47 protein-coding genes are annotated in these 43,765 nt (G+C 70.6%); 20 read left to right on the top strand and 27 right to left on the bottom strand.

Annotation, left to right across the window (positions count from 1 at the left end):
• The first annotated feature begins 109 nt into the window (after positions 1 to 109).
• From D458_RS0131640 to lpdA, 4 genes are all read left to right on the top strand, one after another.
• Positions 110 to 1,216 (top strand): winged helix DNA-binding domain-containing protein, encoded by a 1,107-nt coding sequence (locus D458_RS0131640; RefSeq protein ID WP_017590729.1) that lies wholly within the window; start codon positions 110 to 112, stop codon positions 1,214 to 1,216.
• Positions 1,217 to 1,300: 84 nt separating this feature from the next.
• Positions 1,301 to 2,884, top strand: coding sequence for a hypothetical protein (locus D458_RS0131645; RefSeq protein ID WP_026119874.1), 1,584 nt, complete (start codon positions 1,301 to 1,303; stop codon positions 2,882 to 2,884).
• 141 nt (positions 2,885 to 3,025) lie between these two features.
• Positions 3,026 to 3,997 carry a DedA family protein gene (locus D458_RS0131650; RefSeq protein ID WP_017590731.1) on the top strand — a complete coding sequence of 324 codons (972 nt, stop codon included), beginning with the start codon at positions 3,026 to 3,028 and terminating at the stop codon, positions 3,995 to 3,997.
• Between the two features lie 132 nt (positions 3,998 to 4,129).
• Complete coding sequence (gene lpdA / locus D458_RS0131655; protein ID WP_017590732.1) at positions 4,130 to 5,536, top strand: dihydrolipoyl dehydrogenase; 1,407 nt, start codon at positions 4,130 to 4,132, stop codon at positions 5,534 to 5,536.
• Between the two features lie 129 nt (positions 5,537 to 5,665).
• Here the strand turns inward: lpdA and D458_RS0131660 are convergent, their stop codons facing one another.
• From D458_RS0131660 to D458_RS0131695, 8 genes are all read right to left on the bottom strand, one after another.
• Positions 5,666 to 6,166: a 2,4'-dihydroxyacetophenone dioxygenase family protein gene (locus D458_RS0131660; RefSeq protein ID WP_017590733.1), complete on the bottom strand. Its 501-nt coding sequence runs from the start codon at positions 6,164 to 6,166 to the stop codon at positions 5,666 to 5,668.
• A 60-nt stretch (positions 6,167 to 6,226) separates the two neighbouring features.
• Positions 6,227 to 6,991, bottom strand: a complete 765-nt coding sequence (locus D458_RS0131665) for an SDR family NAD(P)-dependent oxidoreductase (protein ID WP_017590734.1) — start codon at positions 6,989 to 6,991, stop codon at positions 6,227 to 6,229.
• Between the two features lie 12 nt (positions 6,992 to 7,003).
• Positions 7,004 to 7,354 (bottom strand): hypothetical protein, encoded by a 351-nt coding sequence (locus tag D458_RS0131670; RefSeq protein ID WP_017590735.1) that lies wholly within the window; start codon positions 7,352 to 7,354, stop codon positions 7,004 to 7,006.
• Positions 7,344 to 8,174, bottom strand: a complete 831-nt coding sequence (locus D458_RS0131675) for an ABC transporter ATP-binding protein (protein WP_017590736.1) — start codon at positions 8,172 to 8,174, stop codon at positions 7,344 to 7,346. Before D458_RS0131675 ends, D458_RS0131670 begins: the two co-directional genes overlap by 11 nt.
• Positions 8,171 to 9,082, bottom strand: a complete 912-nt coding sequence (locus D458_RS0131680) for an ABC transporter permease (protein ID WP_017590737.1) — start codon at positions 9,080 to 9,082, stop codon at positions 8,171 to 8,173. The genes D458_RS0131675 and D458_RS0131680 overlap by 4 nt, the downstream gene beginning before the upstream one ends.
• The gene (locus D458_RS0131685) at positions 9,082 to 9,930 is read right to left on the bottom strand and encodes an ABC transporter permease (protein ID WP_017590738.1); all 849 of its coding nucleotides are present in this window, start codon (positions 9,928 to 9,930) and stop codon (positions 9,082 to 9,084) included. The genes D458_RS0131680 and D458_RS0131685 overlap by 1 nt, the downstream gene beginning before the upstream one ends.
• Positions 9,927 to 11,060 carry an ABC transporter substrate-binding protein gene (locus D458_RS0131690; RefSeq protein ID WP_017590739.1) on the bottom strand — a complete coding sequence of 378 codons (1,134 nt, stop codon included), beginning with the start codon at positions 11,058 to 11,060 and terminating at the stop codon, positions 9,927 to 9,929. Before D458_RS0131690 ends, D458_RS0131685 begins: the two co-directional genes overlap by 4 nt.
• Before the next feature lie 219 nt (positions 11,061 to 11,279).
• Positions 11,280 to 12,278: a LysR family transcriptional regulator gene (locus D458_RS0131695; protein ID WP_017590740.1), complete on the bottom strand. Its 999-nt coding sequence runs from the start codon at positions 12,276 to 12,278 to the stop codon at positions 11,280 to 11,282.
• 300 nt (positions 12,279 to 12,578) lie between these two features.
• Here D458_RS0131695 and D458_RS0131700 point away from each other — a divergent pair, with 300 nt between their 5' ends.
• On the top strand, positions 12,579 to 13,268 hold the full coding sequence (locus D458_RS0131700; protein ID WP_017590741.1) for a hypothetical protein: 690 nt from the start codon (positions 12,579 to 12,581) through the stop codon (positions 13,266 to 13,268).
• Positions 13,269 to 13,394: 126 nt separating this feature from the next.
• On the opposite strand, the gene D458_RS0131705 is transcribed toward D458_RS0131700, so the two are convergent.
• Positions 13,395 to 14,987, bottom strand: a complete 1,593-nt coding sequence (locus D458_RS0131705; protein WP_017590742.1) for an OmpA family protein — start codon at positions 14,985 to 14,987, stop codon at positions 13,395 to 13,397.
• Between D458_RS0131705 and D458_RS38120 the strand changes: the two genes are divergently transcribed.
• The 5 genes from D458_RS38120 (at position 14,988) to D458_RS0131730 (ending at position 19,575) form a co-directional block, all read left to right on the top strand.
• Positions 14,988 to 15,407: a fasciclin domain-containing protein gene (locus D458_RS38120; RefSeq protein WP_083936490.1), complete on the top strand. Its 420-nt coding sequence runs from the start codon at positions 14,988 to 14,990 to the stop codon at positions 15,405 to 15,407.
• A 163-nt stretch (positions 15,408 to 15,570) separates the two neighbouring features.
• The gene (locus tag D458_RS0131715) at positions 15,571 to 17,211 is read left to right on the top strand and encodes a molybdopterin-dependent oxidoreductase (protein ID WP_026119877.1); all 1,641 of its coding nucleotides are present in this window, start codon (positions 15,571 to 15,573) and stop codon (positions 17,209 to 17,211) included.
• Between the two features lie 99 nt (positions 17,212 to 17,310).
• Positions 17,311 to 17,979: a fasciclin domain-containing protein gene (locus D458_RS0131720; protein ID WP_017590745.1), complete on the top strand. Its 669-nt coding sequence runs from the start codon at positions 17,311 to 17,313 to the stop codon at positions 17,977 to 17,979.
• Positions 17,980 to 18,247: 268 nt separating this feature from the next.
• Positions 18,248 to 18,841, top strand: coding sequence for a sigma-70 family RNA polymerase sigma factor (locus D458_RS0131725; protein ID WP_026119879.1), 594 nt, complete (start codon positions 18,248 to 18,250; stop codon positions 18,839 to 18,841).
• Between the two features lie 8 nt (positions 18,842 to 18,849).
• Positions 18,850 to 19,575, top strand: coding sequence for an anti-sigma factor (locus D458_RS0131730; protein WP_017590747.1), 726 nt, complete (start codon positions 18,850 to 18,852; stop codon positions 19,573 to 19,575).
• 147 nt (positions 19,576 to 19,722) lie between these two features.
• On the opposite strand, the gene D458_RS0131735 is transcribed toward D458_RS0131730, so the two are convergent.
• Positions 19,723 to 21,009 carry an MFS transporter gene (locus tag D458_RS0131735; protein ID WP_017590748.1) on the bottom strand — a complete coding sequence of 429 codons (1,287 nt, stop codon included), beginning with the start codon at positions 21,007 to 21,009 and terminating at the stop codon, positions 19,723 to 19,725.
• Between the two features lie 325 nt (positions 21,010 to 21,334).
• Entirely contained in the window at positions 21,335 to 22,609 is a 1,275-nt protein-coding gene (locus D458_RS0131740) for an MFS transporter (protein ID WP_026119880.1), read from the bottom strand.
• A gap of 188 nt (positions 22,610 to 22,797) precedes the next feature.
• On the opposite strand from D458_RS0131740, the gene D458_RS34630 reads away from it, so the two are divergent.
• From D458_RS34630 to D458_RS0131760, 4 genes are all read left to right on the top strand, one after another.
• A complete protein-coding gene (locus D458_RS34630; protein WP_026119881.1) occupies positions 22,798 to 23,286 on the top strand; it encodes an Lrp/AsnC family transcriptional regulator in 489 nt (162 codons plus the stop codon).
• Positions 23,287 to 23,458: 172 nt separating this feature from the next.
• Positions 23,459 to 24,298, top strand: a complete 840-nt coding sequence (locus tag D458_RS0131750) for a DMT family transporter (protein WP_026119882.1) — start codon at positions 23,459 to 23,461, stop codon at positions 24,296 to 24,298.
• 88 nt (positions 24,299 to 24,386) lie between these two features.
• Positions 24,387 to 25,298 carry an amidohydrolase family protein gene (locus tag D458_RS0131755; protein WP_017590752.1) on the top strand — a complete coding sequence of 304 codons (912 nt, stop codon included), beginning with the start codon at positions 24,387 to 24,389 and terminating at the stop codon, positions 25,296 to 25,298.
• A gap of 67 nt (positions 25,299 to 25,365) precedes the next feature.
• On the top strand, positions 25,366 to 26,937 hold the full coding sequence (locus tag D458_RS0131760) for a long-chain-fatty-acid--CoA ligase (protein ID WP_017590753.1): 1,572 nt from the start codon (positions 25,366 to 25,368) through the stop codon (positions 26,935 to 26,937).
• 75 nt (positions 26,938 to 27,012) lie between these two features.
• On the opposite strand, the gene D458_RS0131765 is transcribed toward D458_RS0131760, so the two are convergent.
• Positions 27,013 to 27,807: a VOC family protein gene (locus D458_RS0131765; protein ID WP_017590754.1), complete on the bottom strand. Its 795-nt coding sequence runs from the start codon at positions 27,805 to 27,807 to the stop codon at positions 27,013 to 27,015.
• A gap of 100 nt (positions 27,808 to 27,907) precedes the next feature.
• Positions 27,908 to 28,708: a VOC family protein gene (locus D458_RS0131770; protein WP_017590755.1), complete on the bottom strand. Its 801-nt coding sequence runs from the start codon at positions 28,706 to 28,708 to the stop codon at positions 27,908 to 27,910.
• Between the two features lie 151 nt (positions 28,709 to 28,859).
• On the opposite strand from D458_RS0131770, the gene D458_RS0131775 reads away from it, so the two are divergent.
• Both D458_RS0131775 and D458_RS0131780 read left to right on the top strand, forming a co-directional pair.
• A complete protein-coding gene (locus D458_RS0131775; protein WP_017590756.1) occupies positions 28,860 to 29,789 on the top strand; it encodes a PfkB family carbohydrate kinase in 930 nt (309 codons plus the stop codon).
• 175 nt (positions 29,790 to 29,964) lie between these two features.
• Entirely contained in the window at positions 29,965 to 31,338 is a 1,374-nt protein-coding gene (locus D458_RS0131780) for an alpha/beta hydrolase domain-containing protein (protein ID WP_017590757.1), read from the top strand.
• A 58-nt stretch (positions 31,339 to 31,396) separates the two neighbouring features.
• On the opposite strand, the gene D458_RS0131785 is transcribed toward D458_RS0131780, so the two are convergent.
• On the bottom strand, positions 31,397 to 31,777 hold the full coding sequence (locus D458_RS0131785; RefSeq protein WP_017590758.1) for a hypothetical protein: 381 nt from the start codon (positions 31,775 to 31,777) through the stop codon (positions 31,397 to 31,399).
• The gene (locus D458_RS0131790) at positions 31,777 to 32,139 is read right to left on the bottom strand and encodes a hypothetical protein (RefSeq protein ID WP_152521302.1); all 363 of its coding nucleotides are present in this window, start codon (positions 32,137 to 32,139) and stop codon (positions 31,777 to 31,779) included. Before D458_RS0131790 ends, D458_RS0131785 begins: the two co-directional genes overlap by 1 nt.
• A gap of 223 nt (positions 32,140 to 32,362) precedes the next feature.
• Between D458_RS0131790 and D458_RS0131795 the strand changes: the two genes are divergently transcribed.
• Positions 32,363 to 32,602, top strand: a complete 240-nt coding sequence (locus D458_RS0131795; protein ID WP_017590760.1) for a winged helix-turn-helix domain-containing protein — start codon at positions 32,363 to 32,365, stop codon at positions 32,600 to 32,602.
• 151 nt (positions 32,603 to 32,753) lie between these two features.
• Here the strand turns inward: D458_RS0131795 and D458_RS0131800 are convergent, their stop codons facing one another.
• The 3 genes from D458_RS0131800 to D458_RS0131810 form a co-directional block, all read right to left on the bottom strand.
• Positions 32,754 to 33,872: a Kelch repeat-containing protein gene (locus tag D458_RS0131800; protein WP_017590761.1), complete on the bottom strand. Its 1,119-nt coding sequence runs from the start codon at positions 33,870 to 33,872 to the stop codon at positions 32,754 to 32,756.
• A 65-nt stretch (positions 33,873 to 33,937) separates the two neighbouring features.
• Positions 33,938 to 34,183: a GNAT family N-acetyltransferase gene (locus tag D458_RS0131805; protein WP_017590762.1), complete on the bottom strand. Its 246-nt coding sequence runs from the start codon at positions 34,181 to 34,183 to the stop codon at positions 33,938 to 33,940.
• A gap of 115 nt (positions 34,184 to 34,298) precedes the next feature.
• Positions 34,299 to 34,700 (bottom strand): nuclear transport factor 2 family protein, encoded by a 402-nt coding sequence (locus D458_RS0131810; protein ID WP_017590763.1) that lies wholly within the window; start codon positions 34,698 to 34,700, stop codon positions 34,299 to 34,301.
• 95 nt (positions 34,701 to 34,795) lie between these two features.
• Between D458_RS0131810 and D458_RS0131815 the strand changes: the two genes are divergently transcribed.
• A complete protein-coding gene (locus tag D458_RS0131815; RefSeq protein WP_026119884.1) occupies positions 34,796 to 35,164 on the top strand; it encodes a winged helix-turn-helix transcriptional regulator in 369 nt (122 codons plus the stop codon).
• Between the two features lie 128 nt (positions 35,165 to 35,292).
• Here the strand turns inward: D458_RS0131815 and D458_RS0131820 are convergent, their stop codons facing one another.
• The 4 genes from D458_RS0131820 to D458_RS0131835 all read right to left on the bottom strand — a co-directional run bounded on the left by D458_RS0131820 (position 35,293) and on the right by D458_RS0131835 (position 37,383).
• Positions 35,293 to 35,778 carry a hypothetical protein gene (locus tag D458_RS0131820; protein WP_017590765.1) on the bottom strand — a complete coding sequence of 162 codons (486 nt, stop codon included), beginning with the start codon at positions 35,776 to 35,778 and terminating at the stop codon, positions 35,293 to 35,295.
• Entirely contained in the window at positions 35,775 to 36,104 is a 330-nt protein-coding gene (locus tag D458_RS0131825) for a plasmid mobilization protein (RefSeq protein WP_026119885.1), read from the bottom strand. The genes D458_RS0131820 and D458_RS0131825 overlap by 4 nt, the downstream gene beginning before the upstream one ends.
• Before the next feature lie 75 nt (positions 36,105 to 36,179).
• On the bottom strand, positions 36,180 to 36,431 hold the full coding sequence (locus tag D458_RS0131830) for a Smr/MutS family protein (protein WP_017590767.1): 252 nt from the start codon (positions 36,429 to 36,431) through the stop codon (positions 36,180 to 36,182).
• A complete protein-coding gene (locus tag D458_RS0131835; RefSeq protein ID WP_017590768.1) occupies positions 36,406 to 37,383 on the bottom strand; it encodes a hypothetical protein in 978 nt (325 codons plus the stop codon). Before D458_RS0131835 ends, D458_RS0131830 begins: the two co-directional genes overlap by 26 nt.
• Positions 37,384 to 37,500: 117 nt before the next feature.
• On the opposite strand from D458_RS0131835, the gene D458_RS0131840 reads away from it, so the two are divergent.
• Entirely contained in the window at positions 37,501 to 38,121 is a 621-nt protein-coding gene (locus tag D458_RS0131840; RefSeq protein ID WP_017590769.1) for a MerR family transcriptional regulator, read from the top strand.
• Between the two features lie 16 nt (positions 38,122 to 38,137).
• On the opposite strand, the gene D458_RS0131845 is transcribed toward D458_RS0131840, so the two are convergent.
• Both D458_RS0131845 and D458_RS0131850 read right to left on the bottom strand, forming a co-directional pair.
• Positions 38,138 to 38,587 (bottom strand): GNAT family N-acetyltransferase, encoded by a 450-nt coding sequence (locus tag D458_RS0131845; protein ID WP_017590770.1) that lies wholly within the window; start codon positions 38,585 to 38,587, stop codon positions 38,138 to 38,140.
• Positions 38,584 to 39,402 carry a TIGR02452 family protein gene (locus D458_RS0131850; protein WP_017590771.1) on the bottom strand — a complete coding sequence of 273 codons (819 nt, stop codon included), beginning with the start codon at positions 39,400 to 39,402 and terminating at the stop codon, positions 38,584 to 38,586. The genes D458_RS0131845 and D458_RS0131850 overlap by 4 nt, the downstream gene beginning before the upstream one ends.
• Before the next feature lie 156 nt (positions 39,403 to 39,558).
• On the opposite strand from D458_RS0131850, the gene D458_RS0131855 reads away from it, so the two are divergent.
• A complete protein-coding gene (locus tag D458_RS0131855) occupies positions 39,559 to 40,101 on the top strand; it encodes an RNA 2'-phosphotransferase (protein WP_017590772.1) in 543 nt (180 codons plus the stop codon).
• 103 nt (positions 40,102 to 40,204) lie between these two features.
• Here the strand turns inward: D458_RS0131855 and D458_RS0131860 are convergent, their stop codons facing one another.
• The 3 genes from D458_RS0131860 to D458_RS0131870 form a co-directional block, all read right to left on the bottom strand.
• Positions 40,205 to 41,029 (bottom strand): class I SAM-dependent methyltransferase, encoded by an 825-nt coding sequence (locus tag D458_RS0131860; protein ID WP_017590773.1) that lies wholly within the window; start codon positions 41,027 to 41,029, stop codon positions 40,205 to 40,207.
• A 24-nt stretch (positions 41,030 to 41,053) separates the two neighbouring features.
• Entirely contained in the window at positions 41,054 to 41,971 is a 918-nt protein-coding gene (locus D458_RS0131865; protein ID WP_017590774.1) for an SURF1 family cytochrome oxidase biogenesis protein, read from the bottom strand.
• A gap of 188 nt (positions 41,972 to 42,159) precedes the next feature.
• Positions 42,160 to 43,200, bottom strand: a complete 1,041-nt coding sequence (locus D458_RS0131870; protein WP_017590775.1) for a chaplin family protein — start codon at positions 43,198 to 43,200, stop codon at positions 42,160 to 42,162.
• Positions 43,201 to 43,765 lie beyond the last annotated feature (565 nt).

Here is a 43,765-nt window from a genome sequence, read left to right on the forward strand (position 1 = left end):
GAGCCCCGAACAGCGGTAGGGGCGGCCCGGCCCGTCCGGCCGAGAACCCGGTCTGTCCGAGGCCGGCTGTAAGGTACCGGAACGTTCCGGCACCCCTGGGAGGGACCCCATGGCCGCGATCCTCAGCCGACGCGAGCTCAACCGCGCCGTACTGGAGCGCCAGTTCCTGCTGCGCCGGGTGGACCGCCCGGCCACGGAGGTACTCGCCCGCCTGGCCGGACTCCAGGCGCAGACCACGCACACCTGGTACGTCGGGTTCCAGAGCCGTCTGGAGGACCCGGACCCGCACGAGGTGGGGCGGTTGCTCACCGACGGCACGCTGGTGCGGATGTCGCTGATGCGCTCCACCCTGCACCTGGTCTCCGCCGAGGACGCCGCCTGGATGCGCCCGACCACCCAGGAGGCCATGGCGCGGGACCTGGCGCACGGCACCCACGGCAGGGCCACCGCGGGGGTGGACCTGGACGCGGTGGTGGCCCTGGGCCGGGAGCTGCTGGAGGAGCGCCCGCTCACCCCCCGTGAACTGGGGGAGCGGATCGGTGAACGGTGGGAGGGCGTGCCCGGCACGCACCTGGCCTACGCGGTCCGCTGCCTGCTGCCGGTCGTGCAGGTCCCGCCGCGCGGGGTGTGGGGTGCCTCGGGCCCGCCGGCCCTGGCCCCCGCCGACACCTGGACCGGACGGCCCATGGCGCCCGGCCCCGACCGTGAGGCGCTGGTCCTGCGCTACCTGGCCGCCTTCGGCCCGGCCGGTGTGCGGGACGTGCAGGCCTGGTCCGGGCTGACCCGCCTGAAGGAGGTGCTGGAGGGCCTGCGCGAGCAGCTGGTGACCTTCCGCGACGAGCAGGGCGTGGAGCTGTTCGACCTGCCCGACGCCCCGCGCCCCGGGGAGGGCGTCCCGGCTCCGGCGCGCTTCCTGTACGACTTCGACAACCTGCTGCGCGGCCACGCGGACCGGAGCCGGGTGATCTCCGACGAGAACCTCAAGCGCATCTCCTCCCGCAACGGGATGCCGCCCGCGACGGTTCTCGTGGACGGTGAGGTGGCCGCAACCTGGAAGGCGGACCGGAGCCGCCGGACGCCGTCCCTGGACATCACACCTTTCCGCGCGTTCAACAACTCGGAAATCGAGGAGATCACCGCGGAAGGCAAACGCCTGCTTTCCTTCCTCTCCCCAGGTCAGGAGGGTGGAGAGCTGCGTTTCTCCACCCCGGACTGACTTTTTCCCCGTCCACCGCCCGACCGTTTTGTGCACGTGCGTCCTGACCACGGAGACCACGGGCGGGTATGACAGGATTCTGGGGTGACTGATGAGTTCCGTGCCGCGTTCCAACGCGTGCTCGACACCGCCGCCGGCCAGGCACCCGGCTTCCCCGAAGCCGTACACGACGTGTTCCGGCTCTCCTCCCAGGTGCCCCGGGAGGAACTGGCCATCGCGCTGGAGGCGTTGACTCCGGTCCTGAGCGACTGCGAACCCTACGCGGGCGTCTCCGCCGACCTCTCGGTCCTGGCGGGGGCCCTCGTCGAGTCCGGCGCCCCCGCGGGCCAGGTCGGCCTGGAGGTGCTGCGCCAGCTCGGCAGTTACGGCCAGGCGGCAGCCGCCTTCATCCATGCCTGGGAGAAGACCGGGGCCGGGCCCCTGCCCGCCCCGAACGACGTGGGCGAGGCCGAGGAGAAGCGGGTCGAGGAGGTCCTCGGCGACAACGCCCCGCTGGCCACCGTCGGCTGGTGGACCTCGCTGCGCTACGGCCTGGCCGCCAAGGCCATGCTGGGCGACTCCGGGGTGCGCTCGGCGGTCCGCGCCGACCCCGGCGCGCTGGACGAGCTCAGCCAGATCGTGCAGGCCCTCTCCACCCGGCTGAACGAGTTCAGCGAGGTGGGAGAGCTGCTGCGAATGTCCGAGGTGAGCCGGATCCTGGTCCTGGACCGGGTCTCCTGGCGGGGCTTCCGGGTGCGCTTCGACGGCGTGAGCGACAACTTCCAGCTGCACACCCTGCTCGCCGACGCGCTGATCGGCAAGGAGGGGTACCGGCTGCCCGGCACCCGCCCGGACCCGCGCTGGGTCGCGGCCTCCATGGACGCGTCGGTGGACCCGCTGGCCGATGTGGTGCGCGGTGAGTGGGACCTGGTCGGCGGCGACGGCACCTGGGTCGGCAACGAGGCCTGTCCGGGGGACATCCCCCTGATGGAGGGTGAGCGGGTCCTGGTCCTGGAGCCGCAGTCGCTGCTGCACTCCTGGCGGGCCGGACGCCGCCATCCGCACATCACCGGAACGCTCACCGTCCTGGAGGAGCTGCACCCGGACGAGGCCGCCGCCTGGTGGTCGCGCGTGCACCCGGCCGGCTCGGTCCGCCACCCGCAGGCCCCGCCGATCGAGCTCGACGACACCGGGGCGCACCGCCGCCCGCCCCGGCACTTCGGGGTGGCCGCGCACTTCGCCGAGGTGGACTCCGGGCCGATGTCGGCGTCGTTCGGTGCCCTGGACCCGGAGCTGGACACGCCCGGTCCCGGGCTGTCCCCGTCCTTCGAGGACGTCACGATCAACCCCGGACCCGCTCCGGCGGCCCCCGCGCCCGATCCGCTGTCCGACCCCGCCTACGGGGGTCGCGAGGAGGACGACGGGGACGACGACTTCGCCGTCCCCGCGCCCTGGGCCAACGCTCCCTCCCCCACGGGCCAGAGCTTCGGCGACCCGGCCTTCGGCGACCCGTACCCCGACGAGCCCGTGTGGCGCGCCCCCCGACCGCTCCCGGACCCCGAGCCGGAGCCGGTCGACGACGGCCTCCCGCCCGGCGCCCGGCTGCTGCCGCCCATGCCCCCCGGGGTGTCGGACAGCAGCACCTGGGCGCCGGACTGGAAGTGGCCCATGCGCCCGCCCGAGCGCTGACCGCCTCAGGACACCGCCGACCGTCCCTTCAGCGGCCGACCGCATATGACAGCTGTCATCACCGGCCCACCGCACACTTCACACGGGGCCGGTGATGACTGGGACTGGTCACTGGGAACGGTTTCACGAGACCCTTGGGACATGACGACGAAGACGGACACCCCTCAGGGCCCCGGCGAGGAGAACACCGCCGGGTCCGCGCCCCGTCCCACCCGCGAGGAAGCGGTCAAGGCGGCCGGGAAGGCGTGGGACCTCGAGGAGGGTGAGCGCGCCAAGGCCGAGATGAAGGGCATGCGTCCCTGGCCGAAGGTCATGACCCGGCAGGACAAGATCCTGCTCTGGTGCCTCATCGGTATCCCCGCCTTCTTCCTCCTGACCATGCCGCTGCGCCCGCTCTTCATCGCGGACCACCCGATCCCCCTGGCGTTCGCCACCGGCAGCCACGCGGCCGTGGGGGCCGCCTCCGCCTACGTCGCCGTCGGCGAGGGCTCCATGTGGCTGGTGATCGTCGCGGGCGTGTTCGGCAAGATCAAGATCGACTGGCTCTTCTGGTGGGTGGGCCGCCGCTGGGGTCGCGGCATCGTCAACTTCCTCGTCCCGAGCGAGCGGGGCCGCCGGTTCGCCACCCGTCTGGAGACGATGAACCCGTGGGTCATGCGGCTGTTCATCCCGCTGAGCTACCTGCCGGGCGTCCCCGGAGGGGTCCCGCACATCATCGCCGGGGTGAGCGGGATGCGCCTGCGCACCTTCATGCTGCTGGACGCGCTCGGCGCGCTGATGGTCACCGCCGCCGTCGCGGGCATCGGGTACGCCTCGGGCCAGTCGGGCGTGGACGTGGTCCTGCTCGTGGACAAGTACGCCCTGTGGGTGATGTTCGCGCTCATCTTCGGCATGGCGATCCTCCCGACCATCCCCGCCATCAGGGACCAGCGGGCGCGCAGGGCCCAGGTCCTGAAGGAGGCGGGCGAGGCCTACGACGCCGAGACCGAGCGCCTGGCGGCCGGGATCGGCCCCGACGCCGGCTCCGACAGCGCGGCCGGGGCCGCTGCCGGCGAAACCTCCCAGGTGGTTCCGGCCCCTGAGGCACCCCGGGTGTCCAGCAAGGACGTCTGAAAGTGGAGCCGTGAACGCGCATGGTCACACACGGGGGCGGAGACCCCGACTAGGCTGGCGAGCGGCAATCCGACACCCCGGGCAAGCCGGCTGCACTGGGTGCGTCACAAACACACTCAAGGAGATCCCGTCATGGGACAGCAACACTTCGATCTGGTCGTCCTCGGCGCCGGGCCTGGAGGTTACGTCGCGGCGATCCGCGCCTCCCAGCTCGGACTCAAGGTGGCCGTCGTCGAGGAGAAGTACTGGGGCGGGGTCTGCCTCAACGTGGGCTGCATCCCCTCCAAGGCCCTGCTGCGCAACGCCGAACTGGCCCACCTGTTCCACAACGAGGCCGACTTCTTCGGCATCAAGGTGAACGGGACGGTCGAGTTCGACTACGGCAAGGCGTTCAGCCGCAGCCGTGAGGTCGCGGACGGCCGGGTCAAGGGCGTCCACTTCCTGATGAAGAAGAACAAGATCACCGAGCTCAACGGGCGCGGAACCTTCGTCGACGACCACACGGTCGAGGTCAAGGGCGAGGACGGCTCCACCGAGACCGTCACCTTCGACAACGCGGTGATCGCCGCGGGCTCCTCCACCAAGCTGATCCCGGGCACCTCGCTGTCCGAGCGGGTCGTCACCTACGAGGAGCAGATCCTCACCGAGAAGCTCCCCGAGAGCATCATCATCGCGGGTGCGGGCGCCATCGGCGTCGAGTTCGCCTACGTGATGAGCAACTACGGGGTGGACGTCACCATCGTGGAGTTCCTCGACCGGGTCGTGCCGCTGGAGGACGAGGAGGTCTCCAAGGAGATCGCCCGCGCCTACAAGAAGCTCGGCGTGAAGATCCTGACCTCCACCAAGGTGGAGAAGGTCGAGGACACCGGCTCGGGTGTGAAGGTGACCGTCACCGGCACCGACGGCAAGGAGCAGACCCTGGAGGCGGACAAGCTCCTCCAGGCCATCGGCTTCGCACCCAACGTCGAGGGCTACGGCCTGGACAGGACCGGCGTGGAGCTGACCGAGCGGGGCGCCATCGCCATCGACGGGCGCGGCCGCACCAACGTCCCGCACATCTTCGCGATCGGCGACGTCACCGCCAAGCTGATGCTGGCGCACACCGCCGAGGCCATGGGCATCGTGGCGGTGGAGACCATCGCGGACGCCGAGACGCAGGAGATCGACTACCGGTTCATCCCGCGGGCGACCTACTGCCAGCCCCAGATCGCCAGCTTCGGCTACAGCGAGAAGGAGGCCAAGGAGGCGGGCTACGACGTCCAGGTCGCCAAGTTCCCGTTCATGGCCAACGGCAAGGCGCACGGCCTGGGCGACACCCGGGGCTTCGTCAAGATCATCTCCGACGGCAAGTACGGGGAGTTCCTGGGCGCCCACATGGTGGGTCCGGACGTCACCGAGCTGCTGCCCGAGCTGACCCTGGCCCAGCAGTGGGACCTGACGGTGCACGAGGTGGCGCGCAACATCCACGCCCACCCGACCCTCAGCGAGTCCGTCAAGGAGGCCGTGCACGGTCTGGCCGGGCACATGATCAACTTCTGATCCGCCGGCCCGCGCACACGTGGGGCGTACACACGGCGGGGCCGGACCCGGGAGCACCCCGGGTCCGGCCCCGCCGCCCTGTGCGGCCTTCCCCTGCCGCCGCACACGTTCACGGCTCACACACCCGGCTCAGCGGATGAGCGGCTCCAGGTAGCCGTCCAGGCCCACCGAGGCGTAGTGGGCACGGGCCATCTCGATCTTGGTGAAGACGTCCTCGTACCCGGTCTGGCTGCCGTCCTCGTCCACGTAGACCATCGCGCCGGTGATGTTGAAGAAGGTCACCATGTGCGTGCAGTCCTCGGGGACCGCGAGGGTGTGGATCTCGCCGGGCGGCTCGTAGACGAAGTGCCCGGCCTCGGCCACCCAGTCGTGCTCGTAGTAGTGCCAGCGGCCCTCGATCACGTACCCGAACACCGCGCCGGGGTGCCGGTGGCGGGAGACGATCCCGGACGCGGTGACCTTGAGCAGGTTGCACCACTGACCGGTGACGGTGTTGAGCATCAGCGGGCGGAACCACACGTTCGGGGCCTGCGGCACCCACACGCGCGGGTCCTCGGGGACGGCGGGGACGGCGATCTCGTCGGGGATCCCTGCGGACGGGTTGATGACGGGGGCTTTGTTCGGTGACACGGTTCCTCCTCGGAGCCGGTTCTGTTTCCCGGTTCGGGTGTTGGGTGCCGCGGCCGGGGCTCAGGCCGCGAGGTATCCGCCGTCCACCGGCAGGACCGCTCCGGTGACGAACCCGGCGTCGGGCCCGCACAGGAACTCGACGGCCCCGGCGACCTCGGCCGGGTCGCCCCATCGGGCCATCGGGGTGCGGTCCAGGATGCGCGCCTCGGCCTCGTCGCTCGCGCGGACCCCTTCGGTGAGTTCGGTGCGGATCCAGCCGGGCGCGACCGCGTTGACCCGGACGCCCCGGGGCGCCCAGGCGACCGCGAGCGACTTCGTGAGCTGGGTGATCCCGCCCTTGCTGGCGCTGTAGGCGGGCACCAGGGGCCCGCCGAAGAAACTGAGCATCGAGGCGATGTTGACGACGCTGCCGCCCGCCGCCTCCAGGGCGGGGCGGGCCGCGACGCACGCCCGCATGGTGCTGGTCAGGTTGACCTCCACGACCCTCGCGAACACGGCCGGGTCGAACTCCTCGCGCCTGCGGATGATCCCGGCCGCGTTGACCAGCGCGGTGACGCGCGGGAAGGCGGCCAGGTAGTCCTCCGGCGCGCCGGCCCCGGTGACGTCCAGTTCGGTGACCTCGACCCGTTCCCGGAGCCCGGTCGGCGTCCGGCCCGTGTCCAGCCCGCAGACGGCGACACGGTGGCCGCGGTCGGCGAAGCGGGCGGCCACGGCGGCACCGATGCCGCTGGTGCCGCCCACGACCACGACGGTCCCGTCCCCGGGCCCCGGCGCGGATCCGTCTCCCGGACCGTCCTCGGAGCGGTCCTCGGGTGTTCTCTCCATGCGCTGCTCCTTCTAGGCGTCGGGGTCGGGGACGGCCAGGGAATCGATCCAGTACTCGCGGGCGAGGGCCTCTGCGCCCGCGGGAGAGACCCCTCTCAGGTGCACGGTCGTCTCGGTGGTCCCGGCGACCCGCCCGTGGTCCTGGAGCCTGAGGAAGTGGTAGCGCTCCGGCGGGAAACCCAGGACCACGTCCACGTCGAACCGGCCGCGTTCGTCGGGTGCGTCCCCGAGCCCGGGCTCGGCCTTGCCGACCGCCTGGACGCTCAGCCACCCCTGGTAGAGGAGGACGAGCAGGATCACGACCGCGATCCGGCGCAGGGTGGAGCCGCGCGCCGACCGCGCGCCCCGCGGTCTAGCCGGCATCGGTGCCTCCCCCGTCGTCACCGGGTCCCCGGTCGCCGGACTCCTGGCCGCGGTCGGCGTCCACGGCCAGGAGCCCGTTGATCCGCGCGACCGTCTCCCGGAATCCGGGGTCGTCCACCGCCGTGCGCCAGGAGCGCGGGCGGGGCAGGTCGACGGTGACGATCTCCTGGACGGTGCTCGGCCGCTGGGACAGCACCACGACCCGGTCGGAGAGGAAGACCGCCTCGTCGATGTCGTGGGTCACGAAGAACACCGTCGGACGCCGCTCCTCGAAGATGCGGGTGAGGTCCTCCTGGAGCCTGCGCCGGGTCTGCGCGTCGATGCTCGCGAACGGCTCGTCCATGAGCATCACCGCGGGCTCGTTGGCCAGGACCCGGGCCACGCCCAGGCGCTGGCGCATACCGCCGGACAGCTCGTGCGGGTAGCGGTTCTCGAACCCGGCCAGTCCCACCAGCTCCAGGTACTCGCGGCCGCGCTCCTCGCGCTCCCGGCGCTTCACGCCCTTCATCCGCAGCCCGAAGACCACGTTGCCGAGCACGGTCTTCCACGGGAACAGGGCGTGTCCCTGGAAGACCACCCCCCGGTCGGGTCCGGGGGCGCCGACCTCACGGCCGTCCACCGACACCGTCCCCGAGGTCGGGCGCACGAAGCCCGCCACGGTGTTGAGGACGGTGGTCTTGCCGCAGCCGCTCGGGCCGAGGACCGACACGAACTCGCCCTGCTCCACCCCGAAGGAGACGTCGCCGATCGCGACGACCTCGTCCCCGGTGTAGGTGTCGGTGTAGACCTTCTCGAGGTTCTCGATCACCAGCGCGGTCATCCGTCGCCCTCCATGCTTCGCACCATCCCCCACCGCTCCACGGTGGCTCTCTCGAACGGCGCCAGGACCAGCGCGTCGAGCATGTACCAGAGCACCCCGAGCACGACCATGCCCAGGAAGACCTGGCTGACGTCGCCCACCCGGCGGGCGTCGAACATCATGAATCCGATCCCGCTGGTGCCGACGATGATCTCCGCGGCGACCAGCGCCCTCCACCCGTAGCCCAGCCCGGTGCGCACACCGGTGGCCACGGACGGCAGCGCTCCCGGGAGGATCACCTCGAAGAACACCCGGACCCGGCCCGCGCCGAGGCTGCGCGCGGCCCGGATCAGCTCCTTGGGCACCTGCTCGACCCCGGCGACCACGCTCAGCATGAGCGGGAAGACGATCGTGTAGACGATGACGAACGTGACGGCGGTCAGGCTGAAGCCGAACCACACGATGACGATCGGCAGCCACGCGATGTCCGCGATCGCCTGGAAGAACAGCAGGATCGGCCAGACCGCCTTGCGCAGCCGCCAGAACATGGCGGTCAGGAAACCCATGGGAAGCCCGATGAGCAGACCGAACCCGACCCCGTAGGCCAGGCGTTCCAGGGAGTCCCCCAGGTAGCCGGGCAGGACGCCCTTGCGGATCAGATCCAGGAACTCGAGGACCACGCGGTCGGGGCCCACGAAGAACGACTGCGGGAACAGTCCGCTCTCGGCGAGGGCCCACCACAGGGCGACCACCGGCACGAACGGGCCGAGGGTGCGGAAGGCCGGGCTCCGGGTGAGGCGTAGCCGGACGCGCCGGTGCAGGGGCGCCGGCCGCCGCACGGTCCGCGCGGCCCCCGAGGCGCGCGCGGTCCCGTCGCTCCGGCCGGTTCCGTCGTGTCCCGTGCCCGTGTTCCCCGTCAAGGGCACCATCAGCGACCACCACCCGTCATGCCCCAGCGTTCGACCGTGCTCCGCTCCAGCGGGGCGAGCAGGAGCCGGTCCATCAGCAGCCACAGCACACCGATGATCACCATCGAGGCGATAATGACGTCGGTGGAGAAGGAGGTCTGGGCGAGGAACAGGGCGTAGCCCAGTCCCGCGCTGGTCGCGATGATCTCCGCCGCGACCAGCCCCCGCCACCCGTAGCCCAGGCCGATCCGCAGACCGCTGACGATGCTCGGCAGGGCTCCGGGCAGCAGGACCTCCCAGAACATCCGCCACGGTCCGGCTCCGAGGGAGCGGGCCGACCGCAGCAGCTCCTCAGGGATGCTCCGCACGCCCAGCATCGTGTTGTAGGCCAGCGCGAAGAACATCGCGTTCCACACGATGAAGATGACGGCGCCGTCGCCGTAGCCCAGCCACAGGGTGGCGATGGGGATCCAGGCGATCCCGGCCAGTGCCACGGAGAACCGGAGCAGCGGGCTGAAGAACGCCGAGAGGATCCGGCTGGCTCCGAGCGCGATCCCGAACGGCAGCGCCGTCGCGATCGCGATCACACCGCCGGTCAGGACCCGGTAGAGGCTGGCGCTCAGGTGCCGGACCAGCTCGCCGCTGACCGCCATGTCCCACAGCGCCGCGGCCACATCGGTGACCTGGGGGAAAACCCGTTTCGGCACTCCGGTCACACCGACCGCGGCGGCCCACACCCCGACGAGGGCGAGCAGCGGCAGCACGAACCAGAGGAGACCCGCGACCCGGTCCCCGGCACGGCCGCGGCGTGGTGCGGCCGTGCCGGGTCGCGCGGCGCGTCCGAGACCGCGCGTCGGGCCGTGCGTCATACTGCGCACGCCTCCTGGTCGACCTCACGGATGAACGTGTGGTCGGCATTGATCTCGGCCGTCGCGGGCACCTCGGGGAGGTCGTCGAACAGCTCCGGGTTGTTCTCCTCCACCGACAGGATCGGCGCGGGCACGAAGAGGTCGTTGATGTCGAGGTCGTAGTCGAGCACCTCCTGTTCCTCCAGCAACAGGGCGACCGTGTCCAGCGCCAGGTAGTTGCAGGCGGAGAAGCGGGGGTCGAGCTGCTCGACGTTGTACTCCATGGCGGCCTGGGCGACCTCGGGCTCGGTGCCGGTCAGCCAGCGGGCGGCGGAGTCGGCCGCGTCCTCGGGGTTGTTCCGGATCCACTGGTCGGTGGCGGCCCGGGCGGTGAGGAAGGCCTCGACCAGGTCCCCGTTCTCCTCCAGGTACTCCGGCGTGGTGATGATGTAGCCGATGAAGGGGATGTATCCGCCGCCGCGGATCACCTCCTCGGAACCCTCGACCTGGTCGGTGATGGTGATCGGCCACGGGTCCCAGATGACGGCGGCGTCGATGCCGCCGGTCTCCAGGGCGACCGGCATGTCCGGCGGCGCGGTGTTGACCAGCTCCACGTCCTCCGGGTCGATGCGCAGGTCCTTGAGCAGGCCGAGCAGGTAGAGGTGGTTGATGGAGCCGAAGGTCGTGCCGATGGTGGCGCCCTCCAGCGTGGACAGGTCCTCCGAGTCGATGCCGGAGTCCTCCGCCGCGACGATGGCCGCGGTCTCGTCGACGCTGCGCTGGACGGCCGAGCCGGTGTAGTTGCCGATGAGGGCGAGCTCGACGCCCTCCCTCGCAGCGGCCAGGGCCGGGACACCGACCTGGATGATGTCGACCTCGCCCGCCTCCAGCGCGTTGATCGCGTCGACACCGGTGGGGAACGGGTCGGCCAGGGTGACGTCCAGGCCGCGGTCCTCGAAGTAACCGATCTCGGTACCGACCGGCAGACCTATCTGGTCGATCGCGGACACGTATCCGGCGTTGAGGGATCCGCTGACGTTGCTTGCGGCCCCCTCGACGTCCTCGTCGACGGTGGCTCCGCCGCTGCACGCCGTGGCGAGCAGGACCGTGGAACAGACAAGGGCAAGGGGGGTGAGCGGGAATCGCTGCATGAGGGTTCTTCCGGTAACGGGGTGTACGCCCTCGCACGGACGCTTGCACGTACCGTTTCCGCCGGTGGGAACGTACCCGGGGACCCGCCCGATCGGCGGTGAGGGAATGGAGGATGCGCGAACGGCCGAGGGGCGGGGTGCGGCCTGGACCTTTCGTGCTTTCGAAGCACGACCGTACCGGCACCAGGACGAAGCGTGAAGAACTATTCGCTTATACCCTTATCCGGAATACGAATACTGTTCCGGTCCGGCGACCGTGTCCTCGGCCCGACGCGTTTTCTGCCCTCGGACAGGCATCGTTCCAGCAGGTCGGGGCGCTTCTGAAACGGCCTGGAGAATTCTCCTGGCCGCGGGGGTGAGCGCCCGGGTCGAGTCCCAGCAGACGGCGACACGGCGCTGCGGGGAACTCTCCAGAGGGCGCACCAGGACCCCGGAGGTGTCGGCGCTCCAGGCCGCCAGCCAGTTGGTGACCCCGACTCCGACCCCGTGCGCGACCAGCGAGACGAGGGTCTGCGGCTGGTTGGTCGCCTGGACGGGGTCGATCACCAGGCCGTGCTCCTGGAAGACCTGGTAGGACTCGAACTCCGCGGTCTCGGGGGCGTTGAGGCGTCCTATGGTGACGATCGGGTGCTCGGCGACCGCGGCCAGGGGGACGGGGTCGGGGAGTTCTGCCAGCGGGTGGTCCTGTGCGTGTACGAGCACCAGCGGTTCCGCCCACAGCGGTCGGCTGACCACCGACGGGGAGGCGGGCTTGGGCGTCATGGGCCTGAGATAGAGGTCGATGCCGCCGCTCGCCAGGGCGTCGTCGAGTTCGAGGGTGGCGTGTTCGGTCAGCACCACCTTGATGTCGGGGTCGCTGACCGCGAGGGACTGGAGCAGGGCGGGAACGAACGCCGCGCTGGCGCTGGGGTAGGAGCCGAGGGTGACGATGCCGCGGGTGCCGCCTCGCCAGGGGGCCATCGCGGACTCGGCCTCCTCCAGCGCCCTCAGGACGTTGCGCGCCTGGACCGCCAGCGCGCTCCCGGCCTCGGTGAGCCGGACCGGACGCTTCTTCCTGTCGAAGAGCGGTTGGCCGATCTCCCGCTCCAGTGCCGCCACGTGCTGGCTGACCCGGGGTTGGGACCTGCGGGTGGACTCCGCGGCGGCCACGAAACTGCCGGTTTCGACCACTGCCAGGAACGAGACGAACCACTCCAGGCGAATGTCCGTATCGAGCATGGCGAGGAGCTCTCCGGTTTGCGTGCGAGGGGGCCGAGTCGACTCAAGATACATCCGAAAAGGAAAATCATGCACAAAATTGGCCACACGCCACACGAACACCAGCTGCATCTTCCTTTACAGACTATTGGTGATACTGATTCTGGCATTCCATAAATCGGACATACAGTCCGAAGCCGCCCGCCCTCCCGGGCGGGGGCGGGGAGGGCCTCCCCGGGTCGCCGGACTTGCTAGGTTTCCCTGTGTCCCCTGCCGGAGCCCCCTCCCACAGCCCGGCGCACCCCGAACCGAAAGCCACCCATGCGCCTGATCCCGTCCACACCCCTGTCGTGCCTGGGCACGGCCGTCGCCGCAGTCGTGATCGGCGGTGTCGTCCTCGTCGGCTGCGACGTGGTCGACCTCGACCTGGACCTGAGCCTTTCGTCGGACGGAGCCGAATCCCCCGAGGAGGAGGCGAGCGCCGGTCCCAGCCCGGAGGACACCGAGGAGCAGGAGGAGGAGCAGGCGTCCTCCTTCGGTCTCCCCGAGTCCTGTGAGGCCGCCGGAGCCGCCCAGATCGTCGGGGACCTCGCCCCGGGCCAGGTCCTGACCGAGGAGAGCGGGCCCGTCGAGGGGATCGAGGACGCCGAACAGCTCTCCTGCACCTTCAGTGACGGAACCACCGGAGCGGGCACGCCCTCCTTCACCCTCGTGTTCACCTCGGGTGCCGATCCCAGCGCCAACCCGGACGTCGTCCAGGTGCCCGGCGCGGAGGCCGAGATGAACTGGGAGGTGGACGTCGACGTGGACGTGGACACCTATCACACGGAGGACGCCGACGACCTCGGCGGCGACCTGGAGTACGTCGGGACCGTCGACGGCTCCAGCCGACACCTGTACCTCCAGCTGCCCGGCGACTTCTACGTGACCGCCATCGCCTTCTTCGACGAGGTGGAGCGCGGCGAGCTGGAGCGGGTCGTCTTCCAGGCCGCGGGCCAGATCCGCAACTAGCGCGGATCCGAGGGGCGGCCGGGCCCCGAAGACACGACGAGGGGCCGCCGACAGCGTTCGCTGTCGGCGGCCCCTCGTTCAGCTCCGTCCGGCTCCCGTTCAGGTCCGTCCGGACCCGGGTCCGGATCAGTACTCGACCGGGATCTCCTCGAACTCACCGAACGGGCCGGCGCGCAGGGTCAGCTCCTGGACGTCCACGGGGGGCGCCGGGAAGACCGCCACCAGCTCGTGGGTGTTGCCGGGCTGGATGAGGTGCACCTCTTCGGCGAAGCTGCTGTAACGGCCGTCGCCGAAGTCCATCTGGGCCACGTAGCGCACCAGGCCGTTGTCCGGCTCGTACAGCTGGAACCCGCCGAGCGTGCCCTTGTTGAACTGCTCGGGCCCGCCGGCCACCGTCTCCGAACCGCCCAGCTCGGGGGTGAGCGGTTCGTCGGTGGTGTTGGTCATCGCCACGGTGCCGATGACGTAGGCGCCGTCGCGGCGGAGCGGGTAGACCTCCAACTTGACGCCGCCCTCCTCGCCCTCGGCGACCACGGAACCCGGGTCGTCGCTGTAGGGCGCGGGCCAGGTGACGTTGCGCTGGGCGACACCCAGGCCGTCGTCGTCGTACTCCTCGTCCTCGGAGGCCTCGACCGTGGGGTTGAAGACGTAGGAGAACTCGACACGGCGGTTGCGGGCGCGCGCCTCCTCGTCGTCGGGACCGCCCTCGCGGGCGATGGGCTCGCTCTTGCCGCGCCCCTCGACCTCCAGGCTGTAGTCGGTACCGAGCTCCTCCGCGAGGAGGTCGCGCACGGTCTCGGCGCGTTCCACCGACAGGTTGTCGTTGTAGGCGGCGTCGCCGATGCCGTCGGTGTGGCCGATGACGGTGATGGTGGGGTCGTCGGGGTCGACGTTGGTGGCCAGGGTGGTGGCCGCGCGCCGCACGACGTCGGCGGCGCTGTCGGTCAGGTCCGAGCGGTCGAACTCGAACATCACGTCCGAGTGCAGCGAGATGATCTCGCGGTCGCCGTCGCGGGTGGTGGAGGCCACCTCGGAGTCGACGAAGCTCTGCACCCAGCCCTCGTCGGCCAGCGCGTCGTCGTCGGGACGGCGGTTGGCGAAGGTGAGGTTCTCACCGCGGCCGGGCGGGTTGTCGAGGCTGAGGTGGTCCGGCCCGTTGGGGCTCTCCGGATCCGCCCTCTCCTCGTCCACGTCCTGGATCGGGATGCCGGTCATGGCGCCCAGACCGCTGCCGACGAAGGTCACCTGCGCGACCTCGTCGGGGATGCGGGGGAAGTAACGGGTGTACTCGTTGGTGACCCCGTCGTGCACGGGGTACAGGCCGTCCTCGTTCGGGCTCTCGGAACCGTACTTGAGGCCTTCCTGGTCGAGGAACTGCCGGTACACGCGGCCGGTGAGCGGGTCGACGAGGGTGTGGGCCATGCTCAGGTTCCGGTTGGGCCCGGCGAAGTCGTCCAGGTAGGTGACCTCGTAGTGCATGACCGTGTAGTCGTCGGTGCGCTCCAGGCCGGTGATCGAGAAACGCATCTCGGCGTCCTGGCCGGTGTCCTGGAAGATGCGGCCCTCACGAACGTAGGGGAACTCCTCCCTGACCTCCGGCGGGCCCGACGCGTCTCCGAAGGTCTCTGACCACCAGTCGGACACGGGTGTACAGCCGCTGAGCAGGAGGCTGCCCGAGACCATGAGCGCGACCACGGTGAGGGGCGTCTTCCGCGCCATGTGGGGGAACTCCGATCGTTGAGGAGACGTACGGGCAATATCCTCCAGCACTCGCGGGGTCGAACCGACCACAGCATCCCCGTAAGACCTCCATCAACCGCCCTGGCCAGGGGTGACCTCTATGGGGGATTCTTCGGTTATGACGCCGGGGCGCTCGCCCCGTGCCGTCGCCGGCCCCGTCGTCGGACTGCTCTCCGCCGGCACCGCGTCCGGGTCAACCTGTCCGAGGCCCTCGAACGGGCCGGTCTCAGCGAGGACCTGGACGGGGGCGTGTTCGACGCCCTCAACGGCGGCCAGGTGCGCTCCTCCGTCGCCGACGGCCGGTACACCGTGGACGACTACGCGCCCGTGGTCTGCGCGGACGTCCGGACCGCCAACGCCACCGTGTACGTGGTGAGCATGCTTCTCATCCCTTCCTAAGGCATGCCCCGGCCGACGCGGCCCTGCCCGTGGTGAGGTCTCGCACCGAGGTCCGCGCTACGGGCGGGGCCGTCGGGGAAGCGGCTCGGAACCCACCCGAAAGAAAAATCGAAAAAACTCCCCATCCACCAATCCGGTCCCCCCTCAGCCCCGAATCCCCCACGTGACTACCAAGACACGCGGGGAACAGACCCCGCCACGCGACAGACGACGAGTGATCGTCGGGGTGGGTGTCGGCCTGCTCGTCGTCGGGGCGGCGCTCGGCTTCGGCGAACTCGCCGCCGGGCTCTTCCGCGCGACGTCACCGGTGGTCACGGTCGGCGACGCGCTCGTCGACAACAGTCCCCCGTTCCTCATGGAACTGGCGATCTCGATCTTCGGTACGGCCGACAAGGCCGTGCTGATCACCGGAGTCGTGATCGTCCTCGTTCTGGCGGGGGCGGTGCTCGGTGTCGTGGCTCTGCGCCGCCCCCTGTTGGGGTACGCGGGACTGGTGCTGTTCACGGCGGCCGGGCTCGCCGCCGTCGCCCTCCGCCGCGCCGACGACCTGGGGGCGGCTGCGGCCGTGGTCGTCGGTGCGGCGGCGGGAGCCGTGGCCCTCGCTCTTCTCCTGAGGAGCGTGCGCCACACACCTGAACCGGGGAGAGGGGAAGGAGCCGAGGCATCGGCGGACACGGAGACCGGCGCGTCCACGCAGGACAGCGCGGCCGCCGTTCCCGCTCCGGGGCCGGACCGAGGACCGGGGAGGCGCGGTTTCATGTTCACCGCGGCAGGGGTCCTCGCCGCTTCCGGGTCCGCCGGTGCCCTCGGCCGCTGGCTGCCGTCCCTCCTGGGCGGCGCGGGTTCCCGGGCCGAACTGGCCCTGCCCGCACCGGCCGTACCGCTTCCCGCCCTGCCTTCCGGCGTCGACCTCGGCGTCCCCGGGGTGGCCTCCTTCACCACCCCCAGCGCGGACTTCTACCGGATCGACACCGCACTGACCATCCCCCGGCTGGACTCCACCCAGTGGAAGCTGCGGGTGCACGGCCTGGTGGACCGGCCCTTCGAGATCGACATGGACGAACTGCTGTCCCGAGAGCTCGTCGAGGCCGACATCACCCTGGCCTGCGTGTCCAACCAGGTCGGCGGAGACCTGATCAGCAACACCCGCTGGCTGGGCTTCCCCCTGGCCGACCTGCTGAACGAGGCCGGTGTGCGGTCCGGGGCGGACCAGATCCTCAGCACCTCCAGCGACGGCTGGACCTGCGGCACCCCCACCGAGGTCGTCATGGACGGCCGCGACGCGCTCCTGGCCGTGGGTATGGGCGGCGAACCGCTTCCCTACGTCAACGGCTACCCCGCGCGGATGGTGGTGCCGGGCCTGTACGGGTTCGTCAGCGCCACCAAGTGGGTCACCGACATCAAACTCACCCGCTTCGCCGACGAGCAGGCCTACTGGGCCCAGCGCGGCTGGGGTGTGCGGGCGCCGATCAAGACCATGTCCCGCGTGGACGTACCTGCTCCGCTTGGGCGCGTCGGGTCCGGGGAGGTCGTGCTCGCCGGAATAGCGTGGGCACAGCACCGCGGTATCGACGCGGTCGAGGTCAGAGTGGACGACGGCGACTGGTGGGAGGCAGAACTGGCCGCTGTTCCCGGCATCGACACGTGGGTCCAGTGGGTCACGGAGACCACCGTCGACCCCGGCAACCACTCGGTCGAGGTCAGGGCCACCGACTCCACGGGCTTCACTCAGCCCTCAGAGCGGGTGGACCCGATCCCCGACGGCGCCACCGGCCGGCACCGTATCCGGTTCACAGCCACCTGAGGCCCCGAGCGGCCGCCCAGGGCAGATCGCACACCAACAGACCACTACACACAGCAACAACACAGACACAAAAAGCTGACACCAACAAGGGAGAGAACGATGATGCGCAAGAACGCCATGATCCGGAAGAACGCGCTCACCGCCACCGCCGCGGCCGCCGTGCTCGCCTTCGGGCTGACCGCCTGCGGCGACATGGAGGACAGCGGCGCCGAGACCGAGACCGGCAGCGCCACCGAGACCGAGGGCGCCACGGACGAGAGCACCGACGAGGGCGCGGAGGGCATGCAGACCGCGGGCGAGAACTTCGGCCCGGGCTGTGCCGAGGTTCCCGAGGACGGCGACGGCAGCTTCGAGGGCATGGCCCAGGACCCGGTCGCCACCGCGGCGTCCAACAACCCGCTGCTGTCCACGCTGGTCACCGCGGTCCAGGAGGCCGACCTGGTCGACACGCTCAACTCCGCCGAGGACATCACCGTCTTCGCGCCCACCAACGAGGCGTTCGACAAGATCCCCGAGGAGGACCTGAACGCCCTCCTGGAGGACCAGGACCAGCTCACCGAGGTGCTGACCTACCACGTGGTGGAGGGCGAGCAGGACCCGACCGCGCTGGAGGACGGCACGTTCACCTCGCTCCAGGGCGGGGACGTGACCACCGAGGGCGCCGGCGAGGAGTTCACGGTCAACGGCGAGGCCCAGGTCGTCTGCGGCAACGTCCAGACCGCCAACGCCACGGTGTACCTCATCGACACGGTGCTGATGCCTTCCTGATAAGCATTCCTGTCAGCAGTTCGGGACGGGAGTGTGTTCCGACGGCCGAGGGGTTCCCGGTGAGGCGCCGCTGATGACTACGGCGCCTCACCGGGCACGGCCGCACCGCGCACACCCCAGGACCCCCGGGCGGTCCGAGCGTTGACGCCGGGCCGCCCGGGTCCACGCCGGCCCGCAGGGCCCGGGCTCCGTACTCGGACCGGTCAGTGGCCGGCCCGAGTACGGGAACCGGCTGAAGACGCGCAACACCGAGACGAGAAGGGTTCGGATGGACAGGGCAGCAGCCGTGCCGCACGACGCGGCCGACGATGCCGTTCCTCCTGGTCTGGAGGAGCTGCTGGGCCACGTGGCACGCGGTGACGAGCGGGCCTTCAGCCAGGTCTACGACCTGATCAGCCCTTCGGTCTACGGACTGGTGCGCCGGATCCTGCGCGACCCGGCGCAGTCGGAGGAGGTCGCACAGGAGGTCCTGGTCGAGGTGTGGCGCAGCGCCTGCCGCTACGACGCACGCCGGGGCAGCCCGCAGGCCTGGGTGATGACCCTCGCCCACCGGAGGGCGGTGGACCGGGTGCGGTCGGAACAGGCCAACAGCGACCGCGAGGCGCGCGCCGCCGCCGCGGACACCAAGCGGCCCTACGACGAGGTGGCCGAGGAGGCCACCAACCGGCTCGAACGGGAACGCGTGCGCCGATGTCTGGACACGCTGACCGAACTCCAGGAGCAGTCGGTACGCCTGGCCTTCTACGGCGGGTACTCCTACCGTGAGGTGGCCAAGCTGCTGTCGGCGCCCCTGGGGACCGTCAAGACACGGATGCGCGACGGACTGATCCGGCTCAGAGACTGTTTGGGGGTGGAGTGGTGAGAAGGACGATGGGGCAGGACCTGCACACCCTGACCGGCGCCTACGCGCTGAACGCCCTCACCCCGGGCGAGAGCCTCCGGTTCGAGGACCACCTGGCCGACTGCGAGTCCTGCGTCCAGGAGGTGCGGGGGTTCACCGAGACCTCGGCGCTGCTGGCCTCGGCCACGGCGCAGACCCCGCCCGCGGAACTGCGGGAGCGGGTGCTGGCGGAGGTCGCACGGACCCGGCAGCTCGCCCCGGCCCCCGAACGCCTCCCCGAACCCCGCCGGCGCGGCTGGCCCTGGGCCCTCGGTCTGGCCCTGGCCGCCTGTGTCGCCGTGATCATCGCCCTGGGCACGGTCGTGCTCGACCAGGGACGCCAGGTGGACGAGCTCCGCTCCAACGAGCAGCAGATCGCCGCGGTGCTCGCGGCCCCGGACGCGGTCTCCACCAGCGCCGAGCCCATGGAGGGTGTGAGCGTCACGGTCGTGCACTCCGAGACCCTGGGCAACCTGGTGTTCAGCGCGCACGGCCTGGACAGCCTGAGCAATGAGGACTACCAGCTCTGGCTGACCCGTGAGGACGGGACCGTGTACTCGGCCGGCGTGCTCTCCGTCGACGACGCCGGATTCGTCCTGCCGGTGCTCGCGGCGCCGGACGAGGAGACCGAGGGTGTCGCGGTGACCGTGGAGCCCGCGGGGGGTTCGGAGCAGCCCACCTCGGACCCGGTGATGGCGATGCCGGTGACCGGCTGACCCGCCCCGGACCACCCCCGTCGCGCGGCCCCCGTCCCTCCGGCGGGGGCCGCGCCACGTCCGGGGCGGTGCGTCACGTCCGGGGCGGTGCGTCACGTCCGGGGTGGTGCGTCACGTCCGGGGTGGCGGTCGGGGTCGGCGGTGGCGTCACACCACCGCGACCTCCTCCGGCCGCGGCAGGTCCCGCATGGTGGGGCTGAGTGTGAAGAGGGCGGCCAGTGCCGACACCACCGCCATCATCAGGAACACCAGCACCGGACCGGCGAGGTCGAAGAGGAGCCCGACAGCGAGGATCCCGATCGGCTGGGACAGCAAGGACATGAACGTCACCGCGCCCAGCGCCCGCCCCTGGAAGCGATCGGGTACCGAGGCGGAGACGTAGCCGTAGAACACCGCGTTGACGCACGGAACCAGGGCGAACACGCACCCCACGACAAGTCCGAGCGCCAGCACACCCGGGACGGCCAGGAGCCCGAGCGCGAACACGGGCGCGGACCAGGCCGTGAAGAGGAAGATCGTGCTGGGCCGCACCACGCGGATGACCATTCCGGCGGCCAGGGCGCCGAGCAGCCCGCCGGTGCCCGCGAGGGAGACGGTCAGGCCGACCATGAGGTTGGAGGCGCCCCGGTCGTCGGCCGTAGCGATGAGCGCCAGGAAAGCGCCGGTCTGGGTGAACGCGATGTTGAAGCCGACGATCCACAGCAGCATCGGCCGCAGGATCGGGTGCCTGGCCAACAGCACGAACCCGCTCACCGATCCGCGCAGGGTCAACCGTTCCGGATCGCCGCGGTCGTGGGCCTGCATGGGTCTTCGGATACGCAGGGCCAGGGTCATGGACACCAGGTAGCAGAGGGCCTCCCCCAGGAAGGGGAACGCCCGGCCCAGGCTGAAGAGGAACCCGGCGACGGGTGCGCCGAGGGCGGTCGTGGTGAAGAAGCGGATCTGGTTCTGCGCCGCGGCGCTGGCCATCTGCGAGGACGGCACGAGCTGCTTGATCGCGGCCATGGCGACCGGGTTGGAGATCCCCATCAGCGCGGAGGACGCCACCGCCACACAGAACACGAGGGGAACCGTGGCATGGCCGCTGAACAGCGTCCCGGCGAAGCCGACGAGTAGCACCAGGCGGCCGAAGTCGCAGACCAGCAGCACGGTGCGGCGGTTGACCCGGTCGGCGAGGGAACCCCCGAGGACCGCGGCGACCATGGTGGTGGCCACCTGGGCCGCGCCGACGAACCCCGCCTGGGCCGCGGAACCGGCGAGCAGCAGCATCAGCAGGGGGTAGGCGACCTCGCCGCTCTCCTTGCCGAGCCCGGCGAAGAACCGGCTCGTCCACAGGGCCTGGAAGTCCTGGTTGCGGATGAGCGGGGCGGACTCGCCCGGGGCACCCGCCGGTGGTTCCGGGGGCAGGTAGGGATGCCGCCGTTCAATCGTCATGGTCTCCGACCACCCGTCGTGTGTCCCGAGGGGGCCGGGATGTCCCGCGGCCCCGCTCCGGGAGGTGTCGCTGTCGCCCCCGTCGCGGTGTGCATGCGGGTCGCGGGCGTCAGGTGGGGGAAACGGGAAGCACGAAGAAGGGTCTTTCGGGGGGTGGGTTGCTCATGTCGCCATTATGCGCCTGCTGTAAGCATTGGCGAGCTTTTGAGCATGTATGTGGCGTACATCCGCCGAATTGGCCACTATCGGCCTCATATGCACGCGCAAAGCCCCGTGCACCGAATGCCCTTCCGCCCTGGCGGAGGAACTCCTCCACGAGCAGGGCCTAGTCGTGGAGGAGCTCCTCGGCGCGACGAACGGGACCGCTGCCGCGCGCGGCGGCCTCGATCGTCCACGGGGTGCGTTCGGCGTAGGCGACGACCGTCGCCACCACCAGCGAGCCGCCCGCGATCACCACGTAGGAGAGGGTCCACCCGCCGGTGAGCTCGCTGAGGAGGCCGAACAGCAGCGGGCCGCCCAGGGCGATGCCGCTGCCCGCGCCCTGCACGAACCCGGACAGGGCCGCCGCCCCCTGAGGGGTGGAGCTCCGGGCGTTGATCATGGTCATGGTGACCACGAAGAGGCTGGCGCCCAGGCCGAGGAAGAGCACCCACAGCGGGGCGTACTCGGGGGCCAGCGCCACACCGAGGTAGCCGATGCCGTAGCCGCCCAGCCCGAGCGCGACGACGGGGAAGGTGTTGGCCGCTCGGAGGGTGATCGTGGGTGCGACCAGGCCGAACAGCAGGCTGGTGCCGACCATCAGGGAGACCAGGCTCCCGGCCGCGGCGGGGCTGTGCCCGGCGTCGTCGAGCAGGGCGGGCAGCCAGGTGAAGAGCGTGAAGACGTTCCAGGTGACCATGCCGAACAGCAGCGCCATCCGCCAGGCCATGCCCACCTTCCAGATCGGGCGGGCCAGGGCCCTGCCCCCGGAGGGCACCGCGGCGCGCGGGGCGGTTCCGGGACGGCGCCACTGAACGAGCCACAGGACGGCGGCGACCAGGGCCAGGAAGGACCAGGCGCCCAGGGCGACCCGCCACCCGGCGGCCTCGGCCAGGGGGACGGCGACCAGGGGCGGGAAGAGCGCCCCGATGTGGATGGCGACCATCTGGACGGTGCTCAGGGCGGCCAGCCGGTCCGGGAAGTACTGCTTGATCAGCGGCGGCAGCACGACGTTGCCCAGGGCGGCGCCGGTGAGCGCGATCCCGGTGAGCAGCAGCAGGGTTCCGGTGTCGGGCGCGAAGGCGCGCAGCACCTGGCCGGCGCAGGCCAGCAGCATGCTGAGCGCGGCCGTGGCCTCGGGGCCCAGTCGGCGCATGATCGCGGGGGTGACCAGGCCGAAGATCGCGAAGGCGACCAGCGGCAGGGTGCCGAAGAGGCCGACGACGGTGGCGGTGAACCCGAACTCCTCGCCGACGGTGGTCAGCAGGGGGGACAGGGAGGTGACGACGAGGCGCAGGTTGAGCGCCGCGCAGACGATGGCGACCAGGGCCAGGATGCGGCCCCGTAGTTCCGGACGCACCGACGGTCGGTCGGTGACGATCGCGACAGAGGAAGGTCTCACGGTGACGGACGTCCCTAAGTGTTGCGGCGGTGCGACGTTGCACCGGAGCGGGGCCGACCGGCGGGCGACGCTGCCGTCCAGGGAAGGATCTCTTCCTGGCGAGCCAAATACGACCTTTTCGCCTAAATGTTACGCATGCTCCGGCTTCAAACTCAACAATCCGTATTAAGTACGGGTAAACTCCAGACATGGCTGATCTTGACGAACTAGATACGGCGATTCTGGCCGAACTGCAGTCAGACGCACGAAAAACCAACCGGGATGTGGCCGCAGCGGTCGGCGCATCGCCCACGACCACGCTGGATCGGACCCGCGCGCTGCGAGAAAAGGGTGTGATTCGCGGCTCACTGCTGGACGTGGACCTCGAACTCATCGGCCGCCCGGTCCAGGCACTCATCACCGTCAGCGTCGTGAAACCCTCGCGCCACAACATCGAGGCCTTCCGCGACTGGGTCCGCGCCCTGCCGGACACCCTGTCGGTGTTCGTCACCTCGGGGAACGAGGACTTCCTGGTGCACGTGGCCCTGCCGGACAACAACAGCCTGTACGCCTTCGTCGTGGACAAGCTGACCGAACGCCCCGAGGTCGCCGACGTGCGCGCCTCGATCGTCTACGAGCACCTGCGCAACAACCGGATCGCCCCCACCAACGCCCGCGCCCACCGCCGGCACCACTGACCGGGGGAGACGGAGAACCCCGGGACGGACGGGAGGCGGGGGAGGCCGACAGGCGTGAAGCCTTCGGGCCCCTCCCCCGGCCCGCCCGGCGCCCGGTCACCACCCCGGCCGCGGGGAGGGTCCGGGTGAGGGCTAGCCTGTCGGGGCCCTCGCCACCTCTCCGGGACATCCAATGACCACACCAATCGTTGTCGCGGTGCTGGTAGCGGCACTGCTCCACGCGGCGTGGAACGCGATCGCGCACGCGATCGCCGACCGTCTCCTCGGCTTCGCACTGATCGGCCTCGGCGGGATGCTCATCACCCTGCCGCTGCTGTTCGTGGTCGGGATGCCTCCGCCCGGGGCCTGGCCGGTCCTGCTGGCCTCACTGGCCGCGCACCTGCTGTACCTGACCCTGCTGATGCTGTCCTACCGGACCGGTGACTTCGGGCAGGTCTACCCGCTGGCGCGCGGCACCGCCCCCTGGGTGGTCGCCCTCATCGGCGTGCTCCTGCTCGGCGAGACCCTGCCGCCCTCGGAGCTCGCCGGGGTGCTGGTCGTCTCGGGCGGGCTGATGGTCCTGGTGTTCGCGGGCGGGCTGCCGCGGCGCCACCACGCGCCCGCGCTCCTGGCGGCCTTCGCGACCGGGCTGGCGATCGCCTCCTACACCGTCGTGGACGCCTACGGCGTGCGCCTGACCCAGAACCCGCTCGGCTACATCACCTGGATCATGATGCTCCAGGGGCCCGTGTTCTTCGCGGTCGCGATGGCGACCCGGCGGCGGAGACTGATCGAGCAGCTGCGGCCGATCTGGAAGGTCGGCCTGCTCGGCGGCGCGGTCAGCGCGGGCGCCTACGGCCTGGTCCTGTGGGCGCAGCTGTCGGGCGCGGTCGCGGGGATCGCGGCGCTGCGGGAGACCAGCATCGTCTTCGCCGCGCTGATCGGCCTGCTGTTCTTCCGGGAGCGCTTCGGCCCGGTCCGCATCGCCGCGTCGGCGGTGGTCGTGTCCGGGGTCCTTCTGCTGGCCCTCTGAACCCCGGTCGGGTGGGCCCGTCCCCCGCGCGCCCGCCCCGTCGGCCCCAGCTCCGAGCGCGGTTCGGACTGGTCGTAGGCTGGCGGATGTGACTGGAATCTCACCGCCTTCCGAGGCCGACGAGAGCGCCGAGATCCGCCGAATCTGGGGCGGCCTCGGACTCCCCGGTCTCGTGGACGTGCACACCCACTTCATGCCTGCCAACATGCTGCGCAAGGTCTGGGCCTACTTCGACGCCCTCGGCGAAGGGGTCTGGCCCATCACCTACCGGGCGAGCCAGGAGGAGCGGGTCGAGACCCTGCGGGGGTTCGGGGTCCTGCGCTTCACCGCGCTCTCCTACCCGCACCGCCCGGACATGGCCGCCTGGCTCAACGGCTGGGCCGCCGACTTCGCCGAGCAGCACCCGGACTCGCTGCGCAGCGCCACCTTCTACCCCGAGCCCGACGCCAAGGACTACGTGGCAGAGGCGATCAGCTCCGGAGCGCGGATCTTCAAGGCCCACCTCCAGGTGGGCGGCTACGACCCGCGCGACCCGCTGCTCACCGACGTCTGGGGAGCCCTCGCCGACTCCGGGACCCCGGTGGTCGTCCACTGCGCCTCCGGCCCGGTCCCCGGCAACTTCACCGGCCCCGGGCCCTTCGCCGAAGTACTCCGCCGGCACCCGGACCTGACAGCCGTGATCGCCCACGCGGGCGCACCCGAGTACACGGCGTTCCTGGACCTGGTCGAGCGCCACGACCGCGTGCACCTGGACACCACGATGGCGTTCACCCCGTTCATCGAAGCGCTGTCCCCCTTCCCCCGCTCCGAGCTCGCGCGCCTGCGTGCGTTCGGAGACCGCGTGCTCCTGGGTACCGACTTCCCGAACATCCCGTACGCCTACGTCGAGCAGCTCCGGCACCTGGTCGCCCTCGACCTGGGCGACGACTGGCTGCGCGGGGTCCTGCACGACAACGCCGTGAAGCTGTTCGGCCTGGAGCCCGAGCCCGGGGTCACCTGACCGCCCGGCCCGGCAACCACAGCAGCAACCCCGGCGGCACCGCCACACCACCCACAGAGAGGGCACCATGGAACTCACCCTGACCCCCCTGGAGTTCGCACGCCGCACCCGCCGGCTGCACCCCCATCGCGAGGCAGTGGTCGACCGGGAGTTCCGGCTGACCTACGAACAGTTCTTCGACCGCTGCGACCGCTGGTCGACGGCGCTCCAGGGCATGGGTGTGGAACAGGGCGACCGGGTCGCCTACATCGCACCCAACACCCACGCCCAGCTCGAGTCCTTCTACGCGGTCCCGCAGCTGGGCGCGGTCCTCGTCCCGGTCAACTTCCGCCTGACCGCCGACGACTTCGTCTACATCGTCAACCACTCCGGCGCCAAGGTGCTGTGCGTGCACTCCGACCAGCTCGACGCGGTCGACAGCGTGCGCGACCGGATGCCGGGCGTGGAGCGGTTCGTCGCCCTGGAGGACGCACGCCCCGGCTGGGAGGACTACGAGTCCCTGGTCGCAGCGGCCTCCCCGGACTTCGCGCGCCCGGAGATCGCGGAGACGGACCTGCTGACCATCAACTACACGTCGGGGACGACCGCGCGCCCCAAGGGGGTGATGATCACCCACCGCAACGCGTACATGAACTCGGTGGGCACCCTGCTGCACCTGCGCATCGGACTCGGTGAGAAGTACCTGTGGACCCTGCCCATGTTCCACGCCAACGGCTGGACCTACACGTGGACGGTCACGGCGGCCGGGGGCACCCACGTGTGCCTGCCCGCCATGGACCCGGCCCGGGCGTTCGAGCTGATCCGCTCCGAGGAGGTCACCTGGCTGTGCGCGGCGCCCACGGTGCTGATCATGCTCTCCAACACCCCCGAGGCCGTCCGCGGCACCGTCCCGCCCGGAGTGCACGTGGTCACCGCCGGAGCCTCGCCCGCGGCCGAGACCATCGAGCGGCTGGAGGAGGACTTCGGCTGGACCGTCACCCACGTGTACGGCCTGACCGAGACCACTCCGTTCATCACCGTCTGCGAACCGCGCCCCGAGCACCGGGACCTGTCCGTGCGCGAACGCGGCGCGGTCAAGGCCCGCCAGGGGGTCGAGCTCATCACCTCCGGTGAGCTGCGCGTGGTCGACGGGTCCGGGACCGAGGTGCCCTGGGACGGGAAGACGGTCGGCCAGATCACCGTGCGCGGGAACGTGGTGATGAAGGGCTACTACAACGACCCCGAGGCCACCGAGAAGGCGATGGGCGACGGCTGGTTCCGCACCGGCGACGCCGCCGTCACCCACCCGGACGGTTACGTGGAGATCCAGGACCGCCTCAAGGACGTGATCATCTCGGGCGGGGAGAACATCTCCTCGGTCGAGGTGGAGGGCGTCCTGCTGCGCCACCCCGCGGTACTGGAGGTGGCGATCGTGGGCGTGCCGCACGAGCGCTGGGGCGAGACCCCGCGCGCCTCCGTGGTGCTGCGGGAGGGGGCCTCGGCGACGGAGGAGGAGATCATCGCCTTCGCCCGCGACAACCTCGCGCACTTCAAGGCGCCCACCCAGGTGGAGTTCGTGGAGCAGCTGCCCAAGACCGCCACCGGCAAGATCCAGAAGTTCGTCCTGCGCGGCGGCGCCTCCGCCGTCTCCCGACAGTAGGACGCGACGCCGGCGCACGTCGGTACCGATCCCGTCCCGCCCCGGTGCGCGGGGCGGGACGGGCCCGGCCCGTGGCTACTCGGGGCTCGGGGTGAGCAGGACGAATCCGGCGCCGAGCGAGTCGGCGCCCACCGCCAGCCGTCCCACCCCCGGCGCGTCGTCCGGTCCCATGAACACCTCGCCGCCGGCGTCCTTCACCTCGGCGACGGCCGCGTCGCAGTCGGTGACGTGGAACACCGGATGCCAGTCGGCACGTCCCCCGGTCGCCTGGAGCGCGTCCGCCTCGACGCCCATGACCCCGCCGAAGTACCGGTCGTCGCCCAGGCCCGCCGGACGGACCGTCGAGTAGACGCCCTCGGCGCCGGGGAGTTCGACGTCGTTGAACTCCCACCCGAACAGGCTGCCGTAGAACTCCTTGGCGCCCTGCGCGGAGGGCGTCCACAGCTCTGCCCACATGAAGGTGTTCGGGTCGTCGGTCTGTTCCATACCGGCAAGCGTCCCGGCCTCCCAGACCGCGACCGCGCCGCCCTGCGGGTCCGTCAGGAGGGCCATCCGTCCCAGACCCATGACGTCCATGGGCTCCACCTGGGCGGTGGCGCCGAGTTCCCGGGCCCGTTGGAACGTCATGTCCAGGTCAGGGGTGTTGTAGTAGATCGACCAGGCGACGGGCTGGTCCTCGGACGTCTTCGGTCCGAGCCCGCCGACCAGCGCCCCGTTGTTCAGGATCTTCATGTACCCGCCGGTGTCCGGTCCGGCGGACTCGGCCGTCCAGCCGAAGACCCTCCCGTAGAACTCCAGCGCCCGGTCCACATCGGAGGTGGTGAGCTCCACCCAACAGGGCGAACCGATGACGTAGTCCGTGGTGATCATGCTTTCCTCCAACTAGGGCTCCACACGAGTGTGCTCCAGAGCACCGACATTCCGGGGATCGCCCCGGCAAAGACTCGGCCACCCCTCGCCCGCCCGGCGTTCAGTCCCGGCCCGTGTGGGGGTCGAGCAGGAGGAACCCGGCGGTGAAGGGGTCGGAGCACAGAGCCACCCGGCCCACCCCCGGCGCGTCCTCGGGACCCATGTGCACCTGCCCTCCGGCCTCCCCGACCAGGGCGGCGGACTCGTCGCAGTCGGCGACCTGGAACACCGGATGCCAGTCGGAACGGCCCCCGATCTGCGGCAGCTCGTCAGGCGCCACCTCCAGCAGGCCGCCGAAGTACCGGTCCTCCCCCAGGCCCGCCGGTCGGCACATCGAGTAGACGCCCTGGTCCTCGGGCAACACGACGTCGTTGAACCCCCACCCGAACAAGCCCCCGTAGAAGTCCTTCGCCTCCTTCACGGAAGACGTCCACAGCTCCACCCAGCAGAGCGCGTTCGGCCGGTCCGCGGCCTCCGCACTGGTGAAGGTGCCGGCCTGCCAGAGCGTGAACCATCCGCCGTGGGGGTCGGTGACGTGCGCGAGCTGACCGAACTCGTACAGCTCCGTCGGCTCCACCAGGACCGACCCGCCGAGCTCCTGGACCCTCAGAGCGGCGGCCTCGATGTCGGGGACCCAGAACTGCACGCCCCACTCCGGGGACTCGTCCTCGTCGATGTGCGGACCGATCCCGGCCACGGCGGCGCCGTCCGACCTCATCACCATGTAGTCGGCCATACGCGCCCCCGCGGACGCGGCCCGCCAGCCGAACACCTTCGTGTAGAAGCCGGCCGAGGCCTCGATGTCCGTGGCTCCCAGGTTGAGCCAGCAGGGCGAACCCGTGACGAAGTCGGTGGTGATCATGCTGCCTCCCTAACGCTTCCCTTCGAGTGTGGATGCGGTCGCCGGGGCGGTGTGGGAGCGTCGCGGCAAAGACTCGACAACCCGGCCGCGCCGACCGCGCGACCCGACCCCGCATCCCGACTCTCCCGAACCCCGTCGAAGGGACCCCGCCGTGACCGGACGCCTCCACCACGTGGGACCGGTGATCATCGACGTCGTCATGACCGTCAGCGCCCTCCCCGAACAGGGCGGCGGCACGTTCGCCAGCTCCGCCCGCTCCCTCCCCGGCGGCGGGTTCAACGTGATCGCCGCCGCGGCCAGAACCGGGATGGAGGTGGTCTACGGAGGCGCGCACGGCACCGGCCCCCACGGTGACCTGATCCGTTCCGCGCTGCGCGCCGAGGGGGTCGGGATCGCGCACCCGCCCCGCCCCGAGGACACCGGTTTCTGTGTGGCCCTGGTGGACGCCTCCGCCGAACGCACCTTCGTCACCCGGCTGGGCGCCGAGATGGACCTGCCCCTGGCCGACCTGCGCACCCTGCGCCCGGCAGCGGGCGACCTCGTCTACACGGTCGGGTACTCACTGCTGCCCGGACCGCGCGCCGACGAGCTGCTGACCTGGATCGGAGAGCTCCCGAAGGGGGTCCGGCTGGTTCTGGACCCCGCGCCCGTGGTGGGCGACATCCCCGCCGAGACCCTCTCCTCGGTGCTGGCCCGCACGGACGTCCTCAGCCTCAGCGCGGCCGAGGCGGCCACCGTCACCGGGACCGCCGACCTCGAACGCGCCGCCGCGCTGCTGACCGAACGCGTCGGCCCGGCCGGTGTGGTGGTGGTGCGCGACTCCGCCGAGGGCTGCCTGGTCGCCACCGCGGACACCGCGCCCCGGCGGGTCCCGGGTTTCCGGGTGGCCGCGGTCGACACCAACGGCGCGGGCGACGCCCACGTGGGTGTGTTCGCCTCCGCCCTGGCCTCGGGGCTGGCCCCGGTGGAGGCCGCCCGCCGGGCCAACGCCGCCGCCGCCGTGGCCGTCACCCGGCACGGGCCCGCCACCGCCCCCACCGCTGAGGAACTGGAGGGGTTCCTGCGCTCACACGGGCACTGACGAGGGCACGGGTGAGCGGTTCCGGTGACGGGAGTCGGCCACAAGCACCGGTCATCCGTGGATCCACCGGTTCTCCGCCCCTGCGGGAACCCGGGTTCGCAGACTCCTTGTGGCGCCGGGCACCCCGAACCTAGGGTTCCCGCAACACCGAGCCACTCCAGAGGTGAACTTGCGGATGTCCCCCCGATCCCCCCACCGTCTCGGCGCGGCCCTGCTCGGGCCGGCCCTCGTCCTCGGCCTCGTCGGAGCGGTACCGGCCCGGGCCGAACCCGTGGACGGTCCCGCCGCCACCGTGTCCGGTCCGGTCCCCGTCACCGCCGACTCCTACCCCTTCATGTCCGCCGACGGCCCCGAGATCCCCCCGATCGAGGGAGGCGATGCGATCGAGGCGGACCTCGCCGCGCACGACTACGTCGAGGAGGAGTTCCTCCTGGAGGGCACCGCCGAACACCCCACCGCCGGGTCCACCCCCTACCTCACCCGGATGGTCGTCCGGCGTCCCGCGCGGGCCGACGACTTCAGCGGCAGCGCCTTCCTGGAGTGGAACAACGTCAGTTTCGGCCACGACATCGAGATCGACTGGTTCCTGTCCCACGACTACTTCATGGGCGAGGGGCACGTGTGGGTGGGACTCTCCGCCCAGCGGGTCGGGGTCGACGCCCTGCGCGCCTGGGACCCCGACCGCTACGGGGACCTGACCGTCGGGGGCGTGGAGCTGTCCGACGCCCCGGCGTTCGACGTCTACTCCCAGACCGCCAGGGCCCTGCGCTCACCGGAGGGCGTCGACCCGCTGCCCGGGTTCGACGTGGACACGATCGTCGCCACCGGGCACTCCCAGTCGGCCGGGTACCTGTCCGAATACCACAACCGGTTCCATCCCCGGCACCAGGCGGTCGACGCCTTCATGATCCACGGCGCCTCCTCCGCCCTGGACGAGAGCACCACGCCGGTCATGCGGCTCATGGCGGAGACCGACGTCCGGTCCAGGGCGCAGGGCCAGGAGCCCGACTCGGAGTACTTCCGCCGCTGGGAGGTCGCCGGGACCGCGCACGTCGGCCACACCGAGTACCGGACCTTCGCCCCGCTCATCGCCCGGGAGAACCCGGGGACCGAACCGCAGCGGTGCGACCGGCCCCCGTACAGCCGGGTCCCGTTCCACCACGTGCTGAACGCCGCCTACGACCACACCATCGACTGGGTCGAGGACGGTACGGCACCGCCGAAGGCGCCACGCCTGGAGTGGGACGGCCCGACGACCGCCAGCCGTGACGAGCACGGCAACCAGCTCGGCGGGATCAGACTGGCCGAACACGAGGTCGCCACCGCACTCAACCACGGTGACAACACCGGCGACCCGTTCTGTTTCCTGTCGGGCACGCACATCCCCTTCGACGAGGAGACCCTGCGTGAGCTGTACCCGCGCCGGGGTGGGTACGTCGCCCAGGTGCTCCAGACCGTGAACGAGGCCAAGCGCGAGGGCTACGTCCGCCACGAGGACGCGCACGCCTCCCGTACCGCCATGTTGGAAGCCCGGTACCCCTGGTGGTGACCCGCCTCTGAGGGGTGTCCCGCAGGCGCCGGAGCCCGCGGGACTCCCCCAGACCGGCCTACCGCTGCCAGGGCTCCGGAAGCGGCCCGCCGGAGCGCAACGCGGCGTCGAGCCTGCCCCACTCCGTGACCGCACGCCGGAGGGCGACGAAGGACTGCGCGGCTCCGCCCACCTCGCGGAGCGACTCGGAGACGGAGTCGTAGAGCGCGGTCACGGGCTCGTGTCGTTCCGCGTCGCCGTCGGCCGACCAGTGGAGCGGGAGCGGGGCACCACCGCGCATCAGCCCGTCGAGCACGTCGAACGCGCTGTCCGCGCGACGGAGGTCGGCCACGCTCTGTCCGAGAAAGACCGTTGCCGCCAGCAACCGGGACACCTCCGCCACCATGATGTCCGCCGGGCGGTCGAGGGGACCGCTGACGGTGCCGTGGTTCGCGATCATCAGGCGGCCTCCCCGTGCTCCGCGATCGTGTGGAGGACGGCCACACCCAACCGACTGCGATCCACCCGGCGGAGGGCTTCCCTGCGCTCCCATTCGCGGAAGTAGCTGCGCACGAGCACGGCCGAGGGCTCCATGGAGCGCGGATCCACCGCCGGGAGGTCGTCGGCGGGCAGGGGGACCGGCGTGGGCGGCAAGTCGTCGGCGGGCCGACTCGGTGCGGGCGTGGGCGGAGCCGATGCCGTTCGGGGCTCCACCTCGGAAACGAAGGGGACCGTCTCCGCGTAGCGGCGCACCCGGCGCGCGCGGTTACGGCGCAGCTCCGCGATCAGTTCGCGAAGGTATCCGTAAGGGCTCGTGTGCACGCCCCTGGTAGGGCGGAGCATCCGTGCGGGCATGGCAAACAGGGCAGTAACGTAACCCATGGCAAGCACTCCAGTTGCTTGTCCGGGCCCGGGGTGTTGGTAGCACCGCCGGGCCGCCTCATCTGTAGTTGAGCCTCCACCATACGCGCTCTATACCGCTTTATAAAGCACTACGAAGCTACCGGGCTATTTGTGCAGCTCATAGACGTCTTACGGTGCTCTCATGACTGAGGTTCCAGACTTCGACCCGTCCCCAGACGCCTACGTCTACGCCGAGCTCGCCGATCACGTGGCGGCGCGTATCGCCTCCGGTCACCTCCCCTCCGGGGCAAAGCTTCCCGGGGAACGGGAGCTCGCGGAGACCTACGGGGTCGCTGTGGGCACCGCCCGACGCGCGACGAAGGAGCTCCGCGACCGGGAGTTGGTCAAGACGCTCCCAGGCAAGGGCACCTTCGTCGTCTGACAGCTCAGCCGCACTCAGCCGAACCAGGGGACGCAGCCCAGCTGTGTCCCCTAGCTTCGGGGCATGACGTCGGTTGCGGGTCCCCGGAACCAGCGGGCCGACGTTCCCTGCTCCTGACGTTCTCGACCCGCCATGAGGCGGGCCGCGGAGCCTAGACCCGCACGTCGATCCTGATCCCGCCGGTCTCGCACACGCCGCCCCAACCGATCAGGGCGTCCGCGCCGACGGGTTCGATCGGGCCGCAGTAACCGTCGAGCGCCTCTCCCCTCGACCGGTGGGCCAGGCCGGTGTCCTCGTCCCACACGCTGAACTCACCGGCGTTGGTCGAGACCACGCCCAGCCCGTCCACGAACCCCATCTCCCCGGACAGCATGGGGTAGGTCGCCGTGTACACCGGCGGACGGAAGGTGACGTCCTCGTGGACCACCCCGGCCCGTCCCTGGTCATCGAGCTCGTACAGGTGACCGCCGCGACTCTCCTCGACCGCCAAAAGCGCCCTGTCCCCCGGAAGGACCGCCAGCCCGAGATACGCCCCGTACGGCTCCTCGACCTCCTCGACCTCGACCAGGGACACACCCGTGTCCCCCGGACGGAACCGTCCGGTGAACACGTGCTCGTTCGTGGCCCCGGCCAGGGCGACCTCGTCATCCACGGCCACCAGGTCGTACACGCGGAACCGCTCTCCGGCCCCGGTCAGGGAAACGGTGTCCCAGGTGTCGTCCTCCAGCGAGTACACGAGGAGCTCGTCCTGGTAGCGGCTCCCCCCGAAGACGACGTGGCCGCCCACTGCGGCGGCCGGCACCGTCTCCCTCGCCTCCGGGGCGTCGGCGACCGGCTCCCAGGAGTCGAGTCCGGGGTCGTAGATCGCACCGTCCCTGGCCATGAGACCGTCCTCGTCCCCGGAGTGCGTACCGGTGGCACCTCCCCAGACGAGCACCCGCTGGTCTTCGAGGAGCACGGTGGTGTGCCGGGCGCGCGCTTCCAGGTCCGCTTCCGCGACCACGCGCCAGGAGTCGGTCTCCGGGGCGTAGGCGGCGCCGTCGTCGTGGAGGCGTTGCTGCCCCTCGCTGCTCCCACCCCAGACGAACAGTTCCGCACCGGTCCAGACGAAGCTGTGGTCGACGCGGGTGCCGAAGGGTGCCGGGGTCAGCTCACCGACGGAGACGTCCACGTCCCATTCCTCGGTTCCGGCGGCTGAGCAACCCGTGGCCACCAGGGCCGCCGCGGCCAGACCGATCGCGATGGACGGGGGCCGGCCGGTGAGGGGCATGCGGTCGCTCCGGTGTTCGGGGGAAGGGAGGCGAACCGATGGTGGCAGATCCTGCCACCGCGCTGTCAACGCGTCGAAGCCGCACCTGGCAGGACGACGTGGACCCGGTGGGGACCGTCGTAGTGGTGGCCCTCGCCCACGGGGAGGAACCCCAGGCGTTCGGCCACGCGCAGGCTCGGAACGTTGTCGACGTGGACCAGCGCCCAGACCGAGTGCAGGCCCAGGTCGTCGAGGCCGTGGTCGAGCAGGACGACCCAGTGTCCGAGTTCCGACGGCCCGATGATGTGAAACCACGTGGCACCGTCGTGCACCGAAGGTGGGGAGGACCATCAGCTCCTTGCGGCGCTGGCAGCCCTCCCCGGTCCCGTGACGGAGGCGCCCCTTGCCCCCGTGGTCATCGGGGACGACGTCCTTGCGGGTCGGCGGTCAGGCCGCACCCCAGAAGGCGTCCTCGGCCTGCGGGTCGGCGGAGAACAACCACGCCTCGGCGAGCTTGCCGCCCTCGATCCTGAGCAGGTCGACGCCGCCCATCGCCATCTCGGCCTCCTCGCGCTTGCCCGCGAAGTGGACGGGAGCCGCGACCAGCGCACCGTTGACCATGGGCTCCCCGGTCATCGTGAGCTCGAACGTCCCCTCGCTGACGGCCATCATGCCGCCGATCATCTCGTTGACCGCTTCGCTACCGCGGTGGGTGCCGGAGAAGCGGTTGTCACCGGGCTGGTGCCACACGATGTCATCGGCGAACATGCTCGCGACCGTGGCGAAGTCCTTGGCGGCCAGCGCCTCGAAGTACTGGCGGACGACGGCGAGCGGTGAGCTGGATCCCATTGTCGATTCTCCTTCGTCGAAGTTCTCCCTGCTGACGCCTATACTCACCATCGGTAACCAGTTACCTCAACGTAACTAATGGGAGGACGTGTCGCATGACACACAATCGGACGTTCGATGTGCTCACGGCGACCTGCCCCTCTCGCACGTCACTGGCCCGTATCGCCAACAAGTGGACGGCCATGGTGGTGATCGCTCTCAGCAGCGGCAGGATGCGCTTCGGCGACCTGCGCGCCAAGGTCGACGGGATCAGCGGGAAGGTCCTCACCGACACCCTGCGGGACCTGGAGCGCGACGGGCTCGTCACACGGCACGTGTACGCCGAGGTGCCCCCCAGGGTCGAATACGAGCTGACCGCGCTGGGACACACACTTCAGAAGCCCTTGCGGGCGCTGGGGGACTGGGCCGAGGAGCACATCACCGAGGTGCTCGCGGCGCGCGAATCCTACGACATCCGCCGCTGAACCCGTCTGGGCCCTGGGTCCACCACCTGAACTCCGGGGCGCCGGTCAGTGCCGAAAATGGATGAACAGGCGTCCGAGAGTCTTACGGCGACCGCACTCCTGTCAACGGCGCTCCCGAGCCATGGGACTCATACCGCCACCACGTGCACGTCGTCGGCGCCGATCGCCTCCACATACGCGGTGATGTCCCCGGGGTCACTGGTGAACACCACCGCGCTCCGGTGCTTCACGGCAGTCCAGGCGACCAGGGCGTCCACCGCGTCCGGGCGCTTCTTCGCGGGGAGCACCGCCACACCCAGCACCGCACCGATGCGCCGCCAGTCGGTGATGTCGGGGGCCGTCGCGCACACGATGCACTCCGCCTGTCCCGCACCCGTCGGGCGCAACGCGGGGGCGGACGAGCGGGCCTGCGGCACCGTGCACTCCTTCAGAACCGCGCCCATGGCGTGAACGGTCGCCGGCTCCGGACGCCACACCTGGGCGAGGACGGGGCCGGGGACCACGGGGCGGTGCGGGGACCGGGCGAGCCCCCGGTGCATCTGTACGGCCTTGGCCTTGCGCGCCGCCAGGGCGATGAGCATCCCCGTGTCGTAGACGGGGGTGCGGGTGCTCACGCCACCTCTCCCCGGGGAGACCCATGGGTCTCCCCGACGCCGTGGACCAGGCGCATCGCCTCGTCCACCTCACGGCGCTCGTCCTCACTCAGGGATTCTTCGCCCGCCTCGTCCGCGGGCCCGTAGTGCGCGGCACGCCCTTCGGCGTCCGCGATCAGCGCGTCGAGACCCGCGAACTGCGCTTCGGCCGCCTCGACCTCGGCCATCTGCCGGATCGCGGCGTTGACCAGGTAGGCCGACACGTCCATGCCCGCACGCTCCGCGTGAGACCTGACACGCTCGGCCTCTTCCGGGTCAAGGCTGATACTGATACGAACCTTCGCCATACCATGATCGTAATACGCGTATTACACCATGTCCAGCAAGCGCCATCGGAGCAGGGGCGACACGCCCACAGGACATCAGTGCCGAAAATGGATGAACAGGCGTCCGAAGTTCTTGGAGTCCTTCTCGACCCGGTGGTAGCGGGCCTTGACGTCCTTGCGGTCGAGGAAGCGCAGCACGCGCTTCTTCAGCTGGCCCGACCCCTTGCCCGGGATGACCTCCACGGTCTTGGCCTTCTTGCGCTCGGCCTCGTCCATGATGTCGCTCAGGGCCTGGTCGATGCTCCGCCCCTTGTTGAAGATGTCATGCAGATCGAGCTTCAACCGCACCCTCGTCCTCCTCGTCCGGTTGCCCGGATGATACGCGTACGACCCACACCAGTCCCAGTGCGGTGAGGGCCGCGAGTGTTCCGCCGACGGCGAGGGTGAGAACGTCGGGGGCGACCACGGACTGGCCGCGCAGCGCCTGCCAGACGGTGAGCACCGTCAGACCCGTGTAGGCGGCACCGACCACGGCGGTCAGGCGCAGGCGGACACCGTCGTCGCGCAGGCGGGGGAAGCGCGCGGCGAGGACGGTCAGAGCCAGTGCGAACAGGATGATGACCTGGAGTCCGTGGATGCCGACGAAGTGGCCCACGCGCAGGTCTCCGCCGACGGTGCTCCAGCCGACGAGGGGCAGGCCCGGCCCGCCGTCGGCGAGGCCCACGGCGTGGGCGCCGATGGCGTCCGGCCCCCCTTCGGCGAACTCCTCGACCTGGGCGGGGGTGGGTGCGGTCATCAGCGGTCCGACCGCCATACCGAGGAGGGCGATCCCCACCCCGATGCGGATGGCCCACGTGGTGGAGCGTTCACGGATGCGCTGGAACACGAGGATCACGCCGAGCACGAGGGTCGCGACCCACAGGACGGTGATCATGCCGCCCATGACCGCATAGACGACGGCGTCGAACGGGGTCGTGTTGTTGAAGTGGCTCATCTGCCCCCGGGCCACCTGGGTGATGATCAGGGCCATCTCACCCGCGCCCATGACGGCGATGACCGTGCCGAGCCACCAGCCGGCCCGTGGCCGGCGGGTGAGCAGGGAGAGCAGCCAGGCGATGGTGACGTTGTAGATGACGATCGACACCGAGAACTTGGCCGGCTTCAGCCAGGCCGCCTCGCCGTTGACGGTCCGGTCGTCGACGGCGAGGCCGACCGCGCTCACGGCGAGGAGGGCCACGCACAGGTACGCGGTGAGCATGAGCGGTCGGTGCCAGGAGTAGGAGGTGCGAAGCGTCGGCATGGAAACCCCTCATACGGATACTTCGAGTATCCGTTATAGATACTCTTACTATCCATAAAGAGGCGCGCGTGCGCAAGGGGGGTACCGTGTCCAGACCCGAAGTGCCGAAGGGAATCCATGCGTATCGCGGAACTGAGCCGGAGCTCGGGGGTGTCCGTACCGAGCATCAAGTTCTACCTGCGGGAGGGCCTCCTGCACCGGGGCGAGCTCACCAGCCCCAACCAGGCGCGTTACGACGAGAGCCACCTGAACCGGCTCCGCCTCGTCAGCGCCCTCACCGAGGTCGGCGGGCTCTCGGTGGCCGCCACCCGGGACCTGCTCAAGGTGATCGACAGCGACACGGCCAACCTCGACGACCTCATGGGCGTGGCCCTCAGGGGCGTCGGCCCCCTCACCAGCGGGACCGAGCCCACCGAGGAGGAACTCGCCGAAGCCGATTCCCTGACCGAGCGGCACGGCTGGTACGTCCACCCGGACTCACCTCTGCGCGGAGAACTCGCGAGGGTGCTCTCCGCGCTGCACCGAGCGGGCAACGCCCCGGACCAGGAGTGGGCCGACGGATACGCACGCGCCGCCGACGAGATAGCCCGCATCGACCACGACTACGTCGAGAACTTCACCGAGTTGGACGAGATCCTCAAGACCGTCGTGGTCGGTACCGTCCTGGGCGAACGCCTCCTCGCCACCCTGCGCCGCGTGGCCCAGGCCAGCGAGGCCCACCGGCGCTACGGGGTGTGAACTCCCGGCCCGCGCATCACAGCCGCAGTTCGAAGCACATCCGGTCCACGCCGGGGCCGTCGTGGTCGGCGTGCGGGCCGGTCACGGTGAACCCGATCGACCGGTGGAAGGCGATCGAGCGCTCGTTGCCCGGCGCGGTGACCGCCCGCACCACCGAGCGGCCGCCGGCCCTGGCCGCCTCGGTGAACCAGCGGTACATCTCCCGACCGAGTCCGGCGCCCCGGTGCTCCGGGGACACCGCGGTGAAGTGCACGTACGCCTCCTCGGGCCGGGCGGGAGAGGGGAAACCCACCAGGAAGCCGGCCAGCTCCCCGTCGGCCTCCGCGGTGAGGCTGGTGGTGTGGAAGTGGTCGAGGAACAGCTTCGGGAGGAGGTGGGCGACCGGCTTGCCCCACCACTGGTCGCACACCCGCAGGATCCGCGCGTGGTCCTCGGGCACCGCGGTCCTGATCCGCAGACCGGTCACGACCGCTCACCGAACCTCTCCTCGAAGGGCCTGCGCACCGCTTCGTCCCGGTCGAGGACCGCGAACACGACCCGCTCGAACACCCCCGCGAACTCCCCTCCCAGGTGCTCGGCGAACGCCGCCGCCACCGCCTCCGGCCGGTTGCCGAACACCCCGCAGCCCCACGCCCCCAGCACCAGTCTCTCCGTGCCGTGGTGGGCGGCCACGGCCAGTACGGCACGGGCCCGCCGGTCCAGCGTCGGCGGCACCAGGGGAAGGAGTTCGGGCTGGTTGCGCTGGATCATCCGCAGGTTGGGAGCGGCCGCGGTGAGGAAGTCCACCGCCACCGCCTCGGGCAGCCATCCGGCGCGGTCGTCGCGGTACACGGGGACGCTCGGCGACCAGATCACCCGGTCGCTGTAGAGCAGGCTCCGGTTCGCCACGTGGTGGTCGTAGTACTCCGGGCAGCTGATCAGGGAGTCGTAGAGCGCGCCGGCCCGGGCCAGGCTCTCCTCCTGCGCCTTCGCCCCGTTGACCACCCCGCCGCCGGGCTTGCGCGCGGAGGCGAAGTTCAGCGCCGCCACCCGGCCGACCCGCTCGCCCACCAGCCGCCGCGCGGCCGCCAGGGTGCTCTCACCGGTGACCTCGAAGCGGGTCTCGCGCCCGCCCTCCGGGGCGGTCAGCCCTTGGATCTCCTCGGGCAGGTGGAGCCGTGTGCCCTCCCGCATCGCCGCCAGCGGCGCGGAGAGGTCGATCTCCCGGCCGTCCACGCGGTAGTTCTCCCGCTCGTAGGCCTCACGGGTCTGGTTCCACACCTCACGCAACCGCTGGGACACGGGACTCCTCTCTCGGGGCGGCTTCCGGCGGAAACTCCCCAGAGGCACGAAACTACCGTCCCGCACCATCCGCGCCCAAGAGGGTTTCGCACCTGTGCGGAACCACTGGAACCCCACCCCTGGAAGCACACGCGCGCGGCCGGGATCATCGAAGCCATGAACAACAAGGAGATCGTCCGTGCTTCCAAGTTCCTCTCCCTGGTCCTGCGCCACGATCCGGCCAGGGCCGGGATCACCCTCGACCCCCACGGCTGGGTCGGGGTCGACGAGCTGCTCTCCGGCTGCCGCCGCGCCGGGCGCCCCCTCACTCCCGAGGAGCTGCGGGAGATCGTCCACACCAACGACAAGAAGCGCTTCGCCCTCAGCCCGGACGGCCTGCGCGTGCGCGCGCAGCAGGGGCACTCGGTCCGCGTGGACCTCTCACTGGAACCGGTGCCGCCACCCGACCGGCTCTTCCACGGCACCGTGGGCCGGTTCCTGTCCGCGATCCACCGCGAGGGCCTGCGCCCGATGAACCGGCACCACGTGCACCTGTCCCCGGACGAGGAGACCGCCCGCAAGGTCGGCGCGCGGCGGGGGACACCGGTCGTGCTCACGGTCGACTCGGCGCGCATGCACGCCGACGGCCACGAGTTCCGGGTCACCGGGAACGGTGTGTGGCTGGCCGGTTCCGTACCGCCCGAGTACCTGCTCGGTTGAAACCGGCCCCGGCTCCCGGCCGCCCCTGCTCGGAGCGGACCGGACCGCTGGGACCCTTGGGACCGAGTCACTGGGACAGCCCGGCCCGCTGGGGCGGCCCGGCCTAGGCCGGCTTGACCGCCGAGAAGATCGCCGTCCCCGGGATCATCCGGCCGCGCACCGGCCCCCAGCCGCCCCACACCTGGTCGTTGCCCTCGGGCCACTCCGGCTCGACCATGTCCTGGAACACCAGCCCCGCCGCGACGATCCCCCGCAGCCAGTCGCCCACCGTGTGGTGGTGTTCGACGTAGACCGCCCGGCCCGCGTCGTCCTCCTCCACGTAGGCCCGGCGGTCGAAGTAGGACTCCTTGACGGTCAGCCCGTTCTTGGTGGGGTCGTCGGGAAAACACCAACGGATCGGGTGGGTCACCGAGAACACGAACCTTCCTCCGGGCCGGAGCACCCGACCTGCCTCGGCCAGTGCCGTCTCGGCCGCGGGCACGAACGGGAACGCCCCGAAGGAGGAGAAGACCACGTCGAAGGAGCCGGTGGCGAACGGCATCCGCTGGGCGTCGGCCTGGACCGCGGGCAACCGGTGACCGGTCTGTTCGTCGAGCCGCCTCGAGTGCTGGAGCTGACGCCGGGCCAGGTCGAACCCCACGACCTCGCTCACGCCCTGGGAGCGCAGCCACCGGCCGCACTGGCCGGCTCCGCAGCCGATCTCCAGAACCCTCTTCCCGGCCACCTCGCCGAGCAGCCGCACGTCGGCCTCGTCCACACCCTCGGGAGACCAGACGAAACCCGCGTCGCGGAGGAAGTCACCGTGTTCGGCCTGGTAGGCGTCGGCGGCGCCGTCCCACCAGAGCCGACCGGCCCGGGCGCTCTCACCGCCCCCCACCGCACGCCGTTCCACCCGACCGGGTTCCGGGTAGTCCATGTCGTCGTACACGCTGCTCCTAGGGGCGGGGCCGGGTCAGGTCCGGGCCTGCCGGACCCGTTCCGAGGGCTCGTCAGAAGGCTCGTCCGAGCCCTCGCTCCCAGTGTCCCGGTTCCCGGGCCCGCCGGTGTCCCCCGCCTCGCCGCTGCCGCCGTTCCCGGATCCACCGCCGTTGCCCGCCCCACCGCTGCCGGTGTCACCGTCTCCGCCACCCTCCCGGGCCTCGCGGAGCTCCCGGCGGACGAGGACGATCCAGCCCACGACCGCGACGACGCTGAACACCCACCACTGGAAGGCGTAGGACGCGCTCATACCGGTGTCCTCCTCCCGGAGGGCCACCCGCTCCGGTGCCTGCTCGGGCGCCGGGTCCTGCCCGGTGAGCTCCACGTACCCGCCGTAGATCGGGTAGGGCAGCCGCTCGGCCAGCATGTCCACGTCGACGAACATGATCTGCCCCTCGGGCATGCCCTCGCGGTTGTGCAGGCCGGTGTTCTCCTCGGTCTCGCCGAACTGGAGGCGGCCGGTCACCTCGACCTCACCCTCGGGGACCGGCGGAGCGTCAGGGGTGTCCTGGGCGTTCTCGCCGCGCTCGATCCACCCCCGGTTGACCAGGACCGCGGTGCCGTCCTCGGTGACCAGCGGTGTGAGGACGTGGAAGCCCACTCCCTGGGAGCCGTCCCGGTTGCGCAGCAGCAGCTCGTTCTCGGGGTCCCAGGTACCGGTCGCCTCGACCGTGCGCCAGCGGTCGGCCGGATCGACGTCGCCGCCCACGGAGGTGAGTTCGTCGACGGACACGGGCTCCGCGGCGACGTTGTCCCGCTGGAGGTTGACCGCGGCGCTGCGCTGTTCGGCCCGGTCCAGCTGCCAGAACCCCAGCCAGATGAAGGCGGGCACAAGAACCACGACCATCGCGTGGAAGGCCAGCATGCGTGAGGAGAACAGGACTTTGAGCACGTCTTCGAGGTTATGAGACGTTCCCGGCCACCCCACACCGGCCCCGGCTCCGTGTCCGCTCCCCCGAGCGCGCGGGGGCCGTGTCCCTGCCCGGCACACGCGGACGGGGCCGCCGGTTCCCCGGCGGCCCCGTGTGCCGTGCGCTCCGACCGGCCTCCCCCGCGGGCAGACGGCCGGCCGGATCGCTCCTACTCGTCGGCGGCGGCCGAGGCGGCCTTGCGCTTGCGGGCGAAGTACAGGCCGGCGCCACCGGCGCCGACAGCGGCCACGGCGGCGGCGATCAGACCGCCCAGGGCGCTACCGGTGACGGCGAGCTCCTCACCGGCCTGCTCCTGGGGGGCGGGCTTGTCGTCACCCTTGCCGGAGTCGTCCTCCTCCTTCTTGCCGTCGTCCTCAGGCTCCTTGGGGTCCTTCGGCTCCTCGGGGTCCTTGGGGTCCTTCGGCTCCTCGGGCTCCTTCGGCTCCTCGGGGTCCTTCGGCTCCTCCGGCTCCTCGGGGGTCTCGGTCTCGTCGGAGATCTGCGAGACGCAGGAGGCCTCGGCGATGCCGAGCACGGAGACCGCGTTGCCGCAGATCTCGACCGCCGCGTCGACCGGGACCACGACCTGGTTGCCGCTGGCCACACCGCCCGAACCGTCGGTGCTGGGCGCCGCCTGGTTGTCCGGGGAGGCGTGGATGATGTTGATGATCGTGGTGCACTCGGCGCTGGAGGCGCCCAGGACGGCCACGGAGTTGCCGCAGATCTCGATGGCGGTGTCCACCGGGACGACGATCTGGTTGCCGCTGGCCACACCACCCGAGCCGTCGGTGTAGGTGCTGGGAGCGTCCTCGGACTCCTCCTCCAGGACCTCGACCACCTCCACGCACTCGGCCTCGGAGATCCCGGCCACGGCCACGGAGTTGCCGCAGACGTCGACGGCGGCGTCGACGGGGACGACGATCTGGTTGCCGCTGGCCACACCACCCGAGCCGTCGGTGGTGGCTCCCTGGCCGCTGCTCTCGTAGAGCACCTCGGTGACCTGGGTGCACTTGGCCTTGGAGATCCCGAGGACGGCCAGCGAGTTCCCGCACAGTTTGGCCTCGACGTCGACGGGGACGACGACCTGGTTGCCGCTGCCCACACCGCCGGAGCCGTCGGTGTCGGGGTTGGCGAACGCCGCGCTGAACGGAGCGAGTACCAGCCCCGCGGTCAGTGCGGTGGCGAAGGAGTAACGGAACGTGTTTCGCATGGTGCGGCTTGGACCTTTCACGAAGAAGTGCCAGGGGATGCGCTGAGCGGAACGCCACTGCCGTGTGCCCGAACCCGGGTCGGCAGTGCGGTCGCCTTGGGTCACGCGGTGAGCGGACCCGTCCACACGAGCTCTTGCACGAAGAGCACCGGAACGGCGGGGTGGTCCGCATACACAAACAAGGGCGACGGTTCGGTTCTTTCGGAGTTCTTTCCGACGCGAACCGCCAACGGACCGAAACGTTAGCAGCCCTGGAAGTCACGCAGGCCTTTTCCTGAAATGTTTACTCAGATCATGAACACGCAACGTCAATGAATTACTACTGAGAGACATGTTTGCTGTTCACAGTCTTATTTGCAGACACAAAGAGTTCCTGTACAACGACTCTTCGTGGAGATCCCTACTCCGGCAAGCCCCAGAAAGAACCCGCACACAGAGAACTAATGAACTTCGTAGATTCGTTTCGCGCGAGCCCTCAGGCGCCTAATACCCTGCACACCCAATTACACCGAACGCACTTTATGCCCGAATAGTGCCCTTGGGTCGCCCCGGAGCGGCAGCCCCC

This window comes from Nocardiopsis ganjiahuensis DSM 45031, assembly GCF_000341085.1.
Taxonomy (GTDB): Bacteria; Actinomycetota; Actinomycetes; order Streptosporangiales; family Streptosporangiaceae; genus Nocardiopsis; species Nocardiopsis ganjiahuensis.

Coding starts and splice junctions, on each gene's coding strand:
- D458_RS0131810 (WP_017590763.1), bottom strand. CDS start 34,700: ATGGGATCCAGCTCACCGCTCGCCGTCGTCCGCCAGTACTTCGAGGCG.
- D458_RS0131675 (WP_017590736.1), bottom strand. CDS start 8,174: ATGACCGCGCTGGTGATCGAGAACCTCGAGAAGGTCTACACCGACACC.
- D458_RS0131700 (WP_017590741.1), top strand. CDS start 12,579: ATGCGCCTGATCCCGTCCACACCCCTGTCGTGCCTGGGCACGGCCGTC.
- D458_RS0131670 (WP_017590735.1), bottom strand. CDS start 7,354: ATGCCGGCTAGACCGCGGGGCGCGCGGTCGGCGCGCGGCTCCACCCTG.
- D458_RS0131800 (WP_017590761.1), bottom strand. CDS start 33,872: ATGCCCCTCACCGGCCGGCCCCCGTCCATCGCGATCGGTCTGGCCGCG.
- D458_RS0131720 (WP_017590745.1), top strand. CDS start 17,311: ATGATGCGCAAGAACGCCATGATCCGGAAGAACGCGCTCACCGCCACC.
- D458_RS0131730 (WP_017590747.1), top strand. CDS start 18,850: ATGGGGCAGGACCTGCACACCCTGACCGGCGCCTACGCGCTGAACGCC.
- D458_RS0131785 (WP_017590758.1), bottom strand. CDS start 31,777: ATGATCGCGAACCACGGCACCGTCAGCGGTCCCCTCGACCGCCCGGCG.
- D458_RS0131650 (WP_017590731.1), top strand. CDS start 3,026: ATGACGACGAAGACGGACACCCCTCAGGGCCCCGGCGAGGAGAACACC.
- D458_RS0131855 (WP_017590772.1), top strand. CDS start 39,559: ATGAACAACAAGGAGATCGTCCGTGCTTCCAAGTTCCTCTCCCTGGTC.
- lpdA (WP_017590732.1), top strand. CDS start 4,130: ATGGGACAGCAACACTTCGATCTGGTCGTCCTCGGCGCCGGGCCTGGA.
- D458_RS0131795 (WP_017590760.1), top strand. CDS start 32,363: ATGACTGAGGTTCCAGACTTCGACCCGTCCCCAGACGCCTACGTCTAC.
- D458_RS0131835 (WP_017590768.1), bottom strand. CDS start 37,383: ATGCCGACGCTTCGCACCTCCTACTCCTGGCACCGACCGCTCATGCTC.
- D458_RS0131705 (WP_017590742.1), bottom strand. CDS start 14,987: ATGGCGCGGAAGACGCCCCTCACCGTGGTCGCGCTCATGGTCTCGGGC.
- D458_RS0131815 (WP_026119884.1), top strand. CDS start 34,796: ATGACACACAATCGGACGTTCGATGTGCTCACGGCGACCTGCCCCTCT.
- D458_RS0131765 (WP_017590754.1), bottom strand. CDS start 27,807: ATGATCACCACGGACTACGTCATCGGTTCGCCCTGTTGGGTGGAGCTC.
- D458_RS0131685 (WP_017590738.1), bottom strand. CDS start 9,930: ATGACGCACGGCCCGACGCGCGGTCTCGGACGCGCCGCGCGACCCGGC.
- D458_RS0131825 (WP_026119885.1), bottom strand. CDS start 36,104: ATGGCGAAGGTTCGTATCAGTATCAGCCTTGACCCGGAAGAGGCCGAG.
- D458_RS0131770 (WP_017590755.1), bottom strand. CDS start 28,708: ATGATCACCACCGACTTCGTCACGGGTTCGCCCTGCTGGCTCAACCTG.
- D458_RS0131840 (WP_017590769.1), top strand. CDS start 37,501: ATGCGTATCGCGGAACTGAGCCGGAGCTCGGGGGTGTCCGTACCGAGC.
- D458_RS0131640 (WP_017590729.1), top strand. CDS start 110: ATGGCCGCGATCCTCAGCCGACGCGAGCTCAACCGCGCCGTACTGGAG.
- D458_RS0131870 (WP_017590775.1), bottom strand. CDS start 43,200: ATGCGAAACACGTTCCGTTACTCCTTCGCCACCGCACTGACCGCGGGG.
- D458_RS0131760 (WP_017590753.1), top strand. CDS start 25,366: ATGGAACTCACCCTGACCCCCCTGGAGTTCGCACGCCGCACCCGCCGG.
- D458_RS0131735 (WP_017590748.1), bottom strand. CDS start 21,009: ATGACGATTGAACGGCGGCATCCCTACCTGCCCCCGGAACCACCGGCG.
- D458_RS0131750 (WP_026119882.1), top strand. CDS start 23,459: ATGACCACACCAATCGTTGTCGCGGTGCTGGTAGCGGCACTGCTCCAC.
- D458_RS0131695 (WP_017590740.1), bottom strand. CDS start 12,278: ATGCTCGATACGGACATTCGCCTGGAGTGGTTCGTCTCGTTCCTGGCA.
- D458_RS0131780 (WP_017590757.1), top strand. CDS start 29,965: ATGTCCCCCCGATCCCCCCACCGTCTCGGCGCGGCCCTGCTCGGGCCG.
- D458_RS34630 (WP_026119881.1), top strand. CDS start 22,798: ATGGCTGATCTTGACGAACTAGATACGGCGATTCTGGCCGAACTGCAG.
- D458_RS0131690 (WP_017590739.1), bottom strand. CDS start 11,060: ATGCAGCGATTCCCGCTCACCCCCCTTGCCCTTGTCTGTTCCACGGTC.
- D458_RS0131680 (WP_017590737.1), bottom strand. CDS start 9,082: ATGGTGCCCTTGACGGGGAACACGGGCACGGGACACGACGGAACCGGC.
- D458_RS0131725 (WP_026119879.1), top strand. CDS start 18,248: ATGGACAGGGCAGCAGCCGTGCCGCACGACGCGGCCGACGATGCCGTT.
- D458_RS0131665 (WP_017590734.1), bottom strand. CDS start 6,991: ATGGAGAGAACACCCGAGGACCGCTCCGAGGACGGTCCGGGAGACGGA.